The sequence below is a fragment of the Fodinibius sp. AD559 genome (genome assembly GCF_052712805.1).
On the sequence record NZ_JBQPVW010000003.1, the window covers coordinates 461371 to 519041 of the forward strand.

A 57671-nucleotide genomic window follows, 5' to 3' on the forward strand; every position below is an offset into this window, starting at 1 on the left:
GTTTGCGCGCACACTTGACCGGAATATCGATGAAATTGTATTTATTCTCGGTCCCGATTTTGGTCAGGAGATTAAAGACGCACTACAAGCAATGAGCGATCGCCAGAATGCCGAGGCTACCTTTCGAGTTCAGGAGACAGCCGAGGGAACGGCCCACGCCGTGTATTGCGCCGAAGAAGATCTGAATGGCGAATGCATTATTGTTTTTGCTGATACTATTTTTGATATGGAAGATTCAGTATCTATCGAAGATGCCGACAGCGTTGTCTGGCTAAAAGAAGTGGACGATCCCTCCCGTTTTGGCGTAGCTGTAGAGAAGGATGGTAAAATTACTGATTTTGTGGAAAAGCCCGACGAGCCGATTTCAAACCTGGCAATTATCGGTGTTTACTACTTTAAGGATGGAGCCCAGCTTAAGAAAGAAATTGAGTATCTGCTGGATAATAATATCCGCGGAAAAGGAAATGAATTTCAGCTCACCGATGCCCTTGATCGTCTATTAAAGGATGATAAAGTGTTTAAAAAGGCAACGGTTGATCAATGGCTTGACTGCGGTACGCTACCTGCCTGGAGAGAGACATCCGGTATTATTACCGAGAAAGAATATGAAGAAGTAGATGAAGATCGTTTCCCAGATACTAAAATTATCCCCCCCGTTTATATTGGGGATGATGTCGAACTCGAGAACTGTATCATAGGCCCCAAAGCCAGCATTGCCGAGGGATCAAAGCTCAAAAAATGCACAGTTAAAAACAGTCTGATCCAAGAGCATGCACAACTCGAAGATTCTAACATCGAGAATTCAACAATTGGTCGACATGTGGAACTCAAAGATGTTGATCAGGAAGTGCATCTGGGTGATCATACAAAAATAGGGATTGAGGTATAGATCTATAAAAATAGTTAAAGATTAAATGCCGGCACTTCCAAAGTACCGGGCATTTTTATTGTTAAAAAAGTTGCGAAGGAGTTGAACTCCTGAGCCTTAGGGTAACGAGAGTACAACTCCCTCAAAACCATATAGGGGATTGAGACTTGAGTTATACTTATTACAAAAATATCATAACTCACTACTATTAGCCATCAAATAAAATCCTCAAGCGGGCGGTTTTGATCGGCATCTTTCAGGGTGTTGTGTACCTCTTCGTGACTACCCTCCGGTTCCAGGTGGATAGTAACAATAACATCCCCTTTGACGGCATTAATAAGTTGTTTTTCAAGCAGTGTTGCCTCGTCATGAGCCTGTTCCAGGTTTACATCTTCCTCAAAGATGGCGTGGAATTCAATCCACGTTGTGCTGCCAGTAGTACGGTGACGCAAATTATGTACATTGTTCATAGATCCCGGCAGCTCTTTGGATAATTCTTTACGAATGGCTTTATCAACCTCTGGATCGCGAGAATCCATAAGTCCATCCACTGAATATTTAAGCAGCTTAAATCCCTCGTACATGATATAAAAGGCCAGTGAAATGGCGACTACAGAATCAAGAATCAGAAAATCTGTATATTTAATAATCAGCAGAGTGGCAACTGCTCCGGCGCTGGTCCATACATCTGTAAGTGTATGTTTGGCATTACTTATAACGATCATATTTTCTTCGCGCCGTCCGACTTTTAACAGATAACTGCCTAAGGCAAGATTCATAATTCCCGCACCGCCAATGAGATACACACCGGTCATAAGCTCGCGGAGATTATATCCATACAGATAATTTTCGACAGATTGATAAATGATGGTGATACCTGCAAGAGTGATAACAGCCCCTTCAATTCCCACAGATAAAAACTCGACGCGTTCGTGTCCATAAAGATGTTTCTCATCAGCAGGTTTAGTACTCAGCAGTAATCCGTAATAGACAAATGCCACGGCAAGAACATGGATTACAGATTCCGCAGCATCAGACAAGGCTGTATTGGAACCAGTAATGCCAAAACCTGTAACTTTGAGTGAAAGAGACAGAACCGATACCAGCAAGCTGATGCGCAGAGCTGTTTTGGCAGGGGATGTTTTCACGAAATATTCCGATAAATGTTGATTATAACAGGGTTAAAAGATTACGCAAAGAATACCTGAAAGCAAGTATATTTGTTCTTATTTTTACGCTCGTTTTATGACAAGTAATTAATGAAAGACAGGCGAAGTGGAAGACATCCCTCCAAAGCATCAGAAAGTATTTAAAGAAATATCAGAGGCCGGAAAAACAATTGGCCAGGATGTATATGTGGTCGGCGGATACGTGCGCGATTTTTATCTCGACCGAACCAAAGATGCGGATGATCTGGATATTGATTTTGTGACTGTTGGATCGGGCATCGAAATTGCTAAAGAAACTGCTGATCGGCTGAATGCCGATAACCTTTCGGTGTATAAGCAGTTTGGCACTGCCCACATCAGGCACGACAACATGGACCTGGAATTTGTGGGTGCGCGCAAGGAGAGTTACCGAAGTGATTCCCGCAAGCCCACTGTAGAGGATGGTACGCTGGAGGACGACCAACTGCGGCGCGACTTTACAATAAATGCTCTTTCTTGGTCGCTAAACGAAGAAAGTTATGGTCAGCTTGTGGATCCCTTTGGCGGGATACAAGACCTTAAAAAGAAACTCATCCGCACACCGGTTGATCCGCTTAAAACCTTTGAGGATGATCCCTTGCGAATGATGCGCGCCATCCGTTTTGCTACGCAGCTACAGTTTGATATCGAGGAACAAACATATCTCGGTATCGAAGAAATGGCCGCGCGTATCGAAATTATCTCCAAAGAGCGCATTATTGAGGAGCTAAACAAAATTGTGCTGGCCAACAAACCTTCCATCGGATTTGACCATCTGTTTAAAACCGGCTTGCTGGAACATTTCTTCCCTGAGATGGTTAAGCTGCACGGCGTTGAAGAGGTGCGGGGGGTTCGTCATAAAGATAACTTCTGGCATACGCTCAAAGTACTCGACAATGTAGCTGAAATGGGCGGCGATCTTTGGCTTCGCTGGGCGGCGATAATGCACGATATTGCAAAACCTGCTACCCAGAAATTTGTAGAAGGAACGGGCTGGACGTTTCACGGCCACGATGCACTGGGTGCTAAATGGGTGAAGCCTATTTTCCGGCGATTGGGACTGCCCCTTGATGAACGGATGCGGTATGTCCGCAAGTTGGTGCGTCTGCACTTGCGTCCTATTGCGCTCGTTTCTGATGATGTAACCGACAGTGCCGTGCGTCGCCTGATCTACGAAGCTGGCGACGATATTGACGATTTGATGACCCTTTGCCGTGCGGATATCACCAGTAAAAATGATTACAAGGTGAAGCAGTACAACCGCAACTTCGATTATGTAGAGAATAAAATCGAAGAAGTTGAAAAGAAAGATCGCATCCGTAATTGGACCAACCCAATCAGCGGGGATGAAATTATGAAGGCCTTAGATTTGGATCCCGGACCGGTAATCGGCAATATCAAAGATGCGATCAAAGAAGCAATTTTGGATGGTGAAATCCCCAACGAACATGACGCCGCTTATGATCACATGATGAAAATTAAAGACCAGTTTGTCGAGAAATAATAATACTACTTTAAAACCCTGCAGGTTTTCGTTATTAGAGTTAATAGGTGGAAATAATATTCGCAGTTTTTTCAAAGAAACCCGCAGGGTTTCATTAGTTAATTAAATAGAAAATTTTATGGCCAACGACGTATGGATTGCCGATTCGTATGCAAAAATAAATTTAGGATTGCACGTTCTGGAACGCCTACCCACCGGTTACCATGCCATAGAAACCGGTATGTGTTTTCTGGAATGGCGTGACCATTTCGAGGTAAAGCAGGCTCGGGAAATGAAACTGGAGATGGACGATGAGAATATCCCCACTGATGACAGTAACCTCATTAACAAAGCCATTGAAACGCTTGATCGATACATCGGACTGCAGCATAATTATTTAATTCGTGTAGATAAGCGAATTCCTGCTGGGGCCGGACTTGGCGGTGGAAGCAGTAACGCTGCACTTACGCTACGGATGTTGAATAAAATTGAGGACCTGGGACTTACCGATGACGAACTCATCGATTTAAGCCGCGATCTGGGAGCCGATGTTCCTTTCTTCATCAAAGGGAAAACCGGCATTGCCAAAGGCATTGGCCATGAAATTGAACAGCTGGATCTGCAACCCAATTTTTGGATTGTTACCTGTTTTCCCAATGAGCAGAGTAGTACGGCCGAAGCCTATCAAAACTGTGTGCCCGATCCCGAGCCGGAATTCGACTTAAAAAAAATACTTACCGAAGAGCATATTGATGAGTGGCAATTTATTCTCAATAACGATCTCGAAAGGTCAGTCTTCCCACGTATTAACGTGTCCGGGAATATGAAGGATCAGATGTACGAATTTGGTGCTACCTATGCTTCAATGACGGGAAGCGGGTCGGCCGTGTATGGCATCTTTGAGCAGGATTTTGTAGCAACCAATGCCTATAAGGGATTATTAGAACTGGACTTCCCAACGAACCTAACACGTCCCGGCTTTGAACCTGATTACGGGATTTATCGCAAGGTGTAGGTTTGTGTATTCGATGTCAAGCGACCATCCTTACAATGTAGTGATATATACTTAGTGTACAGCTTTAATCGTTAACAAATATTTGCCCCATCTTTAGCTAAAATATTTCAACCAATTTCTTCTCCTTCATTTTCTACTTTTAATTCTTGTATTTTCCTCATTACTTGTTTCGTCACTAATCCAGCAACCTAATCGCCTCTATAGATGTCAACTGATACAACTCTCAATCCCCGAACCGGAATGGATGTAGATTCCTTTCGGGAAGATATTAAACAACACCTCCACTACACGCTGGCCAAAGATAAATACTCTTCCACCGATTGGGATCAATATCGCAGTGTTGTGTTGGCCGTGATGGATCGCCTGCATGATCGTTGGATCAATACCCAGCAGAGCTATTATCAGAATGAGTCGAAGCGAGTGTACTACCTTTCGATGGAGTATCTAATTGGCCGGTTGATGGACAACATGCTCATCAACTTGGGAATGCAGGATGTGGCCGCCGAAGCTATTGAAGAAGTCGGTTTTGATTATGATAAGGTTCGCGAAGCCGAAGTGGATGCCGGGCTGGGTAACGGCGGACTCGGACGTCTGGCTGCCTGCTTTTTGGATTCCATGGCTACGCTCGGTGTACCGGCACTTGGATACGGCATTCGGTACGATTATGGCATTTTTGATCAGGATATCGAAGACGGCTGGCAGGTGGAAAAACCCGATATGTGGCTGCAATACGGCTATCCGTGGAGCGTTGTGCGTCCTAAGAAAAAATATACCGTACAATTCTACGGAGAAACTACCGCCAGTGAGGACAGCAATGGCCGCCTGCATTACGACTGGGTGAATACTCATAATGTATCGGCCCTTGCTTATGATACACCCATCCCCGGATTTCAGAATGAAGTGGTCAATAACCTGAGACTCTGGAAGGCAACCTCTGATGAAGGCTTTGATCTTAAAAGCTTTAATCAAGGTGATTATATTGAGGCGGTGCGCAGTAACCTGCTGGAGGAAAATATTTCGCGCGTGCTCTATCCTAATGATAAAGTCTTCAAGGGACAAGAACTGCGACTGAAACAAGAATACTTCTTGGTATCGGCTTCGCTGCAGGATGCTATGAATCGCTTTAAAAAACAGTTTGACGACCTGCGCAAAATTCCCGACCAAATGGCCATCCAATGCAACGATACACATCCCAATCTGGCCATACCCGAGCTGATGCGCATGCTCATGGATTTAGAAGGATTGGAGTGGGAACCTGCCTGGGATATCGTCTCGAAGACTATCAACTATACCAATCACACCTTAATGCCGGAAGCGCTCGAAAAATGGCCGCTCTCGCTGATGTCAAACCTACTGCCGCGTCACGTACAGATTATCCGTGAAATCGACCGACGGTTTCTGAATTCCATTGATATTTCCGATGATCGAGACAAAAAGAATCGGATGCGGATCATCAGCAATGAGATGGATGCGCGCGTGCGGATGGGAAATCTGGGTATCATCGGCGCCAAAAAAATAAATGGTGTTTCAGAACTTCACAGTGATTTGATGAAGAAAACCATTTTTAAAGATTTTGCCGATCACTATCCCGAGAAGTTTACCAATGTAACAAACGGTATTACGCCCCGCCGCTGGCTACGTCAATGTAATCGCGAGCTGGCAGACCTAATTTCTGACCGGATTGGAGATAACTGGGTTACCCATTTGGATCAGCTGCAAGAAGTGGAACAATTTGCAAAGGATGAAGACTTCCAGTCGGAATTTAAGGAAATTAAATTGAGCAACAAGCAAAAGCTGGCCGATTATATTAAGGATACGATGGGCGTTACCGTCAATCCGGAATCTATATTTGATATTCAGATTAAACGGATCCACGAGTACAAACGCCAGTTGATGGCGTTGATGCATGTCATTACGCTGTATAACCGAATTAAGGACAATCCCAATGCGGACGTTGAGCCACGTACGCTGCTCTTTGCAGGGAAAGCTGCACCGGGCTATACCATGGCAAAATTGCATATTAAATTGATTAACAGTGTTGCGGAAGTGATCAATAATGATCCTGAAGTTGCACCCAAGCTAAAAGTGTTATTTTTGCCAGATTATAGCGTTTCTCTGGCTGAAAAAATGATTCCGGCAGCCAACCTATCCGAGCAAATTTCTACAGCGGGTATGGAGGCATCCGGAACAGGAAACATGAAATTTGCCCTGAATGGAGCCTTGACCATTGGTACCCTGGACGGCGCCAATATTGAAATTCGAGAGCAGGTTGGAAAAGATAATATCTTTATCTTTGGACACACCGTGGATGAAATCGAGAAAGTGCGAGCTCAGGGATATAATCCACAGGAAATTTATGAGTCGGATGAGGAACTCAAGAAAGTGATCGATCAGATCCACGACGGCTACTTTAGTCCCGATAACCCTAATCTATTCCACCCCATAACTAATGCCTTATTAAACCAAGGCGACTACTTTATGGTATTAGCGGACTACAGAAAGTACGTAGAAAAACAAGAGGAAGTAGAAGCCAATTACCAGGATGAGTTTGACTGGAATCGCAAGGCGATAATCAACGTAGCCAATATGGGTCACTTTTCATCCGATCGCTCTATTAGGGATTACTGTGAGAGAATTTGGGATGTTGAAGTCAATCAATAATTTAAAATTATCTTCACTCCTATACAGTGCCGGGAAATCTAACCTTCCATGGTACTGTATGTTAAGCTTGAAAAGAAATAATTTTTAGATATATTTATTTGCATGCGCAACTAAATTGAATACTATGGCTGATAAACTTACAGAAGGTAATATCTTTTTTCTCACCTCCGCATTTGCCCGGGAACTCAGTAATCAGGCTGATAAAATGTTGAAAACAATAGGTCTTTCGCCGTCACATACCTTATTATTGTATTTAGTTAACAAAAATCCTGAAATTCAGCCCAGCCAATTGGCAGAAATGCTCCATTTAAAACCATCTACGATAACCCGATTGGTTCAAAAAATAGAGCGTCGGGGATTGGTTGAAAAGCAATCAGAGGGACGCGCAACTAAAGTTGTATGTACAAGTTATGGAAAAATTACTGTTGAGAAAGTACAAGAAAAATGGGAGAAATTGATCCAGCACAAGAGAGAGGAGTTAGGTGAACGCTATGTTGACGTGCTATCAGAAATGATTTCAAATGCTTTGGATACAATGGAAGAAGGAAAAGAGGTGGATTAATCCAAGTCACAGACCAAGATTAATGTCAACTTTCTAACTTCCAAAGGTCTTTAAAACAGATAAGATTTTCATCTCGTTATCGATAAAACATAGCAGCCCAAAATTTCCTGGTACGGAACAAACTTTGGGAGAAAACAAAGATTTCTCGCTATCGCTCGAAATCACAACTAAGATAAATTATACCCTACTTGTGTCATCTCGACCAACGGGAGAGATCTCTGTTTTATGAGAATTACAGTAATCAAAATACAGAAACTTCATTTCGCTTCATTACAATCGAAATAATTACTGAATATGAATAAAAATAAGAAGTGTGATAATCCCTAAAAAAGATTAGCCTGTTCACTGTCTTCCTTAGGCGCACGTTCAATCTTGGGATTGGTAATTTCGCCCTGCTCAATCTTAAGCATATCGGCCTTGAACTTTTTCCCATAAATTTGTTTAGCGATACCTTGAAGTGCCTTTTCTCCACGGGGCGTAATCAACAGGCGATCATGATCATCCAACGATAAGAAACCAAACTCCTTTAAATCATTAACGATCATATAGGCAAGCTTGCTGACAGCTCCGCAATTTTGCTCTACATAATTACGCCGGGGGGCTTCTTCATCCGCAGCATAGACAAGCCCGAGAACATTCATTTCAACCTCGGTAAGCGGAAAACCCTCCGAACCTCGGCTCAGCGTATCATCCCAGGCCTGCTGGCTGTAATACCGGCCAAACCACCATTTCCCTTCTTTGATAAGCTCATTGGTTACCGTGCAGGCAAAATATTCTCCGGGTTTTGCTTTTTTGGGAATACCCCGGTCGCGATACATTGAAACCAACGTAGCCAAATCCAGTTCGTGAAGATTCGGCGGATAGCTGAAATATGTATCTGATTGTTTTTCCATGACGCCTCAAGTTAGAAAACTGGAACCTTATTGTCATGTTAAATTTTCGAAACAGCAGCCGTGAGATGGCAACCGTTTGAAGTCTGGCGTTTACCGTCTGTTATTCCCCCTTCTCAGTAATAAGCTGTACTGCAATATCCATGTTCACATCTTCAGGGTCAAAATCATCAGGCAGACTAATATTGGTTTTCCCATACTTTATATAGGGTCCATATCGGCCGGTCATTACCCGCACTTTCTTCCCGTTTTCAGGATGATCACCGAGATCCTTAATAACGTTACTTTTACGCGACTTTTTATTCTTTTTCTGCTCAAGGAGCTCAAGGGCACGATCCAATTCAACATCCAGCACATAATCACTTTTCCGAAGCGAAGCAAAGGTGCCATCATGCACTACAAAAGGACCATAACGACCTACACCGGCACGAACAACCTCACCGGTTTCCGGATGCTCACCAAGCGGACGCGGAAGTTCTAACAAGCGCAAGGCTAAATCCACATCTACATCTTCAGGCTTCATGTCTTTAAGCAACGAAGCGCGCTCGGGTTTCTTATTATCTTCCGTACGTTCGCCAACTTGCACATAGGGCCCGTATCGCCCATTCAGTACATAAATCGGTTCTCCGGTTTCGGGATGATTACCGATAGACTTTGGACCTTCTTCTTCAGCCTTAATCAACTCTTCCAATTTCTCCACCGTAATATCGCTCGGTTTCCAACTTTCCGGAATGGAAGTCGTCAACTCTTCTTCGTTCACCTGTTTTTTGATGTATGGGCCATAACGTCCCACAAAAATATGAATATCGTCAAGATCCTGAATAGGCAGGTCCAGCTGACGTGCTTCCTTAGGATCAATCTTATCTTCTTGTTCCTCAACTTTCGCCTTTAATCCTTTTTCACCATTGTAGTAGGTTTGCAGATACTCTTTGGTATCCAACTTACCCTTAGCAATCTCATCCAGCTTTGCTTCCATCTCGGATGTGAAATCGCTGTCTACTACGTCATGCAGATTTTCTTCCAGCAATTCGGTAACCGCAAAAGCCGTAAATGTAGGCACCAGCGTTTTACCATCTCCTTCACAATATCCACGATTCTGGATGGTACTGATAATAGATGCATACGTACTCGGACGTCCAACACCCCGCTTTTCAAGCTCTTTAACAAGCGTTGCTTCCGTAAATCGTGCCGGAGGTTTGGTTTCGTGGGATATTGGCTCAATACCTTCTTCGATTACTTCTTCCCCTTCATTCAATTCAGGCAAGAATTTCTCCTGATTTTCAAGCGCCGCATCGGGATCATCACTACCTTCTACATATGCTCTAAAGAAACCGGGAAATACAATCGTTTTTCCACTGGTTTTAAACTCAGCAACTTTTCCGTTGGCTTCCGCTTTGATTGTCACATTCGTAAATTCAAGCTCAGCCTGCTCCATCTGCGTGGCGATGGTTCGTTTCCAGATCAAATCATACAATCTAAACTGATCACCACTTAATCCAGCTTCCTCGGGCTTCCTAAAATAACTGCCCGCCGGGCGAATGGCCTCGTGCGCTTCTTGGGCATTGGATCCGCCTCCATAATTTCGGGGGCGGTCGAATAAATACTCTTCGCCGTATTCATCTTTTACCGCATTGCGTGCCGCATTGATCGCCTGTCCCGATAAACGCGCCGAATCCGTACGCATATAGGTAATATATCCATTCTCATACAGCTTCTGCGCCACTCCCATCGTACGCTTAGCCGAGAAATTTAGCTTTCGGTTGGCCTCCTGCTGCAAAGTAGAAGTAATAAAAGCTGCAGACGGATTTCGCTTCTTGCGATTTTTCTTGACTTCCGAAACCTCCCATTTCGTCTTATCAAGCTCATCACGCAGTTCACCGGCAGTCTTATCATCTAATAGAACAACCTTTTTAGGCTTTTTGAGCTTGCCGGTATGTTCATCAAAATCCTTACCCGAAGCCAGCCGCTTTCCATCAAGATGCGTCAGATCAGCCTCAAAAATATTGCTGTCATCCTGCTTGTGAAGTTGTGCTTTCAAATCCCAATAGCGCGCCGAGCGGAATTTCATACGTTCACGCTCACGCTCAACTAAAAACCGGACGGCCACGGACTGTACACGTCCCGCAGAAAGGCCGGGGGCAATCTTCTTCCACAGCAATGGAGAAATGGTATATCCCGCCAACCGATCAATAATTCTACGCGCCTCCTGGGCATTCACGAGATCCATATCGATATCACGGAAATGATTAAGTGCTTCCTTAATTGCTTCCTCGGTAATCTCACGGAATACCATACGCTTAACCGGCACATCGGGATTCAGTAGTTCTGTTAAGTGCCACGAAATAGCCTCTCCTTCGCGATCTTCATCCGTCGCCAAAATAAGTTCATCAGCATTCTTAAGTTCCTTTTTCAGGCGTTTAACCACTTTCTTTTTACCGTATGGGATTACATAAAGGGGTTCAAAACCTTCATCTGTATTTACGCCCAGATTGGCCCATTCTTCACCCTTAAATTTTTTCGGAACTTCTTTAGCGTTTGCAGGAAGATCACGAATATGGCCCATGGATGAATCAATCGTATAATCCTTGGGCAGATACTTCTTTAGCGTTTTAATTTTTGTGGGTGACTCTACAATTACAAGAGACTTCATATACCTCGTTTTCTACAAATTCTTGATCACTTCCTTTAACTCGGAGGCATGATCTTTAGTATTTACTTTTTCAATAATCGCTTTCACCGTACCATCTGTGTCAATCACATAAGCAGAACGTGTTGGCGCCTCATATTTATTGCCAAACATCTGTTTTTCGACAATAGAATCAGTGGCTTTGGCAAATTTATAATCAGGATCAGATGCTAGTATATAATTTATTCCCAACTTTTCGGCATAGTTCTTATGCGAACCGCAGCTATCTTTACTTATCGCAATCAAATTATAACCCTGCTCGTCAAACCAGTCGGCATGCTCAGCCAAACTTTTGTTTTGCTTGTCGCAACCAGATGTATTGTTTCGCATATACACTGATACAATGGTCGGCCTATCCAATAAGTCGTCAAACGTTACCGTTTTTTCTTCGCCATCTTCGACTACATCGAGCGTAAAATTAGTTTCAACTTGAGTTCCTCTATCAATCATATCGGTATCTCTATAGGCATTCTTTATGGTGAGTGACGCATATACCAACTGTTAATCCAGTCACTTCGTTCTATATCTAAGGATTATTGTATCTTTTATAATAAAGTGATCAGCAAGATACTGCAATAAATCTTTTGATTGCGGAAGGTATTGCTCTTAGTTGAAGATTAGATGAAGGGAAGCAAGAAGTAAAAAGTAAAAAAGCTATTCTTTTAACTTCTCGCTTCTTGCTTGCTTTTCAACAAAAACCGTGCTACTGCTGCTACCATAATGCTATGATGAATAGTGCCATCAGTAACAAAATCCAAAAACTTATCCATCGGCAACAGGTGCACATTAATACGTTCGTGCTCATCTCCTGCTGGTTGTTCGGATGCTATCAGCTCACATTCTTCAGCCAGATATAAATGAGTATAATTGGTCATAATAGCGGGATTTGAACTCACTTTTCCCAAGCTGCTCCAATTAGCAGATTCGTATCCCGTTTCCTCTACAAGCTCTCGCTTAATGGAGTCCAGTGGCTTTTCACCGGGATCAACCATACCACCCGGAATTTCCAGCGTTGGCTGTTCTATCCCGTATCGATACTGCTCAACCAACACTACTTCGTTATTTTTTGTTACCGGTATAACATTTACCCACTCCGGAGCCTCTAATACATAAAAATCACCCTCATTTTTTTCATCTTTTACCTCAAGTCGCATTTTTCGCTGCAAAAGATTAAAAATTGGTGTATGATATTTCTTATTTTCAAGGACTACCGACCACGGTTCAATAGTAAACTGGAATGATTTTTCACTCATAAGACTAACAGGTTACGATTTATGTCTGATCGATTTGAATTTGAAACAGAAGAAGTAAATTCCCAAGAAGAACTCCACGAGCGCATGGTCACAGCCTGCGATACAATGGAGAAAATTTACGAAAATGGCGAATATCCCAAAGTACTGGTCAAACGATCGTGGTCCAAACACAATCCCATAATTACGGGAGAGATGGCTAAACCGGGAGCCTTTCGATGGTATTTGCTTCGCGAGCTTAAAAAGCTGGGACAAAAAGGAGCCGTTATCAAAATCATTCCCTCGCGTGAGCGCCTACCGCTCAATGATCCCGACTTACTTGACAATACAGACGAAGACGATTGGGATATCACGCAAAAAAAGCTATTTCTATTTAGCCCCGAGCGCATAGAAATCTCACTCAATCGACTGCAGCATTATACCGGCACCAATCCCGAAGACTTTCAACGCTACATCCTGTTTACCAATTATGATATGCACGTCGAAGTTTTCCAGGAAATGTTTCCCGATTGCGTAACGCCCGCTCGGGAAGGCGTTCAAATGCCGGCCTACCATCACAAGCTCGAAAATAACAAAGGTATTACACTTGTTAATATTGGCGTAGGACCTTCCAATGCTAAAACTATTACTGATCACGTTGCAGTACTTCGTCCCGATGCCATGATTATGGTGGGCCATTGTGGTGGTCTGCGCAACCACCAAGATATCGGCGACTTTGTGCTGGCTACCGGATTTATGCGTAACGACGGCGTTTTAGATGACATCCTACCCCTTAACATTCCCATTACGCCCAATTATTTAATGAATGTCTTTCTAAAAGAGGTGCTTGACAAATTTAATCGCAATTATCGCATGGGCACTATCTTTACCACGGCCAACCGGAATTGGGAGTTTATTAAGCGTCGAACGGTCGAGAAAATTCACACGAGTCGCAGTATCGCAGTAGATATGGAATCGGCCACAGTGGCCACTAATGGCTATCGCTATCGCATTCCCAATGCTACTATGCTTTGTGTTAGTGACAAGCCCTTACACGGCAAGCCAAAGCTCAGCGACGATGCGCAAGAGTTCTATGAGAATTCTAAGCAGCTTCATATCGAAATGGCTGTTGAAGTCTTAAATATGTGTAAAGAAGCCTATCCTGAAGGTTTGCCAAATGCCAGTATCCGAGCCATGAACGAACCCCTTATGGGTGGGCCAGACGACGATTAACTACAAAACAAAAATTTTACACTAACCCGGCAGGTTTAAAATCTGTCGGGTTTTCTTTTTACCCTACCTATAGCTTTTAGTATTTACCATAAAACAACAATAGTTTATTGTTTATCAATAAAAATTTATTGTAATTCGGTAATATTTTTGCTTAACTTCTGTTGAACATCAAGAAACAGAGTACTTCATGAAGATATTAGGCAGGTGGTCAGTCACTTCATTTATTAATTTTATAGTTCAATTGGCATGGGCAGGAGTTTTGGTAATACTCTGCCTGCAAACACTTTTTATCGCTTTTCAATTTTGGGGATTTTCATTCAGCCCAATTGACCTACCCATCTACTTCTCGCCAGATTTGCTACCAAAGGACCTTTCTATTGGAGATAGTGAGAGCATGATTCTATTCACGCAACCGCTACAAACCTCCTATCACCCGGCGCTTTTTGCAGATGGATTTCAGTGGGATTTTATCGTCATACGGATAATTCAAGTAGGAGGATTGGGAGTTTTGCTCTATGGACTTTCTCAACTTAAGGGTATTATGCACAATTTAATGAGAGAAAATCCCTTTGTCGCGGAAAATGAAAACCGGCTTCGCATAATTGCTATCTTAGTAATGCTTGCTACCCCCTTTCTCTACGGATACCAATGGCTCAGCTACTACTTTTTTACTACTCACGTAGATACACAAAACCTACAGGCCGTAACCCCCACTTTTGATATTATTTATATCATCTTGGGATTAGTAATTCTTATTCTTGCCGAAATTTTTAGCCAGGCAACGAAAATTCATGAAGAACAAAAACTAACCGTTTAGCTATGAAAAAACTACAAACATACTCTATAGCACGAGTTAGCTTACAATTGTCGAGGCTATTCTGGTATTTCTTTTTGGTTATCGGATCATTCGTCCCCATTACGCTGCTCTTAGCCTATCTGGACAAATTACCTAAAACGATGAATATTAATATGTCGATTCCAGTTAGCACCGAAATGCTCCAGCCAGCTGCAGAGTTTGGCCATTCTGGAATTTCGATTGATAGTGCAAAAGCCAATATCGAAATCCTAACCCTAGCACAAGAATTCCCCTCTATGTTCTTGGAATTATCCCTGTTTATCATGGTGGGCTTGACCATTCTATTGACTATTCTTTACCAACTCAAAAACTTGCTTAATGCCACAGTAAATGAAGCCGTTTTTACTCAGCAAAATATTAAGCGCATCAAAATAATTGCCATACTTCTTTTTATCATAGATCCGCTGCGATGGATATTTTTTACTTTTCTGTCCAGACCGTTATTCAGTGAAGCTTCTGCAAATATCACTATTACAGTTTCCTCACCTGGCTACTGGTTTATCGGCCTGTTAATCTATACAATAGCAGCAGTTTTTGAGAAAGGATACGAAATGTATCAAGAACTTAAGCTCACGGTGTAAAAATGGCCATTAAAGTTAACTTAGATCTCATGCTGGTAAAGCGTGATAAAACTCTCACCGAACTGTCGGAAGAGGTGGGTATCACAATCTCCAACCTTTCCATCCTTAAAACCGGCAAAGCCAAGGCCATACGGTTTTCCACGCTCAATGCCATTTGCGAAGCATTAGACTGCCAACCGGGCGATATTCTGGAACATGAGGTAAATAACAACGATAATGATTAACTCAATATGCCGGCAACATATTTCATCCCAAATGAATAACGATATATGATTTTGCGAGCTGACAACATATCCAAAACCTTTAAAAAATCAGGAAGCAACGCTTTTCATCTCGATATTGATCATCTTGAAATTCACGATGGGAGTTTTGCCGCTGTACTGGGTCCAAATGGCTCGGGAAAATCAACTTTTTTAAAAATAATCCTTGACCTTCTTTTTGCTGATTCAGGAAATATTTCATTGACGGGCAGCGATCACAAAGACAAACAAGCACGGGCAAAAGTAAGCTATCTGCCTGAGAATTTTTCATTCCCCGAAAACTTTACGGTCAAAGAAATGCTCCATGCCTTTGCTGATCTTAAAGACTCCACTCCCGGACAGGTAGATCAGAAAATAAACGAATTGGCCGATGCTTTTAATGTAAATTACCTCAACAAAAAGGTAAAGAATCTCTCCAAGGGTATGAGTCAGACCGCAGCGTTGATGCACACCTTTTTAGCTGATGATCAGTTTTATATCCTCGACGAACCCTTTAACGGACTCGATGCCGTACAAAAGAAGGCGATCATGGATTACATCTTCAGCCTTAAACAAGAACGCAATATTTCAATCCTAATCACCACCCATATTCTCTCAGACATCGATAAAACCTGTGATACGCTCTATCTCATCAACGATGGACGTATCATCAATTCGGCCACCAAGGATGAGATTCAAGAACAATTTGGCTCAGTCGAAGACTACTATCTCAATCATTTTGAAACCAAAGATCCCGCCATATCATGATCCGCTTTACCGTACGAACACTTCTTAAAAATAGATTACTGTGGGCATGGCCCGGGATTTTTATCCTGTTTGTTGCAGCCGTTTTTATGTGGGGCGATATTACAGCCGATCCCTCGAGTACCTCGTATTTTATACAATTAGCCGACATAAATCTCCCTGCCAGTACCGTTATTAATCAACTGATTTCTGTGATTATCCTTATTTCAATTATTGGGATACCCACACATTTTTCGAAAAATCTAAAACCGGACCGGGCTTCCCTGCTCTTGTCGAAACCAATTTCTCGCACTGAACTCTTTTTTTCGGATTTTGCAGGTATGTTCATTTTTAGTCTTTTTTATACTGCTATAAGCGTAGTACTTATTAGTCTGCTAACCACAATTCAGGGCGCAATATTTCCATTTCAGCATTTTCTTGGCCTGCTTATTTTTCTGCCGCTCACGCTGTTAACCTATTACATCACTATTGTTCTGTTCCTGATACTCACCAACTCATATCTCGGAGGCGTTCTGCTGGGATATTTCGTAACGGGATTTTCCTCCATGTTATTAAACTTTGACCAGTTTATACAAATGTTTGGCTTAACAGATAGCTGGTTCGAAATCCTGCTGCAGATACTGACCTATCTTATACCCAGTGCCGAAGCCTTTCAACAAATTTTGCGTCAAATTTTTGACAGCGGATTTTCGAGTATTGATGTTAGTCTTCTTGGTTTTGCTTTTCTCAGCTGCCTACCTTTTACCTTACTCGGCTACTACCTATATCAAAAGAAGCAGTTTTAGATCAGCTACGAATTAAATACTGAAACTTCACAAAGAACTGACGATCAGTTTCTTTGAAACCCCTAAATCCATTGGGACCCGGCTGATCAAAATGATTCAGATAATCCGTCATCCCAATATAAAACTTAGTAAACGGATTGGCTTTATAATAGACAAGCGGATAAATCTGCAGCTGCTCGTTGAATGAGTTGTATTGCGTTATTACTCGCGCAAACAGCTTTTTCGAGAAGTTGTAGTTTCCATTTAGTCGATAGATGTCACCGCTAAAATACTCTTCCTCCCCATTTGCGGCCGAAAGGGTAGAATAACTATAACTAAGCGACATTTCCAGACGGGAAGTTGGCTTTACGGTTGCATCCGCAGAAATATTATATCCTTCACCCAGCGTAGGATTTTCCTGACGATTTACATACTTTCCAAAATCCACATGCCCACTCAATGACAACTCGTTCAACGGATTGGTACTCACATCAATCATGAGCCGGTTCATTTGGGTGAAGAGTCGACCTCGAAATCGCTCGTCATTAAGAGGTAAAAAGCTAAGTGACAAATTCGTTTGTCCGCCAAAGTTATTACTCCATCTGGTAAAAATATATCGCTCCTGAAACTGACCGCTAAAATCATATCGCCAGGTACCGCTTACACTTACACTCCCGTCGGATAACCAATCCCAACCGGGATAATAGGATAAACTTTGCGAGGCATCGAATCGACGCTGATTAACCTGGTTAATAAACCCACTTTGGGTATGAAAGGTTGGAGAATAAGAGGTGTATCCAAATGAAAAATTATAGTGCTTCGCTTGCCGTGAGAACTCGGAAGTTAATAATATACCCCCAAACTGTTCCCCGTTAAAGGCGGCGTCATAGGAACTTTCGCCGAGGGTTCTCGGATCATCAAAAAGTTCTGGCTCATCCAGTTCTTTGGTATTAGCATAAGCAGCCTGACCGCTAAAATAATAGTTATCGGTCAGTAAAAAATTCCAATCGATACTACCAACATAGTTATGCCCCTCTTGTTGATTTCGGGTCGTTAATAATCCACCAACATGTGATTCAGAACCAACATTATATTTACCACGCAACACATTATTATAGGCTCCAACATCCGATTGAACCAGCGAGCTGCCGTACCGTCCGGGAATAATAAAAGGTGCTTCACGGTCGTAGGCTGTCAAAAATGCGATGCTATAATCTTGTGACTGATGGGTTACCTTTCCAGCCGCCAGCGGACGATTGATCATCCGAGAATAAAATAGATCCTCCCTCGTACTAAAAAGATCACTGCCCTTCATAAAGAAAGGACGCTTTTCAGAATAATAAAGTGCAAAGGTCTCATTAGCAGAAATTTGAGCCTCATCGGTTTCTACCTGACTAAAATCCGGATTAACAACAGCATTTAGGGAGGTCGTCGAAGTAGGCTCATACATGATACTGCCGCCGATTCGACCATCTATCGGACCGTGATCCAAACCGGAGTTCGGATCACTTGCATCATTAATAGTACTGCTTTGAAAACCCATCCCATAAGGTAAAAACTCAATTGTATTGAAATTTTCGATGTTCTTCATCCCTGTCAACTGACCATTCTGACAAATCAAACATGAGTTATCCAAATCTACTTCACTCCACACAAACTGGTAGCGACTATTCCGGGGATAATTACGGATAAATTGAATAGACCAGTTGTGAATATCCCGATCGGGAAAACTGAGACTTTTAAACGGAATCTTCATCACGCCCTGATATCCACTATCCGTGATCTTTCCATCCGAATACCACAGCATATCAAAATTCATATCCTCGCTGTTGCCGGTGCGCATGCCATCCATCTGTATGCCCAGCGGATTTATAAACAGTTGGTACGCTTGCTGATTGTTGTTAAAGGGATCCAAGATGATACCCACATAATCATCTTGGAAACTGTCATCGCGGTCCGAAATATTAGCTCGGATATCTTTGGGGGACGGATCGCTACTGATAAAGCCAATATAGATATTTTGATCGCTATACAGCACCTTCACCTCGGTTTCGACAAGGGCCGGCATATTGTCGTTAGGTTGTACTTGGTGTTTGATATAAGCTGGTTTTGCCTTTTGCCATGCTGGGTGAGACAGATCAGCCGAAATATCAAAATCTTCTTCTATCGCATAGGGTGATACCTGTTCGAGAGTATCCGCTTTTTCCTGACCTTTTAAAGGCAGGAAATTGGTGCAAAACATAACTGCTGTTAGGAGAAAAATTCGCCAGAAATGTGCCTGGAGCATATATAGCGTATATTTAAAAATTAATGTCTTTACTTAAATATTGAGATTTTTTCTTACGAATAGCTCACAAAATGTTACGCTAAAAATCTTATAGAAATCTCAAAATTAATAGCCTCCATCTTTAAAAGGTTGTTAAAAATAAGCAACTGATCCCTCGTTCTCGTAAGGTTTTTTGTAAGGATTTATAACGCCAACGCTCTTACTAATAAACCTAAATCAAGAGTACAGAAATATGTCTGATCAAGAGCAGTTCGAACCCAATGATTTTTTAAAACGCACCGTCAAAGAGATGAATCCGGATGAGCAGCCGCGAGAGAAGCTGACTAACTACGGCAGTGAAAGCCTTTCGGATGCGGAGCTAATAGCAATTCTTTTGCGCACCGGCAGCCAAAAGATGAATGTGATCCAGATGTCGCAAGCCCTGCTCGACCATTTCGATGGGCTACGCTATCTGGCACGCAAGGGATGGCAGGATCTTAAAGTAATTCCCGGCATGGGAAAAGTTAAATCACTGACTTTGGAAGCAGTTTTTGAACTATCCCGGCGTATACAAATGGCCAGCTTGGGCGAACAGGTACAAATAACCTCACCCGAAGATGCTGTGGCCTATTTCGGCCCCAAGCTGCGCGACCTCACCAAAGAGATATTTATGGTGGCCTTCCTCAATAATGCTAAAATCGTAATGGGATATAAAAAAATAAGTTCAGGGGGCTCTACAGCAACAATAGTGGATCCGGCAGAGGTTATGCGTCAGGCCGTTATGAATGAAGCAAATAGCATTTTACTGCTTCACAATCATCCCAGCGGAAATAACAAAGAGTCTAAAGCGGATATCCAACTTACCAAGCGTATCACCAAGTCGGGCAAACTGCTTGGGATTCCAGTGGATGATCATATCATCATCGCCGGCGATGGTTATACCAGCTTCCGTGCCAAAGGACTTTTAAATTAGAAATTGGGAATTATGATATTCGAATTATTATGAAGAAAAGGAAATATCGTCCAACAAAAGAGCTATAATTTTGCTTTACGTATTATCCAACTAAATCAGATGATTATTGAGGATTCACGAGAATACGTAATAGCCAAACAAGTTTTAAAAAGTGGTATTTCAGTTGGGGCAAATATTGAAGAAGCAATAGGAGCACAAAGCAGAAGAGATTTTAAGGCTAAACTCTCAATTTCATATAAAGAAGCAAGGGAAACCCATTATTGGCTTCGGTTACTTCGGGATTCCCAAATCACAGAGACAGAACTCTCGAATTCCCTAATTGAAGATTGCAACGAATTGTTGAAAATTATTGGATCAATCATAAAAACCCTGAAAAATCCTAATTCTTAATTCTCAATTCCTAATTCAACTGCTTATATTTAGCGCTCATTTAATTTTCAGCAACTCATCATTTCATGAAGGATTACCTGCGCTCTATTATCAACCAATCGCTGCAGCAGTTTGATATCAGCGACGATGACATTTCAGAAATTCAGATCGAAAAACCCAATAAGCCCGAGCACGGCGATGCCGCTTCCAATATTGCCATGAACCTGGCCAGTGTACTCAAGATGAATCCGCGGAACATTGCTGAGCAGATTGTTGAGGGGCTGGAATATGATGAGAACAAGATTCAAGCTGTAGAAATTGCAGGTCCGGGATTTATTAATTTTCGATATTCCGAAAATTATCTATTTGATGAACTTCAAGAAATTCTGACACAGGGCAATAAATTCGGAAAGTCTGATTCTCTAAAAAATAAGCGAATCCTCGTCGAATTTGTCAGCGCCAACCCTACTGGCCCCTTAACAGTGGGCCATGGCCGCAATGCGGTACTCGGTGATACCATCGCGAATCTGCTGGAATGGACCGGCGCCGACGTCGATCGTGAGTACTACTTTAATAACGCCGGACGACAAATGCGGAAGCTGGGAGAAAGCGTCCGGGCCCGTTATCTACAGTTATTAGATCATGAAGCTAAATTACCTGAGGATGGCTACGAAGGGGAATACATCAAAAACATTGCGCAAGAACTTATTGATGAATATGGTGATAGTCTCATCAAGACTGAAGAAGTAGATCCCTTTAAGGACAAAGCCGAGCAGGTAATTTTCGATGATATTCAGGCTACCCTCAAACGGATGAATATTGAAATGGACTCCTTTTTTAACGAAAAAGAAGTCTATGAGGATGGCTCTATTGATCAAACAGTAGAAACGCTCCGAGAAGAAGATTTAGCCTATGATAAAGACGGTGCTACTTGGTTTCGAACGACTGAGTTTGGAAAAGATCAGGATACGGTATTAATCAAAAGCACGGGTGAACCGACCTATCGCCTACCCGACATCGCCTACCATGCCAATAAACTCGATCGCGGCTACGATCAATGCATTGACGTTTTTGGCGCTGACCATATCGACACCTACCCAGATGTGCTTTCCGGAATCGAGGCACTGGGCTATGACCGTTCAAAGGTTGATGTGGTCGTCTACCAGTTTGTAACGCTGGTAAAAGACGGAGAACCCTTTAAAATGAGTACCCGTAAAGCCAATTTTGTTACACTCGACGAGCTGATGGATGAAGTCGGTGCCGATGTTACGCGCTTTTTCTTTGAGATGCGCGATCCAAATACACATCTTGAATTCGATGTCGGACAAGCCAAGGAGGCCGGCGAAAAGAATCCCGTTTTCTATCTACAATATGCGCATGCTCGTATCCACAGTATCCTCCGAAAAGCGAATAAGGAATATACTTTTGATATAGAGGACCAACCTAATTTAGAGCTGCTCACTCACAAATCCGAAACGGCCCTTATTAAAAGTCTTCTTCGGTTCCCTGAGATGATTCAAAGCGCAGCTGAGAGTCGAGAGCCACATCGACTAATTAATTATCTCGAAGATCTTGCTTCCATATTCACCTCTTTTTATCACGATTGCCGCATTCTTGGCGAAGAAAAAGAGCTGATTCAAGCACGGTCGGCACTGGCGAAGGCAACGGCACAGGTTCTTGCAAATGGGTTGGGAATTCTGGGTATTTCAGCTCCGGAAAAGATGTGATAAATACCCAATATGTCATAATGAATTTATTGCAACATCTGAATAGATCCTGAAACAAGTTCAGGATGACACGTTTCCTAAAGCCGGAATCAGTTTCATTCTCCCTACTCATAATAATTCACATCTCGTTCCGTAGCTCTGCTGCGGAACGCATAAAACAATTTGTAAAAGGCACCGCAGCAGAGCTACGGTGCCAGATATAATATTTGTCAGGTAAAACTTAAGCCGGAACCAGCTTCGTAAAACAGACAATGCCCTTAGTAAACTGATCCGTAACAGAAAAACCGGCACGCTCAAACATTTGATTACTATCCTCTATCGTCCAGAATGTAAGTCCGCCAAGTCCGGCCGAATCCTGCATTAATCGAATATACCAGGTAGGAGACTTAACAAGATGCATCATAAAAAACGTCCCATCTTTTTTTATTACACGTCGAGCTTCATATAAAACTTTCAAAGGATCCGTCAGCTCATTAAGCGTACCTCCCATCATCAGGCCGTCAAAAGTTGCTCCAAAGAAAGGCATTTGTCGCGCATCAGATCGGAGCAAATACAAACTTATTTGTTCTGCCTCTGCTTTTAACCGTGCTTCCTCAAGCATCTGCCTTGAAAAATCGAGGGACACTATATCACATTGCTGCTGTTCCTTTTTGACTAATCGCCCATAAAGCGCCGTCGAACAACCAATATCCATGTATAGTTTATTGGCTTGGGGATTCAGCCAATTCTTTAAAAGCTCTTGCTCTTTCTGAATAGGAAACTCTTCTCCCGTTAAAATAGACAGCGATCGTTTACGCCAGATATCCTCATAAACCGCTGCCGTCACTTTCCAGTGATTCGAACTCTGGGCCCAGGTCATCTCTGATGACTCATCTCCCAATAAATCAATTATATTATCTGAAATTTCATATTCATCCCCTTTATTGGAACAAATAGTTCCGTTGAAACTTTTCTGTAGATCAGCAACTTCTGAAGGAATGGTTATGGACGCGCGCTCATATTTGGGTGACCGGATTTCGAGAGACATAGTATTTTATAGCCGTTGATATTCAAAATATGAAGATGATACTTTCGTATTCCATCTAACCCAAGATAATACGCAAATAATCAGGCGGGTGTTACAATTCGGACTGACTCTCTTTCTGAAGAATCAACGAAATTTGAGCTCCTTTTTGGACACTCAACATTTCCTCCGCATTTCCCTTGTTGATTCCAACTTCAAGCATCCCCGAGCTGCCGATATAGGCCACCGGCTCACCCTCTGCTACTTTGCCAAAAGTAGTTGCAATTTCATCCAAGATGGTATTCCCCACATAGATGCGCACATTTTTATCTCCGATAACCTCTTCCAGAAGTTCTTCCGTAATATTAGTTATCAAGTTGCCAAACTTGTCAATATGAATGACCATCCCCTCTAATCCATCTTTGTCAGCAATGGGCACTGTCCAGCGGTAACTAACCAGATCTTCTGCAGGATCTCCCAAATCTTCTAATGCTACATTCTGGCTCAGGTGAGCCGCAACAGGAGCAAATATATCACGTCCGTGAAAGGTGTTGGATGGATCCTCTCTCCAATACTCTTCGTTTGTCAACCGAACAGCTTTGTAATCAACATCCGTGGCAAGCAGCGAAAAAATTCCATTATCGGGACCAACAAAATATTGATCTCCCATTTTTAAAGCGATGGGATCACGATCTGTGCCCACTCCCGGATCAACGACAACGGTATGCACCGTCCCCGGCGGAAAAAGCATCGCCGAATTTTTCAGTATCCAGGATCCGGCCATAATATCCTGCGAAGGAATCTCATGGGATATATCAACCAGCCGAACATCGGGTGCGATATTCAGCATAACAGCTTTCATGGCACCCACATAGTAATCCTGCAGACCGAAATCCGTGGTAAGGGTAATCACATTACGCATAGGTATTGAGCATCACCGGCATAACAAGCATCAGAATACGCTCGTTTTCTTCTTCCTCTGATGGTTTCACTATTCCGGCCCTGTTGGGAGTAGAAAATTCAAAATAGACTTCTTCATCATCCACATTTCCTAATACATCAGCAAGATATTTGGCATTAAACCCGATTTCCATTTCGTCATCGCTATATTCACAGGCAATAGTTTCTTTGGCCTCGCTACTCATATCTATATCCTCTGCCCGAATCGTTAGCTGATCGGAATTGAGCTGTAGGCGAATTTGGCGGGTTGTAGAACTCGAGAAAATAGCTACACGCTTAACCGTAGCCAGCATCTGCTCTTTGTTAATGATCAGCGTCTTTTCATTGTCTTTGGGAATTACTGACTCATAATTGGGATATTGCTCATTTATAAGCCGAGTAATCACAATGGTATTGCCACTTTTAAAACGCGCATGATCTTCAGTAATAGTGAGGGCACACTCTTCATCGTGCAGCGCCTTTTTCACAAGATTCAACGCCTTTTCGGGCACAATAAAGTCAACCTCTTTATCGCTGGTGAGATCTTCTTTAATGTACTTTACCAAACGGTGACCGTCGGTAGCCACAAACTTGCTTTCCTCGGGACCGATATCAAAATAAACGCCCATCATAGCAGGACGCAGATCATCATTGGAAACAGCAAAAAGCGTTTTATCTATCGCTGTAGTGATCACACCTTTCTCAGTTTCAAGTGTATGTCCCTCATCAAGATTAGGAACTTCGGGAAACTCATCGGGATCTTCGCCCACAAGCTTATACGTTCCCTTATCGGTTCTAAATTTGATATTAAATTTTTCATCCACCTGAAAAGAAACGGGAATATCCGGCAACTGTCTCAGGGTTTCTATTAAACGATGAGCAGGAATTGCCACCGCCCCTCCTTCGTCGATATCAGCATCCATCGACTCAAGAATAGAAATTTCAAGATCCGTAGCGGTAAGGCGCAGTTTATCTCCATCACTTTCAAATAAAATAGTTTCAAGAATAGGAAGAGTTGCCTTATTCGGTACCGCCCCTGATACAGCGGATAATGCTTTTACCAGTTCACTGCTTGATACGTTGAATTTCATAGATAAATATTTTTGAGCTAAGCGTTCAACAGACCTCAATTATTAGTCTGTATAATAAGTACCATATACTAATAAATACTCGCTCTCTTAGCAACCATATAACCCATGCTTTCTACAACTATTTTCAGGCTGTTTAACCCCTATAAATTCTGCTTATTTGGATGTACATATGTTCCAAAAAGTAGATACAAATTTCTTTATATTTAGTATCATAAAAATTCCAGCTAAGTGATTCCGTATTAACGTGCAGATACTTTTATTGGGACCTACTGCCGTAGGTAAAACAGCTCTCTCAATAGAACTGGCCCAAGTACTCGATGCAGAAATTATCTCTACCGATTCCCGCCAATGTTATAAATACATGAACATTGGCACCGCCACACCTACCCAAAAAGAGCAATCTGGCGTACCACACTACAACTTATCTATTATCGATCCCGCCACAAAAGACAGTGTTGTCAATTTTTATGAGCGGGCTATGGAATGGAAAAAAGAGATTCTATCACGCAATAAAAATGTATTATATGTTGGCGGAAGTACCCTGCATGTGCAATCTGTTATTCAACCGCTGGATGATGTCCCAGAAGCAAATGAAGAAAATATTGCTAAACTTGAAAAAAGGATCGAGGACGAGGGAATCGAAAAACTGTATCAAAAACTACAAGAGATAGATCCCGATTACGCACAAAAAATGGACGGGATGAATACCCAGCGCATTGTTCGCGCTCTTGATGTGTGGATGCAAACCGGACGTCCGTTTAGCTCTTTTCATTCTGATGACAATACGATATCGGTTCCTGAGGATATGATGGTTTTCGGATTATACCGCGACCGGCAAAAACTTTATGACCGAATAAACCGTAGGGTAGATCAAATGTTTGAAGAAGGATTCCTCGACGAAGTACGCACAATTCTCGATATGGGATATACATTGGAAGATCCCGGATTGAATACGGTTGGATATAAAGAAGCTATTGCTTATTTGAATGATGAGATATCCCGTGAACAGATGATTAAAGACATGAAAACCCAAACCCGTCGCTATGCCAAGCGGCAGCTTTCGTGGTTTCGGCGCTGGGATTTTATTAACTGGATTGACCTGGATCAAACAAAGCTATTGGAAGCCCAGAATTATATCCAGTCACAGTTAGCAGCTAAGCCAAATAAAGATTAACTTTACCCTCATTAAAAACCGCACAACTTTCACAGCATGTATAAGGCTACCGTAAATATTACGCTCCGAAAATCAATTCTTGACCCACAAGGTAAAGCAGCACATAATGCGTTAAAAAACCTTGGCTTAAACGAAGTAAACCAAGTTCGTATTGGCAAACTAATTGAACTCGATATTGACGCTGATAATAAAGAAGAGGCACACAAAGTGGCCGAAACAGCGTGTTCGAAATTACTTGCCAATGAAGTTATGGAAGATTTTAAAATTGAGATCCATGAAAACTAATTAGCTATCGCTATGAACCATCTGCCTTTTAGCTTATTAGGATCTGGTTCGGGTGCCCAGGAAGAAGAAGCTCCCGATATTGATGTTGACGTTCTCGAAAAAGAAAAGGAGGACGAGGATGAGAAATCCCCATGGAGAGTAATTCTCTACGACGATGACATTCATACTTTTGATGAAGTTATTGGTCAACTTATTAAAGCTCTCGACTGTACCCAAGATCACGCCAAAGAATTAACATATAAAGTACATAACGAGGGCAAGGCCGAAGTCTACGAAGGCCCCTTCGAAGATTGTTTCGAAGTCAATGGCGTGCTCAAAGAAATTCAACTTGTCACCGAAATAAAAGGATAAACTGTGTCTGCTACATTTGGCGTAATTGTATTTCCCGGCTCTAACTGCGATCACGATGCGTATCATGCCATGGCTCATATCATGAACGCTGAAACGAAATTTCTATGGCATAAAGATACCGACCTGTCGGATATTGATTTTCTATTGATACCCGGTGGATTTTCATATGGAGATTATCTACGCTCTGGTGCCATTGCCCGTTTCTCTCCCATCATGCAATCGGTTATCGAATTTGCTGAAAAGGGCGGTCCCATATTAGGCATCTGCAACGGATTTCAAATTCTTCTGGAAGCAGGATTACTGCCCGGAGCGATGCTACACAATAAAGATTTACGTTTCGTCTGCAAGCAAACCCATTTGCGCTGCGAAACATCCAATACGCTCTTTACCCGAAATATTGAAGAGGGGAGAGTTCTGCAAATTCCTGTAGCACACGGTGAGGGAAATTACTTTACCGATGAAGATCAACTGAAAAAGCTCCAGGATAACGACCAGATTGTCTTTCGCTATTGTGATTCACAAGGTAATGTTACAGACGAAGCTAACTTTAACGGCTCCGTTGATAATATTGCCGGAATCTGTAATACCCAGCGTAATATTCTTGGAATGATGCCTCATCCCGAACGTGCTGTTGAAGAACTTATCGGCTCTGATGATGGTAAACTCATTTTTGAATCAGTTCTGAATGAACTCGCTGTTGCATAAATCAGCAACAATTATTTATGGAAAAACAATCATCCAACAAAACGCTTCACAGCCGCGGGCTTACCAAAAGCTATAAAAAGCGCACTGTTGTTTCGGATGTATCTATTGATGTAACACAGGGAGAAATTGTAGGACTGTTGGGACCCAATGGAGCGGGAAAAACCACTACCTTTTATATGTTTGTGGGATTGGTAACTCCCGACAGTGGTGAGATTTTCCTGGATGACAAAAATCTTACCGGTATGCCGATGTATAAACGAGCTCGTCTTGGAGTTGGCTACCTATCTCAGGAAGCGAGTGTATTCCGCAATTTAACCGTGCGAGAAAATCTCGAATCCATTCTCCAGTTCTTTAATTTTACTGAAAAAGAAATTGATCAACGTGTTAACCAGCTCATTGAAGAGTTTGGACTGGAACGCGTCGTAGACAGCAAAGGATACAGCTTGTCTGGTGGTGAGCGCCGCCGAACCGAAATTGCCCGGGCACTCGTTACCGATCCTAAATTCATCCTCTTAGACGAGCCTTTTGCCGGCGTTGATCCCATTGCCGTTGAAGATATCCAAGAAATTGTAGCTGATCTGAAATTCAGGAATATCGGTATTTTTATTACAGATCATAACGTGCACGAGACCCTTGCGATCACTGATCGAGCCTACTTAATGTTTGAAGGAAAAATTCTAAAAGAGGGATCAGCTGATGAATTGGCTGAAGATGAAGAAGCTAAACGCTTATATCTTGGAAGTCAATTTAAACTGGATCGCTATGGTTCGCAACAAGAAGAGTAGCACAAATTATTTTTTTTTAAATTCTAAAATATTACAAGAATTAAGAGAATGGACGAAATTTCTGTACAATCGTTAAAAGAAAAAATTGATGATAATCAAAACAACTTTCTTCTTTTGGATGTACGAGAACCCTTCGAACAATATCAGTCTAAAATTGATATTGAAAACTCAGTATTAATTCCTGTTGGAGAACTGGCAAACAGAATTGATGAACTTGAAGATCACAAAGGTAACGAGATCATCTGTCTTTGCCGAAGCGGCGGCCGCAGTGCCGAAGCATGCGAATTACTACAGGAGGAAGGGTACGAAAATGTAAAGAATCTCAAAGGCGGTATTAACAAATGGGCACGAGAAATTGATGATAGTCTTCCCGTTTACTAAAAAATGCTACTAATTTTTTTTGTTATATAGCCTACCGAATATCCAAAATTATACCATAAACTGTTTCCATATATTACGGTATAAATAACAATGCCAGTCATATAACTACCCAAAACTCCGCCTATAGCTAATACAATCTTAAACAATCCTCTCTCAAATTTTGTAGCCATTTTATTTTTATTAAATAATAAAGGTTTTTCAAGTCTCCAATAACTACAAAATGTTTATCTTTACTTCAACTAATTAGACCATTGCTGCAATCTGATTGAGCAGTTCTTCATTGCTATCGGTATTTTTAAGTACCTTTAGCAGGCTCTGCATAGATTCTTTCGGTGACTTTTTGAGCAGATAACGGCGCACCATATTCCGTTCTTCCATGGAATCATCGATGAACTTATCCTCATTACGAGTTCCCGAAGCACTAATATTTATAGCGGGATAAATCCGATCGTTTGCCAGCTCGCGGTCGAGCACAACCTCCATATTACCAGTTCCCTTGAACTCCTCAAAAATGAGGTCATCCATTCGGGAATTGGTCTCAATAAGGCACGTTGCAACAATTGTTAACGATCCGCCACCTTCAATTTTTCGGGCAGAGCCAAATATCTTTTTAGGAATTTCCAGCGCACGTATATCCAGTCCGCCTGAAAGGGTACGCCCACTACTTTCCTGAATATTATTATATGCTCTTCCCAGCCGAGTCAGAGAATCAATAAGCAATACTGCATCATCACCCATTTCCGCTTTTCGTTTCACATACCCCAAAGCAAGTTCCGTAATTCTTATATGGCTATCGGTAGGCTTATCATTTGAAGAAGCAAATACTTCTGCATCCGTAGATCTTATAAAATCAGTGACCTCTTCGGGACGTTCATCCACTAACAATATTCCCGTGCTAATATCCGGATGGTTTTTAGTTAGTGATTCAGCAATTTTTTTCAACAACACCGTCTTACCGGTCCGGGGTGGTGCTACAAGCAAGGCCCGCTGCCCTTTACCAATGGGAGCAATCAGATCCATTACTCTCATCTCAATATCCTCGGGATCTATCCCCAGCTCAATATGTTCATTCGGCATAATGGGAGTCTGCAGCTCAAAACGGGTGGCTCGCTGCCACTCCATAGGATCACGCCCGTTTATCTTCTCAATGGAATGAATATGGCGATGCCCTCTTTCATCCTCCTCGTACTCTCCTTCAATTTCCAGGCCGGGACGTAGATTATGTTTCTTAACTTCGTCGGGTCTTAGAAAGGGGTCGCTGGGCTCATAGCTAAATTCATGGTCTTTCTCCCGAGCAAAACCGTAGTTCTTTTCATTAATTTCAACTACCCCCTTATAACGACCGGCTACTTCCACATTTTTATTATCTTTAAATCGAGGTACAAATACATTCTTATTTTTATTGCGACCGCGATTTTTATTATTTCGTGAACGTCCCATTACATCCAATAATTTAACTTATTACCTACATATCTGCTGTTATAAAAATTAAAGCTACTAACACACAGAAGGTAGGATGTGATTGTGATTTAAGAATTGAGAGGTGAAAAGCAGTACAGCTCAAGAGCTGTACTGCCAAATCGAATAGATAAAGATAATAATCTTTACCGTTATTTAAAATTTACCGAACTGTTGTTGTTTCATTGATCCAGCCATAGCACTCCATCAAGGAAGAATCAATTTCAAAGCTTTCGCCTTCCTCCAATGGTGGTTTCCAGAAAAATTTCTCTGACTTTGTAGGAATTACCGGCTTATACGATTGATACTTTCGATCAACTTCATTCGCCGTATTGGGATCAACCTGCTTAGCTTTATCCAAATAATCTAATACTAACCAGTAAACAGTTTTGTCCTCAGGAGTCAGCTTTCGGTCGCTGGTGCATTGACTTACTGCCCGAGCATAAATATCAGCAATCTGAATATATGGGACACCCCAGCTGTCACTATAATCAAGTGCCTGCCGCGCAAACCGACGCGCATTACGCAACTGATCTTGGTTTAGATAAGCATCAGAGATATTTAGGGCAATATCAGCCTTTTCTCTATCCGTTGAGGCCTTATCCATTGCTTCCTTAAAGTACTTGATGGACGTATTGTAATTGGCATTATTTTTAGCAGCCTCAGCTACAGCCATGATATTTTCAAAGTTAGGATTTAGCTCATAAAGTTTTTGACTTACTTCTCGTGCCTTTGCAGCCATCTCTTGACTTTTATAAACATCCCGTAGTTTCGTTAAAACCTTTTCGTCTTTGGGATTACTTTCCAGCTCACTTTCTAAAAATTCAATTTGCTCCTCCGGTGAATCAAAAAGTTCCTCTCGTACACTACTGAATGAATTCAATAACTTTTGAGAGGCATGTGGCTCAGCTTTTTTCATCACAGCCAAGGCCTCATCCTTTTTTCCACCAGAAGAAAACTCATTCAGTATTCTTTGTATATAATATCCCTTAGATCTTTTGGTGAGCTCTTCCGGCTTCAGTTGAAAAGCCTTATAATAATCTTCTGCTGCACGCATTGATGCATTTTCAACATTATCGGAATGAGTCTGCAGCAGGCGACCTCTTTTTATATGCCAGTCATATTTTGCATCCGTATCGTCTGAGAATTTTTCAAACGCCCGGTCAAAGATTAAAAGCGCGGTATCAACATAGGCTTCTTTTAGTGAGGGATCTTGTTTTTTCTGCGCAACCTCACTATAAGCGGTTGTAAGGCGGTCAATTTGACGTTTTAATTCAAATCGAGAATATCCTTCAATGGTTTCTGGCATTCCCTGCCACATCCAGCGGCCAAACTTTATAGCTTCTTCAAAAGAATCATTCTTATAATTTTCATAAAATATTGAATAAGCCTGTATTTCACTCATCCCACTGGGTGGCTGCACAGAAGATTGCTCGGTTTGTGCCAACGACCAGCTGCTACCTAAGAAGATAAAAGCAGTTATTAGTATTAGCTTTTTCATAATGCTGAAATTTTACTGTATGGTTCAAGTTTAAAACTGTTTCTAAAGCAATTTATTGTTATTGAAGCTTTGGGCGGAAAAACATTACTTCAGCCAAATTAAGCGTCAGTCGTAGTCCCCAAATATTTTCTTGCACCAAACTTGATGTTTGCGTGCCCCTTATTCCGTATTCAAAACTTAAATCAATAGAGGAATTAGACCGTGGCGATCGAAGGCCAATTCCGAATGCAAATTTAAGTGTGTTAATTTGTTGCCCGTCAATATTTAGGTGTCCCGTGTCATAAGAAGCTCCTGCCCGGTACTTAAAATTAGACAAAAATTTAGTTGATCCAGTTACAAAAGGAAAATACTGTACTCCCAAACCCATTTTATACCGGTCTACAAACAGCTGGTCTTCAGAGGGTTTAAAATCATTTTCATAAGCCGACCAGCCCTCATAAAGTCCTTCAAGACCTACCATCCACAAGTTATTTGGACTATAACTTACACCGCCGGTAATTTTGGTGGGTATTCTAATAGGACCTTCGGCATTTTGCAAATCTTCAGTTAACGTAACTGCCCCATTATCTACAACCCCTGTTTGCTTTCTTTCTGAATTCAGCTCAACAGGTAAATTCACGGTTGCACCAATACCTAAATGATCATCTTCTTTGAAGAAGTTAGGTAATTGAATAAATGTTCCTACCCGATGCCCAAAGCTGTGTCCACTGGTTTCAATGGTAAAATTGGCATTACGATAGGGCGATTGTGGAAACTGAGCCACATACAAATCATCGATTGAAAGAAAATACAAGGATGTAGCATAGCCGACTGAAATATTAGAATTAATTCTCCAGCCAAGCCCTAACTCAGCTCTGTTTAATCCACCACTGCCACGATTTTCAATACTGTAATCAAGTGTTTCTCCGCCAATTATCTGGTTTTTTTGTTCAAACGTTTGAAATTTTGCCTCTGTAATAGGCGTGAAGGACCCCGAAAGCCCCAATTTGCCTCGAATAATAGGTAACTGAAGCTGAAATTGTCCAACTGAAAAGTTTGAGTTGGTAACACTTCCCGTAGCATTAGTAGCGGTATAGGAATCAACACCTATTTCTCCAACACCAAGACCATATACAGTATTCCCCCAGTGCGCCGGGTTTGTGATGGTGCCCACAAAGGTCTCATTAAATGAGACTCCTAAAAGTCCCATAGATTGGGCTGCAGTATTTCCTGTCTCCAATGGATATCCAATACCAATTTTGGAATATACAGATCCACTTTTAGCCTTAGCATCACCTGATTGAGCAAATGCTGTAGAAGTTCCAAAAACCAGTAGTGTTACTATAAGAGCTAACTTTTTCAACGCTAATTCTTAATATTTTTTAAAGAGGTAATTATTATTTTAGGCTTCAGTCCAGCAGGAACCTGATCATCATCCGTCATTATAAGAGTAGATTTTATAACACCATTATTAGGAAGTGTTATAAAGAACTCCCGGTCTTCCGGAAATCCATTTCTTATAATATTTTCGACCAGTCTTGTAACATCAAATCGAAAAGTACCATTTTCAACGGAATAACTGCCTTGCAATCGGGTTGGACTATTTAACGGTGCACCCGGGTCAATATTTTCGGGTAACCCCTCAGGATCAGCCAAGTGCAAATATGCTACCTGTTCTTTTGCCCTTTTAATAGTTGAAGGTTCTCCACTCAAACTTTGTTCCAAGGCATCAGTATTTTCATTCAGTACCAATATGGCCCGCGACAATCCGGAAACTTGTATATCCAGCTGATCAATTCCCAGTCTTTTAAAATTAAGCACATTTTCGTACGTACTGTGCAATGGTATTGACCCTTGTGGGATGGTAGTATTACTACCCCTGTTTAAATAATATCCCCATCTATTAAGTGACACATCAAACGTATCTGCCTCGGGATGCTCTATAACAAAACGAGTTGAATCCCGATAAAGTGGTAAAATCTTAGTACTGTTTTGGGGGACTAACGCCAAGCCATGCGCATCGTATTTATAGGTCGAATCAACTGAACCTGTCTCATCTGCCTTTGAATCTTCGGCATACGTACGATATTTATCCACCCATTCTGATGCTAAATCAGAGAGATTGATCATCAGAGAATCTTCGGATCCAACCGAAAACTCACCGAGCTTTTGTCCTAATGACAACTTATCATTTACCTTTAGCACACGATCCCGCCAATATTGATCAATTTGATACAAGCCAAATTGTTGGGTGCCAACGCTATCTCCGGAAACTTGCCCCAAATTATACATGATCCGCAACAGCAATTCTCCATCTGCTTTCATGGTATCAGATGATGCCGGCAGGTTAGGTTTCAAATAACCCGTAACATCCATGCTGCCAAATAACGGATCATCAAAACTCCCGGCCGAAAAGAAATTCTGTTCACCGGAATAAGATGTGGCATCTACAGAAGTTAGCCCATCAATAATTAATGTGTCTTGCACTACTTCTGAAGTAGGACCTGTAATATCACTACCTACAGAGCCCGGATTTTCGCAGGCGCTGAAGCCCACCAAGACACCCAAAATTAAAATTAAGTGAAATGACCTTGCTTGTTGAAAGGAGGTTTGTATAAAATTTTGCAACGAGATACTGCTCTAAATTTATGATTCTTCCGTTTCTTCTTCGTTTCCGGCAATCTCATCGTAGTAGTCAGCAAATTTATCTGAAACATCTTCAGGTGATCCCTGGATTTTTCTTGCTGAAATTCCCAGCTTGTCAAAAAGATCGTCTAATTCATCCGTTATATGATTGCCGGTTACAACATGATCGCTGTATTTTAAACCGAGGGTGCGTAAGTCAACGTTCTCCCCCTCTATAAGATTGTCCTTATCTACAGAATCAGGCAAACCAACCAGATCTAACAACTTTTTATTAAATATTCCGTTGTTTTCAGGATGATGGATATTGTAAATCACCTCTGTATCCTTAAAAAGATCCAGATCATTATATTTCTCTTTGGCAAGTAATGGAATTAAACCTGCTGCCCAATCGTGGCAGTGTATAATATCAGGTTCCCAGCCCAACTTTGCTACCGTCTCTAAAACACCCTTACTATAAAAGACGATTCGCTCGTCATTATCATCATAGTGTTCATCTGTTTCCGGATTCATGAACATAGCCTTACGCTTAAAGTAGGTGTCATTATCCAAAAAATATACCTGTAGCTTCGCATTGGGAATGCTGGCTACCTTTATACGCATGTTTTCTATTTTTTCGCCTACTTCAATCTCAATACCAGACAGGCGAATTACCTCATGTAATCGATTTCTGCGATCATTAATCGTACCATATTTGGGTAACAAAATGCGGATCTCGTATCCCTTATCCTGTAAGGACGCCGGCAAAAACCGGAGCAAATCAGCTGTATGGGTCATTCTGGCAAAGGGAGATATTTCTGCGGCAGCATATAATACTTTCATAGATAAATACTAATGAATTCGTTGTTAATTTATTGTTTATTCGTCGGACTCTTTTTTCTCCTGATCCGCATAAAGCTGACTCATCTCTTCGTCATCAAGTGAATAAAAATCAAAAAGTGTATCGCCTCGAAGCCCCAAACGCAGAGTTTCGACAGGAATTACTTCTGAAGGCTGTATATTCCCAAGATTTACATTGCTTCCAAACTTACGAATAAACCAAACCTGCTGTTCTTTCTGAGGCGCTTCAAAAATTAAATCCTCAACAGGTACTGAGTCTGCAATTTCATCAATAAGTCCGGATCGCACTTCACCGTTGGGACGAAACACGCCCACAGTTCCACTTTCTCGAGCTTCACAGATAACTTTCCATGCACCGGCATCAAGCTCTCGCTCAATCATTTTAACCCACTTATATGGAGGTATTATATCATTGGGATTTTTACTGCCTATTTCCGATAAAATGGTAAAGTGCTTACTCATTTTCTGAATAATCTCTACCTTTCGTTTATCGGAAAGCCATATTGTTCCATTTGACACTTCGGCATGCTCGATATTGAACCGATCTAACAACTCCATATACGCATCAAGCTGATCGCGCAGTACATAAGCCTCAAAAAGTGTACCCCCAAAATAAACCGGTATATCTGCATTGGAATATACAGCCAGCTTATCCTCCAGATTCTGTGTTACATAACTGGTTCCCCAGCCAAGCTTTACGATGTCAATATAATTGGAACAAGATTTGCAAAAATCCTCGACTTGGCGAACACTTAGACCCTTGTCTAAAACAAGCGTCATTCCTTTTTCTCGAGGTTTTTCGGTACGATTTGGGAGATGATTGAGCTTAAAAGCCATTGGAAATTATAAATTTGACAAATTAAACGGACAAATATACTAAAATGGAGCCTGTTAATAAAATCTTTTACGACCTTTATTCTTATAAACTTGTTTCCAACATTACATTGTATGAACGAAAACGAACATACTACGCAAGTTCTCGTTCTGGCTTTAGCGCCAATGCCGAATAAGGTTCCATCCAAATGTGCTGTTCTTCTCCCAACCCATAGTGACCACCTTTATTTGTCCCCCCGTAATATTCCGATTCACTATTAAAAATTATGCGGTACTGTTCTCCTTTAAAAGGTCCGGCCGTATAATCGGATATCTGTCGATCAGAAAAATTCAAAATAAACAAAAGGTGATTGACAGGATTCTTTGCCTTTCTCAAAAATGAAAACACCGAAGGCTGCTCTTTACCCAAGGCTATCCACTCAAAACCATTGGGGTCTTTATCCAGTTGGTGTAGTGATTCTTCCCGTTTGTACAAAGTATTCAAATCTTCTACCAGCTTTTTAATCCCCTGATGTCGCTTATAATCCAGTAAATGCCAATGGAGCGATCGATCCTCAGCCCACTCACTTGTCTCGGCAAATTCACCGCCCATAAACATCAACTTTTTACCAGGATGGCCAAAAAGGTATGTGAATAACAAACGCAAGTTAGAAAACTGTTCATCTTCATTGCCTGTACTTTTCCAAACCAGGGGTTTTTTGAGGTGTACCACCTCATCATGCGAAAAGGGGAGAATAAAATTTTCCGAATAGTTATACATCATCGGAAACGTAATCTTATTGGGATCACTCTCACGTTCTTCCGGACTTTTTTGAATATACTCCAGTGTATCATTCATCCATCCCATATTCCACTTATAGTCAAAACCGAGGCCATCGTTATGTACAGGAGTCGTCACTCCGGGCCAAGAGGTTGATTCTTCAGCAAACGTTAGAATTCCCGGAAATTCGCGATGGATCATTGTATTAAAATCCTTCAAAAATCGAATGGCTTCCAAATGTTCATTACCCCCGTACTCGTTTGGCGTCCATTCGTCCGGTCCTTTAGAATAATCCAGATACAACATAGAAGCTACCGCATCTACGCGCAGTCCATCAATATGATATTTATTGCACCAGTAGTGGGCATTTGATAATAAAAAGTTACGCACTCCTTCTTTTCCATAATCAAAAATGTACGTACCCCAATCTTTCTGTTCCCTTTTTTTAGGATCCTCGTACTCATATAAGGGAGTACTATCAAACATTTGTAACCCTTGCTCATCCTTTGGGAAATGGCCGGGGACCCAGTCCATTATTACACCTATATCGTTTTTATGACATTCATTTACGAAGTACATTAAATCCTGGGGATCTCCCAGACGACTGGTAGGAGCAAAATAACCCGTTACCTGATAACCCCAAGAGGGGTCATAAGGATGTTCGGCAATAGGCATTAACTCGATATGAGTAAACCCACAATTCTTTACATAGGGAACCAACTCATGCGCTAACTCCCGGTAGCTCAAATACTCATCATTATCTTCTCCCTTTCTCTTCCATGATGCAAGATGCACTTCGTATATAGATATGGGCTGCTGAAATGACTGCCGCTGCTCTCGGCTCGTCATCCAATCTCCATCCTCCCATTCATAACCCGACAAATCGTACACCAGCGAAGCTGTTTTGGGGCGAACTTCCATGGCATGGGCATAAGGATCTGACTTTAAAAAGGGAGGGGCGTCCTCAGCCGTTTTCAATTCGTACTTATACAAAGTCCAATGCTCAATATCGGGAATGAAGGTCGTCCAAATACCGGTATCTTCATCCTTCTCCATAGGATGTTTTCTGCCATCCCAATTATTAAACTCACCTACAACACTTACCCTGTAGGCATGTGGCGCCCAAACAGCGAAGTACACCCCTTCATCGGTGAAGTGGGACCCCATAAAATTATAAGCTTCATGTTGATGACCCTCTTGCCAATACTGCTTGTCTTTATCTGTTAAAATAGTTTTCAATAGTTTGGAATTAGGGCATTATCAAATTCAGAAGATATAGTTAATGCAAAATAGGCCAAATAACAACACCAACAACTTCCCGCTCATCTCTATTCCGATACTACAGAGTAGCGATTTTTATTAAGATCTCTATATTCTATGTGTTCACCTTTCAGGGGATAATATAAGCATCAATGAGTTCTTCTCTTACCTAATATTTAACCACAAGGTTACGAGGTTATTCTTTAGTTTAATGCATTTACTTGCGGATTATCGTACCTGACCATTATTTTTCCTGCCTATTTTTACACCAGAAAATAGACAGGGCATTCAAAATAGAGTTAAGACAGTATCAAGTGCTAAATAGTGAGTTTTTAAGCGGAGATAGGAAAATAATTCAAGGAGTTGGCATTGCCGACTGTTCATGATTTAATCCTAAAATAGTGAATAGATCTTTTGATGCTGAAAAGCTTTAGGGCAGAGCTGGCTATAGATCTCACTGAAATTAAAATGATGATAGAAGAGTAAAAGCTATAGCCTTCCGTTTTGAAACAAATTTATCCTACTCTTCTTTTACCTGCCGTTTCCACTGACTGTATCTATCACGTTGGGTCGTTACCTTCTTAAGATAGTTTCTGGCCTCAGCATATTCCAGATTTTTACGCAAATGTTTATAGTTCTCTTCCGGTGACATGCTATTAATTTTTGAAAACGCCTTCGATAAATTGGTATTACCCGTATAAGCTACCGATACATTTCCCGCGCCCGTATTGTATGCACAAATCATTAGATACTCCCGGGTTGTCTCATCCTCAGCGCGATTAAAATAATTGGACGCCATGATATCTATAAAAGTCGTTCCCATTTGAATATTATTGCTCGGCTGAAACAAGAATTCTTTGGTAGGAATCCCATCTTCATTAAAAATTCTTCGATAAGCATCACGTCCCCCTGTTGTCGGCACCAACTGCATTAGCCCATACGCATTTGCATGAGAGGCGGCAGTGGGATTAAAGTGAGACTCAACATGAATTATTGCAAATACAAGAGCCGGATCGATATCATATTCTCTTGAGAATTTATATACGAAATCCTCAACCTTTTTTGCTCTTTTTTGCAAATGATCATCTGAAAGCTGAAAATCCACATATACTACATAACGCGTCTCTCCATCATCACCCTGCACCTCTTTTGTCTTCGTATTTTTTCTACGACTTCTTTGGCATACTCATCTACGGTTTGGTCTTCAGGCTTATTCAGCTGACCTTCTAAAACTGCCTCGTCAGTAATCTCTTTGTTAGGCACATTTTCTGTTTCAAATCCTTCTCTGGTTCCCTTAGCTTTCAAAGCCTCAGAAACCTTTTCGGGCATTTCCTCCTTAACCTTTTCAGCTTCCTCTTTGCTCTCAGCAATTACCTCAATCTGACCACTCCCTTTCTCAAAATCCGTTGATATACGCAGATTACCATTTTCTTTATATTCCACCCATTGCTTTTTGGAGCGCTCTTTAAAATCACCCCATTTTTTCTGCATTTCTTCCTTAAATGCTTTGTACTCCTTTTCAAATGCCTCTTGGAATTGCTACAAAAAAATGGACAGTGAATTAAGCCAGATCATGCAGCCAGTTCTTGTTGTTGGGTTAAATAATCTTGCATTTCCGCCGGTGTGCGGTAGTCCAGCGTAGAATGCAGGCGCTGGCGGTTATACCAGATCTCAATAAATTGGAAGATTACTCCTCGAAGTTTATCATAACTGTAGTTCTTAGGTTCTATTGGTAGTTCTGCTTTAACGGTTTTAAAGAAGCTCTCGGCTGGTGCGTTATCCCAGCAGTTGCCTTTGCGGCTCATGCTTTGGCAAACCAGCGGTCGAGCGTCTAGTAGTCTGCTAAACTCTTGGCAGGCATACTGGATGCCCCGGTCAGAATGGAAGGTTAATTCCTCTTGGAGCGGGCGCCGCTGAATAGCCTCTTTCCATGCTGGGATAATCGTTTCACCGGCGCTCATACCTTCTGAGAACGACCATCCCAAAATCTGGCGATCAGCCAGGTCCATAATCGTCGTTAAATACAACCAACCCTGATTGCTGGGGATATAGGTAATGTCGCTTACCCACACCTGACCTAATTGGCCAGCAGAAAAATCTTGATCCAGCAGATTCGGGGCCACCGGTAGAGAATGTTTCGAATCGGTCGTAGCTACCCATTTGGGGCGAATCTGGCTCTGGATGCCTTCTTTTCTCATCAGCCGCGCGACCCTCCGGCGACTCAACTGCTCACCCCCTCGAAGCAATTGTTGGTGAATCCGAGGGCTGCCGTAGGTCTTCCCCGACTTCAGCCAAATTTTCTTGATGAGCTCCAGAAGGCGCTGGTTTTCTTTGGCGCGATCGGAGGGCCCGCGGCCCATCCAGCTGTAATATCCGCTTCTGCTTACATCGAATACCTCGGACATCTTCACAATGGGGTATAAATGTTTATGTTCAGCCATAAATTGGAAAATTACCCGTTTTTCTTGGTGAAGATGCCCATGGCCTTTTTTAAGATATCGCGCTCCATCCGCACGTCAGCCAGTTCTTTTTTCAACTCGGCCAGCTCCTTCTCTTCGGGCGTCTGGCTGGGAATGCCTTTGCCCGGAAAGGCCTGCTGGGGCTCTTTTTTATATTTCGATCGCCAAGTGTAGATAAGGCCCGGGTCAATCCCTAACTCATCGGCCAACTCGCGGATATTGTCTCGTTGGTAACTTTGCTGGATCACGTCCAGTTTAAACTGTTTGCTGTAGGTTTGTCTTTTACTCATAATTATTATTTCTCATAAATTGCGACGACAATCTATGGCTTAACTGGGTGTCCACCAAAATGTAGCAAGTTCATCTCTATATTTTTCATAGTCCTCTTCAGAACTTGCTATACCATTCTCAATATTTTTTAAATATTGCTGATAGCCCTCTTGATACTGCTCTTTATAATCTTCAAAGCTATCCTGTGCACAAACAGATGAAATACCTATACAGAGTACTGTAAATGAAATTCCTATAAAATATCTTCCTAAACGGTACAACCTTTTTTGCCTAAACATATATTTCCCTCTCCCTAACATTGAAATTAACACAGCTAATACGGTTGGCAATATTTTCGCATTATTATCTCCCTTTTTAAAAAAGAAATATCTCGACCCGGAATAAACGGATCGAGATATTTTAAACCTTACTGGTTATTCCTCTCCAAACTATTGCTCAGAGGGCATGCTACCATTTTTCATCTCTTCAATAGACTTTTTCATTTCTTCAAAGCCTTTTGATGCCTTGAACTTTGTATAAAGTTCTTCCTCTTTAGAAAGCGTATTTTCAAGTGCTTGGTTCAAAGCATTTGCTGCTTCACCAACGGGTAAACGTACCAACATAAGTACCTCATGTTTGGTATTATTATCGCGCTGATAAAACTTACTTCTATCGACATCCACGCCACGCAACGTTTGTTGTCCAACTGATTTAGATACATCAGTAAACACTTCACTGTAATTGCTGTTTGTTCCTGATGTTGTCTCTTCAGCAAAGTTTTTCTGCATGGCACTTACTTCAGACTCAAGCTTAAGCGTGAGTGCTGCTCGTCCGTTCTGCAACGCCTGTTTTCTGGCCATACTTCTGCGAGAAGAGGTTCCCTCTCCAATGGCATAGATATATTCGCTATCGCTACTGGGTGGATTAGTGTACCAGCTTGGCAAATCGCTTCCTGAGTTATCTGTTGCCGACTCTGAACTGCTACAACCTATAACTAAAAATCCAGCTAATAAAAAAGTGAGTAGTATTCGTATTTTCATAATGATCCCTGTTTATATTTGATGATTAAAGTAGTCCATATTGATGAACTTATTAATAGTATATTCCTACTAAATAGGATAATAGTTTAAAAAATTTATCAGTAAATCACATTTATTTGATATAATAACCTGACTAATTTTGTTTATTCTACCGATAGTAGCTCTTCGTTGATAAAACTCGAAAACTCTGAAGACAACTTCTTTTGTACTGCCTGAACTGCTCTCTGGCGTGCATACTTTTCATTCATACTTCCTTCACGCCCCTCGGCCGTATACGTACTGAACCATTGTCCATTTTCCTTGTTTTGAGCCTCAATTTGTAATGCCCACTGGATAAATTCATACTTGGGACGATTTAAATCGACCGGATCCATCGTTAAATTAACAGTCATTTCAATCACCGGCTCATCAGTATTACTGGCCACCTCAAACCCTTCATTTTGTAGCTTTCTGGTAATATCAGACTGGACTTCCCCGGGTACTTCTCCATCTTTTATTAACTTTACAGTACAGGCTTTTTTTGCCTCTCTATACTCTTGTATAAGTTCTGCCAAGGCTGATCCCCCCTGTACCCCTTGTCCGGAAAGGATGGCCCGCTGGTTAATTAACATGTCGTTAACCCTTGCTGCTGCCAATGCCTGCTTCAAATATATTAACCGATCTATTCGGCTATTGGTCTGAGATGCATTTCCTCGAAGCATATTAATCTTATTTCTGTTGTTCTCTATTTCCCGACTGTACAACTGTGAAGTTTCCAAACGGTCCATTACTGCAAGAGCATAAAATGTTCCATTCGGAGCCTGGTGCATCTCTTTGATTTCAACATTTCTCATCTGTTGGTCCGAGTTAACCTCTGACCGGGTAATTAAATTGGTATTCTCGCGGGTAGTTGTCCCCTCCTCAGAGTCTGTAATTTCTTGAAACTCATTGACGTAGGATTCGTCAACCTCAACTTCCGACACAAATATTTGGGCCAAATTGGATTGTGCCTGAATGCGTGCTCCCTCTCTCGTGGGAGAAGAACCAACTGCCATTAAAAACTGATTCTCACTATATTGATCTGAAGGATTATTAATCCAGGCCGGCAATTCCTGACTTTGGGCTTCAGCTGTTACAGAACAACCATAAGTAAATGCAAGCAAAACAACACCCGCTAATAGAAATAACTGATGGCTTATGCTGTCTATTCTCATAAATTAAGACTCTACTTTTTAGTTGGAGTAAATTGACGCTATCGGTTCTAAACGTTCTTGTTCGCCTATTTTTATATTACGGGCCTCTGAATACAGCAATTTACCTACAGGCGAATAATAGTTAAATGTCACATCATGTTCCCCGGAGGGAAGCTTAACTACATTTGTATAAACCTTACCCGGCATTGTCTGCCAGCCTCGCAAGTCAGCCTGCTCCGTAGCCTCCCGAGCCCTGCCCCCCAGAAAGCCCGCAATATCGGCGGCTGTGGAACCATACTCATCTTCAATTGCATCCGTAACTCCTTTTTGGGCAACAGATTTTAGAATACCCCTAATCGTTGCCCGGGCAATAATGATGGGCTTTTTGATTTCAAATGTTTCCCGGGCTACCTTATCCATTTCTTCAATAATTTTTAGGTCAATCCTCATAGTATCATTTATTACTGCTTCAATATCACCAACCCTTGACGGTCTCATTTTCAGCTTAGGGATAGCAATTTTTATGCCTTTCCCATCAAGGTTTAGATCAGTATTGATACTATTATCTACCTTTTCGGGAGCATTTCCGCAAAAAGCCATTAACATTGCATTATATTGGTTGGGATACTGTACCTTGGTAAAAGTAGAATCAAACTTCAGCTTTGAATCAGGCATTGCCTGATGATTGTTTATGGCCTTTTTCAGTTTATCCATCTCGATCCGTGCCCCATCTTCTTCTCCGGCCTTGGCATAAAGAGCACTTGCTAAATAATGGCTCAGTGGGCTATCATGAATACTGGAAGTGCCAGCCTCCCATTTTATGTCTTTCTCTGTGGTATCAGACTCAGCCATCGCACTTGCATATTCACCATATTTCTGCTCTGCTTCAGAGAGCTTTTGTGCGATACGACGAGCTTCAACCAAGGCACTCTCAAACTCATCCATTTTCAAATATCCCAAACTCTTAAATCCATTGAGATACACGTCCTCATAGATCTCCCCATTATAATTAAGTTGGGTATCATTACTTAAAAAAGCACCAATCCCTGTTTTAATACTTTTTGTAAAAAACTGATCTATATATTCTTCTGCATTTGTAAAAGACTTAACGCTTTGTTCGTAATCGCCCTTAAAATAATTAATTGTCCCCTTCTCCAGGGCATAAAGTACACGATCTTTAGCTTCATAGACCTTATTTTCTTTTAAGCTATCAGCAATCTGATCAGCTCGATCAAAATCACCAGACTGAAAGGAGGCACGCATCTGATTTTGACCATCCACCAGCTTTTGCGAACCACATCCCGATACAAGTCCCGCATAAACCAATAGTACCAATATCCCCACTATCTTTCTATCAAACATCAAGCTGATTCTCATAAATTTGACCGACCTTTGATCCCGAGCAGGTTAATATTGGCACCCCTAAGCTGTTTTCTTTTAAAACTAAACAAAAAACCTTTGCTCTCTTGTTGTCACATACTTCATCAGGCCTCTAATATGTTGAAAATCAAAATTCTAAGTAATCTAAAGGCAATTACAAATTAAGAACTCACCACTTTGCTTTACTTCGCTCAATCATCTTCTTGATTTTTTTATTGCCAATCCAAGCCTTTCGGTTAGATTCAACATTGATAAGTTCAAGATTAACGGTATAAAACTTAGCGACCCGTGTCCCATCCAAATTCTTGTCTACATTGGCTTCAATACCACCAACCAACATATAGTCAGCACCAAGCTCTTGCGCAACAGCAGAAGCGGATTCATAGGAAGCATGTTGCTGCTGATCATCGCGTTCGGCCCTGATCTGATTTCTTTGGTCAGGGTCTGCCACAATTTCAATCTTTTGACTATTAACAATTGCTCTCTCCATTTCTTTAATGAAAATATCCGTCCGGATATGTTCTGTAGTATTATTTCTAATATCACCAACAATTAGAACCGGTGACTCTACATTTTGTAACCATGCAGCCGAAAGAATATCGGAAGTCATATCCTCTGCCACCATGCGGGCATCAGTGGCATTCCAATTCCCTGATAAATCTGACTGAGAACCCGGATCTACTCTTTGAACACTTTGTGAAGGACCACATCCCCAAAAAAGAAATGCTGCAATGAATGTACTTAATATGATTCTTGTAAAGGTCATAGGTTGACTCTCTTAAGTTTTTATAATTTGTCCCCGTTTAAATTTTTAACACATTCGAACTTGCTATTTTTCAAATAAGATTTCAAATCTTAATCTTATTTTTTATAAAATTCCACTTAATATTATTATCAATAAGCTTAATTCCTTTTGTAAAAAGAACTAATAATTTAATTATTTAGCGGATCAAGTTATCCAACTATAACCTGAATATTTGTAACTCTGATAGTTTGAGGTTACCATTTATCAAAACAATTCATCTAAACTGAGGGATTAAAGCCATGGTTAAGGGTAAAATTAAGGGCAATTTCTATTGTATTTTAACTGTCTTACTTATGATTTTGGGCATGTCATTTAATACTGCACAAGCCCAGGATTTTGAAGAGTGGAAAGAAAACTACCTTCAAGAGTTCCAAGAGTTTCAAAATGAGTATGACAAGGAGTTCTATGAGATGCTCCAAAAAGAATGGGAGAATTTCAAGTCGGAGCACAGTCCTGATTTCTATGAAAAACCTAAGCCTAAGCAGCTCCCTGTTGTAGATAATCCTATTTCTCCTGATCCTAATCCAAAAGAACAACAGCGTGGGAACAACTCAAAAACAGACAAACAACAGCCACAAAATAACCAGCCATCACCAGAAGCTGACCAGCCTCAGGAGGAAGAGCAAAGAACATTCCCTAAATCGCAGAAAGAGGAACCAATAAAAACGGATATCACGCAAGAAGTTAAAGCCAAATCTTTTAATCCCTCTAAAGGTATCACAGCCAACTTTAATCCGAAGATTAAAAAAGCTGAGGTTCGCTCCAGGCAGTTACAATACTATGGTATACCAATCAATTATAAATATTACACTGCCTACGAAAAACAATTAGAAAAACCGGTTAATCGCAAAGCCATTGCAGAATTCTGGAAACATCTCAGTACAAAAGATTATCCTTCTTTCCTTGAACAAATCCAGGAACTACAAACGAAACTGTCGCTAAACGATTTTGGATATGCCCAGCTACTGCATAATATTGGTACACAGATTTATGGGCAAAAAACCAATGAGGCTACTCTATTTACATGGTTTATGCTAACACAATCCGGTTTTGGCACCAAGGTAGCCTATAAAAATCATCAGGTTCATTTACTTGTAAAAGCCACTCCGCATGTTTTCCGAAAGTCCCTAACCTTAAATGGGTCAACGTATTATTACCTTCAGTTAAGTGATGATTATCCAAGCCTTCCACAAAAATTTTACACGTACAAAGGCAACCACGCTCAAAAGGAGGAAAGAGCTATCAATCTACTTTTTGAAGAACTTCCCACACTAAAGCAAAAACAGGAACAACGAAACTTAGCATTCACCTTTCGGGATTCCACTTATTCGATCAGCGTACCAGTAGATGTCCAAACCGTTAACTACTTTAAGAACTATCCACAGGCTGACTTGCCCCTGTATTTTAACAGCCAAATAGAAAATAATGAGACACATTCACAGTTAGTCGAAGCCTTAAAACCTCTACTGGATGGCAAATCTACCCTCGAGCAGGTAAACCTGTTGCTTCGTTTTACACAGCGCTCTTTTAAGTATCAAACCGATACGGAACAGTTCAATGCCGAAAAAAAGATGTTCCCCGTTGAAACGCTCTATTATCCGGCATCGGATTGTGATGACCGCGCAATTATGCTCGGATATTTACTTGATCAATTTACCAATCTCGACTATATCGTAGTACGATATCCAGGACATTTAACCCTGGCTATTCACTTTCCTGATGAAGAGCCAAGTGGCGAACGTATTAACAATCCTATAACATATAATGGAAAACGTTATTACGTTTCAGATCCCACGTACTTTGGGGCCGATGCAGGGATGATTATGCCGGATTACCGGGGCATGCAACCTTCTGAAATATTTGACCTATAGGGCAAAAACTCACTTTTCAAATTCCACAAAAGCCTCTTCAATATTATCCGGCGCTTGGGTAAACCTACTTACGATCCATGTTGCCAGAAAACTAAGTACAAAAGCTGGAATCAATTCATACAGATTATCTTTCAAAACCGGAATGTAGTACCAGCCTATAGTTACTACCGTTCCGGTAATTAATCCGGCAAAAACACCCTTTTGGGTGGTTCCTTTCCAATAAAGAGCCAAGATAGAAGTAGGACCAATGGCTGCTCCCAATCCTGCCCACGCAAACAGAACCAGCCAAAACACCAGCTCCTGAGCAACCAAACTAAAGACCAATGCTATAGCTACAAGAACTACTACAATAATTCGACTGTAGAGGACCAGATTTCGCTGCGTAATCTCCTGACCTTTTTTGATAAGCTTGTCATACAAATCACGAACAACCGATGATGCCGCCACCAGAAGTTGGGAATCTGCCGTAGACATAATAGCGGCAAATATAGATGCAACCACAACCCCAAATATTATAGGATGCAAGTGCTCTTGTGCCAAGGCAGGGTAAAGATTTTCGGTATCACCGGCCGGCAACAGTTCCACCTCTGGGAAATAAACCCTGCCTGCCAGACCAATAAATATAGCGCCCCATCCCATTAACACATTCCAGATTGTACCCACAACCGCCGACCATCGTAGCTGCTTGGGATCGTCAATAGACATATAACGAGAAAGAATATGTGGATTCCCCGGTGATCCAAGCCCAATACCCAAGAAGCCAAGGAGTCCTCCGAAACCAATGGCCAGGGGATCAGCAAAACCTGCTTCCATACTATTTAATTGCGATAAAACCTGGGGCAAACCACCCGCCTCCCAGATTGCAATAAACGGAAGCACCACCAAGGCAAAAAGCATAAATATGGCTTGAAACATATCAGTAAGGCTAACAGCCAAAAATCCACCCAGCACTGTATATCCCATGATGATAATAGCAGTTATAATAATGCCGTTGGTCTGCGTAAGTCCAAAACTGGAGGCAAAAGCTTTACCGCCCGCCACAAATTGCGCTGAAACATAACTGACCATAAAAATCAGAAATACAACAACCAGCGCAATACGCAGATAGCCATTTTTATCATTGAATCGTTCCGCAAAAAAGTCTGGGACGGTTATGCAGTTATAGGTCTCCGAAAAATTACGGAGCCTACGGGCGTAATACAGAAAAAGAAATAACTCAACAATCACATATCCCATCACAGCCCAAATCGCCGACGCACCCTGAGCATAGGCCATGCCGGTTACGCCAACAAGAAGCCACGCACTGCGACCTGACACCACTGCTGATAAAGCCACCACAAATCTATTTATCTGACGTCCGCCAATAAAAAACTCGCTGATACCTTCCGATGAAAAACGGGAAGAATATATTCCTATACCAACGAGAAGCAAAAGGTAGGCGATAAATGCTCCAACAGCATATTCATCTACCGCAATCGAGATAACCTGCGTCTCATCCATTGTCACGGAATTTTACACGATAAGAAAGGGCCACTGCCAATCCAACGATTAGCAATGGCACAACAAACATTATCAGATAAAATGAAGTCATAATTAGACAGCAGTTACAAATCGCTGAGTCACTTATAAATTATGGGAAAATACCCATCTGATTATACATGATACCAACTTTATTAATTGCACTTAGAAAAGCCGCTGTGCGGAGATCGATATCATGTGTTTTCCGTAATTCATTTAGCTCATTATAAGAATTAATCATTGTTTCCTCGAGTCCGGAATCAACCAAATCCCTCTCATCTGCTCCTTGTGCCAACACACCCATTTCTGCTTCCGAAAATTTACGGTCAGAAATATTTTCAATAACATTTAGAATTTTGCGATAACTACTTTCTTCAAACCGCTTTTCCATGCGCCCAAATCGAACGTGAGAAAGATTTTTCAACCACTCAAAATATGATACCGTTACTCCACCGGCATTCAGATAATTATCAGGTATTATAAGTGCCCCTTTTTCCTTTAGAATATCGTGGGCTTTGGCCGTTGTTGGCCCATTAGCCGCTTCGCCAATAATTTTTGCTTTAACATTAGCTGCATTCTCTTCATTAATTTGATTTTCAAGCGCAGCCGGTATCAAAATATCGCACTCGGCTTCTAAAACTGCAGTATTACTTTCAAGCTCTTTGGTATCACCAAATCCTAATATGGAACCGGTATCTTGACGATACTCCATCAATCGTTCAAGATCTATTCCTTCAGAATCATAAATGGATCCTTCAATTTCTGCGACACCAACCATGATGGCACCGCCCTTGATCAAATTCTGGGCCGTATGGTAGCCTACATTGCCAAGCCCCTGAATAACAAAGGTTTTACCTTCCAATCCAAGCTCCAACCCAAGATCTTCCATATCTTCTTTGTTTTTACAAGCCTCCCGCACACCAAAATATACACCTCGTCCGGTTGCTTCTGTACGTCCGCGTACTCCGCCTTGGGGAATAGGTTTTCCTGTAACACATGCTTCAGCATTAATATCCGACTTTAACTGTCGGTAGGTATCTAAAATCCATCCCATTTCGCGAGCACCGGTACCGTAATCAGGTGCCGGAACATCAGATCCCGGTCCTAAAAAGTCCTTTTTAATCAGCTCATAGGCATAGCGCCGCGTAATGCGTTCAATTTCACTATCCGAAAATCGGGATTTATCAATTTTTATACCCCCTTTAGCCCCTCCAAAAGGTACATCTACAACAGCACATTTATAGGTCATAAGTGCCGCCAGAGCCATCGTTTCATCTTCATTAACGGTAGTGCTAAAACGGATTCCTCCCTTGGTTGGCAGCTTGTGATGGCTGTGTTCTACCCGCCACCCGTGAATTACTTCGATAGAACCATCATCACGTTCAAGCGGAAAGGTAACATGATAAATATTATTACAGATTTTAATTTGATCAAGCAGCCCCTGGTCATATTCAGAATATTTGGCTGCAATATCGAAGGCCTTATTTACCTGGGCAAAAAATTTATAATCGGACATAAAATAGGTTTTTAGCTAATGTAATATTTCAAAAAAATCTTAGCATCTAATTAGATCGACAATCGCAATATTATTACAGAGTGTCAACATTTTTTATCCCTGTTTGAACATCGCCGTATGTATCTTCTTCCACTGCCCAGGTTTTCCATCGGTATCCATTAACACGACTTTTTTTGCCGTAAATCGGATATAAAATTTACGGCCAATATTGTTGAGAATTTTCTCTTTTTGCTGCTGGCTCAAATCTCCATATAGCAAACTAAGATGCGGCATATATTCTTTTTCGTACTCTTCGGGGCAATCAAATAGGCGACACGCATTGTTATGTAGATAGGTGAGTCCTTCATTCTGTTCTATATGAATAAACAGTGATTGAAAAAATGTATTCAGATATCCGGCTTTAGTAAGTTTTAAATCAAATGGGGCTACCGATGAGGCCAGCGTATCTGTTAACGGAACAAGCTCGGTTTTCGATGCCGTTAGTCCCCCAAGGAGCGTTACGTGAGGAGAAAATACCGGCGTATCGTACTTCTTGCTGAGCTCTTTAATACGCTGTTGTAATTTGTAGGCTGTATCACCCATGGGTTCCAACCAAAGCGAATATGTTGCTGTCTTTTCCATAACTATGACTAATTATCCCTCTTAAACCTTTAATTTTTGTCTGCCTATTAAATATACAGGAAACCAATCATTTTAAAACAGTGCCCTTTTACTTATTTAACGGCAGATAAACATGTAAATGGTCAGCGGTACCTATATGGCGAATAGTTGATAATCCAAAAAGTTTAAACGAATACTCAAACATCCAGTTCTTCCACCTTGCCCTCCCTTTGGTGCGTACATCAACCGCATGCACATACCCGCTGGTCTGCACATAGTGCAGTGATTGTTCGTTCTCTGAGAGCCCCATTCGGTGATAGTCTTCGGGCCGGCGCTGTATATCCGTTACAACTACATCGCTATCAGCAAGTGTAACGGTCGTTAACGCTACTCGTACTATGGGATGTAGCGATCGATAATAGGAACGTATTTCTTCCGTCTTTGTATTCAAGCTTGAATAATATAACATCCCATAAAAAGTATATGCTGCCACTAACACTAAAATCCCTCGGAAGATGTATTTAAGGGCCTTCTTGCCCATACCAAACTTATAGACAAAAACACCTCCATAAAGCAACAATAATAATACCGTAGCCACGCATCCGATCGAGAGTGCCAACCAACCACTTGTTTGATAGGTGTTGTACATAAACACCGAAGTTCTGACAAGTAGCAAAAAGGGCATAACTAAAGCTAAAACACCTAAGAAAACACTCAGCAACATCCTCTTCCATAAAAAAGAAAAATCGCGGGACTGATTTCCGTCAAGCTCCTGTAACTTTCGATCGAACTGATCATTCAATTCCTTGAGCTGATCAATAGATTGGGTCTGGCCTGTATCCATACATACTATGATATAACTGAAGATCGCTTTTTGCACGATCCTTCAAAAGAGAAGTTACACCATCCGAAAATAAAAAAGGGTCCTGGTCGAAACCAGAACCCCAGTACAACTCATCACAATCCCTGTCGCTAATTAAATAAATTTTGGACAAGAATCCAATGTGTCTCAAAAATTAACCTTCTGAAACAAATATTCTTTAATAAATACAGTAACAAACTTTAAGCATGTTCTTCTTCAGATTGTAAATAAAAAACATTCATAATAAAAAGAACCGCCAGGCTCCCTAAAAAGCCAAATGCTAAACTTCCCGGCATATTAATCATTATAGCTGAGCTCCCAACTACTACAGCCCCAACTACACCGCCAATAAGGTTGGGAACAAGATCAACACCTTGTTTCCAGATACTTACCTTGGTAAGTGCTCCGGCTACCATCCCCGCAGAAATTAGCCAGAATATCATGGTTCCATTTAATTCTTCCATTCCGTCCTATTATTTTATTTTAAATATGATTTGTACAAAAAATATACTTTTTTAATCGATTTTGGAACCTGTTTTTTACCATATATCGATCCTGATTCCGTATATTACTTAGCATTCTCTCAATTGTTGTTCAATGGCTAAGCCAGATATCCGAAAAATTATCCATATTGATATGGATGCCTTTTATGCATCCGTTGAACAGCGCGACTTCCCAGAATATCGGGGCAAGCCCGTAATTGTAGGAGGATCACCTGAAGGCCGCGGGGTTGTTGCAGCAGCCAGCTACGAAGTTCGAAAATATGGCGTCCATTCGGCTATGCCCGCGGCCAAAGCCGTGCGTTTATGTCCGCATGCTATTTTTGTTAAGCCCCGCTTTGAAGTTTATCGAAAAATATCAGAACAAATCAGGGAGATATTCTTCGAATTTACGGATCTCGTCGAGCCGCTCTCACTGGACGAAGCCTATCTTGATGTCACCGAAAACCATATTAACCTGCCCTCGGCTACACTAATTGCAAAAAAGATTCGCAAGCGTATTAAAGAAAAGACCCGGCTTACCGCATCGGCCGGTGTGGCGCATAATAAGTTCCTGGCCAAAATAGCTTCCGATTTAGATAAGCCAGATGGACTTTCGGTAATTCTACCCGAAGATGCCCGGGATTTTTTAGAGAAGCTCGAAATTGGCGAATTCTATGGGATAGGAGAGGCGACCGAATCCAAAATGAAATCGCTGGGGATCTATACCGGCAAAGATTTAAAACAATGGTCGGAAATTGATCTGGTTAATGAGTTTGGCAAAACCGGTCGGTATTACTATCGCATTGTTCGAGGTATCGACAACAGGCAGGTAAAAACTCACCGGATCCGAAAATCAATAGGGAAGGAACGCACATTTTCTGAGGATGTTGATGATCTGGGATGGATCAATAACTTTTTGCGCGAATTGTCCGAGAAAATATCCCAAAGCATGAAAGACAAAAATGCGGCCGGAAAAACAGTAACGCTTAAGGTACGATATGACGATTTTGAAACTATCACCCGAAGCACCTCATTCAGTCATTATATTAATGATGCTGAAGACATCGCCAATACTGCCATTTCGCTACTCGAAGAAACCGAAGTAGGAGAGCGAAAGGTGCGTCTGCTCGGTATCACCCTTTCTAATTTAAACCTCAATGAAAAAGGCCATTTCAAACAGCTTGAAATTCCTTTTGAATAATTCGTCCACAAGGCCACACAAATTTCTACTGTTATTTAACCACTCTACAACTCTTGATACCCATTAATTTTCCTTATCTTTAGCAGCTAAAAATAATCCGTTTCAATCCGTGTTAATCTACGGCTAAAATTACTTTCTGATGAGTTACACCCTTTCCGACTTTGATTATGATCTGCCTGATGAATTTATCGCCCAGCAACCGGCCGAGCCGCGCGACCATTCGCGTCTGCTTGTGTATGATCGCGAATCTAACACCATAACTGACGATCGTTTTTACAACATACATAAGTATCTACCCAAAAATACCACGCTGGTTGTTAATAACAGCAAAGTGGAAAAATGTCGGCTGCTTTTTGACGACGGTAGCAAAGAAATATTTATTCTTGATACGGCTAATAATACCACCGTACAGGCGATGGTACGTCCCGGCAAAAAGTTTAAAAAGGGCCGAACGGTAGAACTAACCGATACCATCTCTGCTGAAGTGTTGAATATTGATGACGAAGGATTGCGGACACTAAAAATGAGCCCTTCACTCGGTCACCAAGTATATGAGCAATATAAGCATACCCCTTTTCCTCCCTATATCGAGCAAAACGAGTCGCTATCAGAAAAGTACCAAACGGTTTATGCGGATGATTTAGGCAGCAAAGCCGCACCTACTGCGGGACTTCATTTTACGGATGATCTTCTTGCCAAAATTCAAGAGGAGGGAATTGACCAAGCTGAGGTAACCCTGCATGTAGGACTTGGAACCTTTGCGCCGATTAAAGCCGATAGTATTGAGGAACACACGATGCATTCCGAATGGTTTAAAATCACAAAAGAAACAGCAGCCCAATTAAATAATGCTGAGCATATTACAGCGGTGGGAACTACAAGCGTTCGGGTGTTAGAATCGGCGCTTCGAGAACACGATAAGTTTACTTCAACAAAGATGGATACAGATATTTTTATCCGTCCCGGCTTTGAATTCAAGGCAACCGATGCGCTGATTACCAATTTTCACCTACCTAAAAGCACTTTGCTGATGCTGGTAGCAGCATTTACCGGTTACGAAGAAATGAAAAAAATATATCAGCACGCCATCGATGAGGAGTATCGTTTCTACTCCTTTGGCGACGCCATGCTGATATTATAAATAGTTATCCGTCAATGGTTATTTGGATATGCATACCTAATAACCATTATCGAATCAACAAATAACGGGTCTTAACTATCCGGATTCTGTTGCTGTTTTTGCATCTCTTCCATCTTCTGCTTCATTTGCTGCTGGGCATTTTGCGCTTCATCGCCATCAACCATTTTAACCTGGTTTTTAAGTGATGTTGAAAGTTCTTCTACATCATCTTCGGAGAGCACTTCGTCCAGATCTTCAATACCTACCTTTTGAAGCAGGTTATAAATCATACGATTGTGCAGCATCTGCTGGGCAGCGGAGCTTAATTGCATCAGTTGCTCCTGTGGCACCTGCGCGCCGGATAGTTTAATCTTGTTCATTACCGGTTCAAGCAGGGTCTCAATCTTCTTGGACATCTGCTTTTCCAGCTCTTTAGCATCAACATTTTCTTTACTTGTTATTTCATTACCGTCAGCATCGACTAACTTCATAATTTACAAATACTTTGGTTTAGAATTACTACATGTTTTAAACACAGACTTACAGGATATCGTTTATCTTTGCAGAAGTCAAAAAGTTCCGGAAGATCATTTAGTCTTCAAAGACCAGTGCATCGGGTTGAGCACCGAGCTCTTTGAGATATTTAATCATCGCATCATTAAAAGCCGGAGGTCCACACACGTAAAAAGGCTGATCAAAATCATTAATCTGGTCGGACAAAAACTCTTTATCAATAAATCCATCCAGATAGATATGCTCATCAGTGGGCTCATCTGTAATCACATTGATAAACTGTTCTCCCAATATCTTATCAAATTCATCCTTCAGAATAATATCATCCTCCGTCTTATTCGAAAAGATAAGCGTATTTGAACCAATCTCATTTTTTGCATACAAATCACGTAAAATGGCAATAAACGGCGTTACCCCTGCACCACCTGCCAGAAAAACACCTTCTCCCTTGTATTCAATCGTTCCCCATGCATCATCAATAATAAAATGATCACCTTCTTTAAGCTGCCCAATTTGTTCCGTTACGCCATTGTGATCCGGATAGCTCTTAATCACAAACTCCAGGTGATCATCTTCCTGCAGATTCGTAAATGTAAATGGCCGCTTTTTGTCACGCCAACCCTCCTTGTTGATAGCTACCTCCGTAGCCTGTCCCGGAGTAAAGGAATAGCCATCGGGCTTTTCAAAAGTGTACGCTCTCACATCGTGGGTAATGTCTTTAATATCCAAAATCTCAACCTTATGACTCATAGCTCTTATTTTCTTCTGATTAATATTCACTAAAAAAATGCTTTTGGGGCTCTAACCATTCAAAAAAATCCTCGGAATTATCCCAAGAGCTACTTTGTTATTTAGTTCAACATTAAACTAAATGAAATAATAAATCAACCATATGCAAGCTACAGACGAACAACCCATAAAATTGGCCGATACAGAATACCCTATTCACGAACTCCTACAGAAGAGATGGAGTCCCCGAGCTTTTTCCGAAAAATCGATTGATACCAAACTATTAAATCAACTTTTTGAAGCCGCACGCTGGGCTCCCTCATCATACAATGAACAGCCATGGCGTTTTATCATAGCCCGCAAACAGGATCAGGAGGCGTATGAACAACTCGCTTCCGTAATGAATGACTTCAACCAAAGCTGGGCCGCAGACGCACCCGTACTGGTACTGGCCCTTACCAAAACAACCTTTGATTTAGATGGCAGAGACAATCCCCATGCCGGACATGACCTGGGACAAGCCATTGCTCACCTAACTTTTGAGGCTACGAAACACGATTTATACGTACACCAGATGGCTGGCATATTACCCAAAAAGGCACGTGAGCTGTACGAGATACCCGACGATTATAAACCGATGACCATGTTTGCTATCGGGTATAAAGGAAATCCCGAATCACTAAATGACAAATTGCAAAAACAGGAAACTTCTCCGCGCATTCGCAAAGATCTGGACGAAATTGTCTTTGACGGGGAATGGGAAGGGTAAGAACAATTAATTTTATATATAGCTGCTGACCAATCTCCGGTCAGCAGCTATTCTTTTTTTTACTCCCCTTTCAAATTTTGCTCGAGAAAACGAACGGTCTTTTGCCAGGCATCCTCAGCAGCTTTTTCAACATATCGCGTGCCGGATGGGTTCGCAAAAGCATGTCCCGCCCCTTCATAAATATGGATGGAATTCTCGACACCCACTTCATTGAGAGCCGACTCAAAACCCTTCACCTTTTGAGGTGGAATACCCTCATCTTCTTCACCAAAAATACCAAGCACGGGCATCTCTAAAGTTTTAAGCTTCTCTGTCTCGGTCACCAGTCGGCCGTAATAAATAACAGTGGCGTCAATCTTTTGCGGATGGGCCAGGGCCGTTTGCAGCGACCACGCTCCGCCAAAACACCAGCCGATTACACCGATATTATCCGCTCCCTGACTTTTATTGAGATAGCCGTACGCCTGGGTCAAGTTAGCCAAGGCTTCTTTGTCATCAACAGAACGGGCATAGGTCCCTGCGCTATCGGGTGATTCCGCCACCTTCCCATTATACAAATCAACAGCCAACGCCGTATATCCTTCGCCGGCCAGTTTATCCGTCATCATCCGAATATTGTCATTTAAGCCCCACCATTCGTGGATCACAATAATACCGGGAGCATTATCTTTTCCTTCGGGTTTAGATAAGTACCCTGTAATATCTTTTCCATTTACCGTAGCGTAGGTAACCTCCTGTCCCGATACTTCTCCCGATTGGTTTAACTGCTGTGAAGTATTTTCGACCGGCGAATCTCCCTTGTGCTCTTGCGTCATCCGATCAATAAAATCTTCTTCCGGGCTATCACTGCACGCTGTTAAAAGCAGCGCCAATCCCAATACTAAATATACACGTCCAAGTTGATGCATAATCACCTTGTTTTTATTGCGGTTATACTCTTTTAATTAAAATTTGAGCCGAAAAGTTGCATGACTTCGTATTTACTGCCTATAAAGAGTGAACAGGTTCCCAGTATAGATCA

General features: G+C 41.6%; 56 protein-coding genes and 1 pseudogene (1 of these 57 running past the window's edge). 24 read left to right on the forward strand and 33 right to left on the reverse strand.

Annotation, left to right across the window (positions count from 1 at the left end):
- A protein-coding gene (locus ACQ4LT_RS07710) for a sugar phosphate nucleotidyltransferase (RefSeq protein ID WP_445665451.1) crosses the window boundary here: on the forward strand, nucleotides 1–889 show its 3' portion. It extends 119 nt beyond the left edge of the window; the window shows 889 of its 1008 coding nt (coding positions 120–1008); its start codon lies off the left edge, out of view; its stop codon occupies nucleotides 887–889.
- 194 nt (nucleotides 890–1083) lie between these two features.
- Here the strand turns inward: ACQ4LT_RS07710 and ACQ4LT_RS07715 are convergent, their stop codons facing one another.
- Nucleotides 1084–2016: a cation diffusion facilitator family transporter gene (locus ACQ4LT_RS07715; protein WP_445665452.1), complete on the reverse strand. Its 933-nt coding sequence runs from the start codon at nucleotides 2014–2016 to the stop codon at nucleotides 1084–1086.
- A gap of 127 nt (nucleotides 2017–2143) precedes the next feature.
- Here ACQ4LT_RS07715 and ACQ4LT_RS07720 point away from each other — a divergent pair, with 127 nt between their 5' ends.
- The 4 genes from ACQ4LT_RS07720 (at nucleotide 2144) to ACQ4LT_RS07735 (ending at nucleotide 7776) form a co-directional block, all read left to right on the forward strand.
- Nucleotides 2144–3559 carry a CCA tRNA nucleotidyltransferase gene (locus tag ACQ4LT_RS07720; RefSeq protein ID WP_445665453.1) on the forward strand — a complete coding sequence of 472 codons (1416 nt, stop codon included), beginning with the start codon at nucleotides 2144–2146 and terminating at the stop codon, nucleotides 3557–3559.
- Nucleotides 3560–3677: 118 nt separating this feature from the next.
- Nucleotides 3678–4553, forward strand: coding sequence for a 4-(cytidine 5'-diphospho)-2-C-methyl-D-erythritol kinase (ispE, locus tag ACQ4LT_RS07725; RefSeq protein WP_445665454.1), 876 nt, complete (start codon nucleotides 3678–3680; stop codon nucleotides 4551–4553).
- A gap of 204 nt (nucleotides 4554–4757) precedes the next feature.
- Nucleotides 4758–7214 (forward strand): glycogen/starch/alpha-glucan phosphorylase, encoded by a 2457-nt coding sequence (locus ACQ4LT_RS07730; protein ID WP_445665455.1) that lies wholly within the window; start codon nucleotides 4758–4760, stop codon nucleotides 7212–7214.
- 124 nt (nucleotides 7215–7338) lie between these two features.
- The gene (locus ACQ4LT_RS07735) at nucleotides 7339–7776 is read left to right on the forward strand and encodes a MarR family winged helix-turn-helix transcriptional regulator (protein WP_445665456.1); all 438 of its coding nucleotides are present in this window, start codon (nucleotides 7339–7341) and stop codon (nucleotides 7774–7776) included.
- A gap of 323 nt (nucleotides 7777–8099) precedes the next feature.
- Here the strand turns inward: ACQ4LT_RS07735 and ACQ4LT_RS07740 are convergent, their stop codons facing one another.
- The 4 genes from ACQ4LT_RS07740 to ACQ4LT_RS07755 all read right to left on the reverse strand — a co-directional run bounded on the left by ACQ4LT_RS07740 (nucleotide 8100) and on the right by ACQ4LT_RS07755 (nucleotide 12605).
- Nucleotides 8100–8669: a hypothetical protein gene (locus ACQ4LT_RS07740; RefSeq protein WP_445665457.1), complete on the reverse strand. Its 570-nt coding sequence runs from the start codon at nucleotides 8667–8669 to the stop codon at nucleotides 8100–8102.
- A 100-nt stretch (nucleotides 8670–8769) separates the two neighbouring features.
- Entirely contained in the window at nucleotides 8770–11316 is a 2547-nt protein-coding gene (gene topA / locus ACQ4LT_RS07745) for a type I DNA topoisomerase (RefSeq protein WP_445665458.1), read from the reverse strand.
- A gap of 12 nt (nucleotides 11317–11328) precedes the next feature.
- Entirely contained in the window at nucleotides 11329–11850 is a 522-nt protein-coding gene (locus tag ACQ4LT_RS07750; protein WP_445665459.1) for a peroxiredoxin, read from the reverse strand.
- Nucleotides 11851–12014: 164 nt separating this feature from the next.
- Nucleotides 12015–12605 carry an NUDIX hydrolase gene (locus ACQ4LT_RS07755; RefSeq protein ID WP_445665460.1) on the reverse strand — a complete coding sequence of 197 codons (591 nt, stop codon included), beginning with the start codon at nucleotides 12603–12605 and terminating at the stop codon, nucleotides 12015–12017.
- Between the two features lie 21 nt (nucleotides 12606–12626).
- Between ACQ4LT_RS07755 and ACQ4LT_RS07760 the strand changes: the two genes are divergently transcribed.
- The 6 genes from ACQ4LT_RS07760 (at nucleotide 12627) to ACQ4LT_RS07785 (ending at nucleotide 17040) form a co-directional block, all read left to right on the forward strand.
- Nucleotides 12627–13814, forward strand: a complete 1188-nt coding sequence (locus tag ACQ4LT_RS07760; protein ID WP_445665461.1) for a phosphorylase family protein — start codon at nucleotides 12627–12629, stop codon at nucleotides 13812–13814.
- A gap of 394 nt (nucleotides 13815–14208) precedes the next feature.
- Nucleotides 14209–14631: a DUF2975 domain-containing protein gene (locus ACQ4LT_RS07765; protein WP_445665462.1), complete on the forward strand. Its 423-nt coding sequence runs from the start codon at nucleotides 14209–14211 to the stop codon at nucleotides 14629–14631.
- 2 nt (nucleotides 14632–14633) lie between these two features.
- Nucleotides 14634–15251 carry a DUF2975 domain-containing protein gene (locus tag ACQ4LT_RS07770; RefSeq protein WP_445665463.1) on the forward strand — a complete coding sequence of 206 codons (618 nt, stop codon included), beginning with the start codon at nucleotides 14634–14636 and terminating at the stop codon, nucleotides 15249–15251.
- A 2-nt stretch (nucleotides 15252–15253) separates the two neighbouring features.
- Nucleotides 15254–15475: a helix-turn-helix domain-containing protein gene (locus tag ACQ4LT_RS07775; RefSeq protein ID WP_445665464.1), complete on the forward strand. Its 222-nt coding sequence runs from the start codon at nucleotides 15254–15256 to the stop codon at nucleotides 15473–15475.
- A gap of 45 nt (nucleotides 15476–15520) precedes the next feature.
- Nucleotides 15521–16258, forward strand: a complete 738-nt coding sequence (locus ACQ4LT_RS07780; RefSeq protein WP_445665465.1) for an ABC transporter ATP-binding protein — start codon at nucleotides 15521–15523, stop codon at nucleotides 16256–16258.
- Nucleotides 16255–17040: a hypothetical protein gene (locus ACQ4LT_RS07785; RefSeq protein ID WP_445665466.1), complete on the forward strand. Its 786-nt coding sequence runs from the start codon at nucleotides 16255–16257 to the stop codon at nucleotides 17038–17040. The genes ACQ4LT_RS07780 and ACQ4LT_RS07785 overlap by 4 nt, the downstream gene beginning before the upstream one ends.
- A 1-nt stretch (nucleotide 17041) precedes the next feature.
- Here the strand turns inward: ACQ4LT_RS07785 and ACQ4LT_RS07790 are convergent, their stop codons facing one another.
- Nucleotides 17042–19261 carry a sugar-binding protein gene (locus ACQ4LT_RS07790; RefSeq protein ID WP_445665467.1) on the reverse strand — a complete coding sequence of 740 codons (2220 nt, stop codon included), beginning with the start codon at nucleotides 19259–19261 and terminating at the stop codon, nucleotides 17042–17044.
- Nucleotides 19262–19538: 277 nt separating this feature from the next.
- On the opposite strand from ACQ4LT_RS07790, the gene radC reads away from it, so the two are divergent.
- The 3 genes from radC to argS all read left to right on the forward strand — a co-directional run bounded on the left by radC (nucleotide 19539) and on the right by argS (nucleotide 22354).
- Nucleotides 19539–20258: a RadC family protein gene (gene radC, locus ACQ4LT_RS07795; protein ID WP_445665468.1), complete on the forward strand. Its 720-nt coding sequence runs from the start codon at nucleotides 19539–19541 to the stop codon at nucleotides 20256–20258.
- A 45-nt stretch (nucleotides 20259–20303) separates the two neighbouring features.
- Entirely contained in the window at nucleotides 20304–20648 is a 345-nt protein-coding gene (locus tag ACQ4LT_RS07800; protein WP_445665534.1) for a four helix bundle protein, read from the forward strand.
- Nucleotides 20649–20713: 65 nt separating this feature from the next.
- On the forward strand, nucleotides 20714–22354 hold the full coding sequence (gene argS, locus ACQ4LT_RS07805) for an arginine--tRNA ligase (RefSeq protein ID WP_445665469.1): 1641 nt from the start codon (nucleotides 20714–20716) through the stop codon (nucleotides 22352–22354).
- Between the two features lie 220 nt (nucleotides 22355–22574).
- Here argS and ACQ4LT_RS07810 read toward each other — a convergent pair whose 3' ends face one another.
- The 3 genes from ACQ4LT_RS07810 to dnaN form a co-directional block, all read right to left on the reverse strand.
- Nucleotides 22575–23381, reverse strand: a complete 807-nt coding sequence (locus ACQ4LT_RS07810; protein WP_445665470.1) for a class I SAM-dependent methyltransferase — start codon at nucleotides 23379–23381, stop codon at nucleotides 22575–22577.
- 91 nt (nucleotides 23382–23472) lie between these two features.
- On the reverse strand, nucleotides 23473–24279 hold the full coding sequence (locus ACQ4LT_RS07815; protein ID WP_445665471.1) for an SAM hydrolase/SAM-dependent halogenase family protein: 807 nt from the start codon (nucleotides 24277–24279) through the stop codon (nucleotides 23473–23475).
- Entirely contained in the window at nucleotides 24272–25387 is a 1116-nt protein-coding gene (gene dnaN / locus ACQ4LT_RS07820) for a DNA polymerase III subunit beta (protein ID WP_445665473.1), read from the reverse strand. Before dnaN ends, ACQ4LT_RS07815 begins: the two co-directional genes overlap by 8 nt.
- Nucleotides 25388–25631: 244 nt before the next feature.
- On the opposite strand from dnaN, the gene miaA reads away from it, so the two are divergent.
- The 6 genes from miaA to ACQ4LT_RS07850 are packed head-to-tail and all read left to right on the forward strand — an operon-like array spanning nucleotide 25632 to nucleotide 29068.
- The gene (miaA, locus tag ACQ4LT_RS07825) at nucleotides 25632–26561 is read left to right on the forward strand and encodes a tRNA (adenosine(37)-N6)-dimethylallyltransferase MiaA (RefSeq protein WP_445665474.1); all 930 of its coding nucleotides are present in this window, start codon (nucleotides 25632–25634) and stop codon (nucleotides 26559–26561) included.
- Nucleotides 26562–26597: 36 nt separating this feature from the next.
- Nucleotides 26598–26846, forward strand: coding sequence for a phosphoribosylformylglycinamidine synthase subunit PurS (gene purS / locus ACQ4LT_RS07830; protein WP_445665475.1), 249 nt, complete (start codon nucleotides 26598–26600; stop codon nucleotides 26844–26846).
- Between the two features lie 12 nt (nucleotides 26847–26858).
- Entirely contained in the window at nucleotides 26859–27197 is a 339-nt protein-coding gene (locus ACQ4LT_RS07835; protein WP_445665476.1) for an ATP-dependent Clp protease adaptor ClpS, read from the forward strand.
- A gap of 3 nt (nucleotides 27198–27200) precedes the next feature.
- The gene (gene purQ, locus ACQ4LT_RS07840; RefSeq protein WP_445665477.1) at nucleotides 27201–27902 is read left to right on the forward strand and encodes a phosphoribosylformylglycinamidine synthase subunit PurQ; all 702 of its coding nucleotides are present in this window, start codon (nucleotides 27201–27203) and stop codon (nucleotides 27900–27902) included.
- A 17-nt stretch (nucleotides 27903–27919) separates the two neighbouring features.
- Complete coding sequence (lptB, locus tag ACQ4LT_RS07845) at nucleotides 27920–28687, forward strand: LPS export ABC transporter ATP-binding protein (RefSeq protein ID WP_445665478.1); 768 nt, start codon at nucleotides 27920–27922, stop codon at nucleotides 28685–28687.
- A gap of 48 nt (nucleotides 28688–28735) precedes the next feature.
- Nucleotides 28736–29068 carry a rhodanese-like domain-containing protein gene (locus ACQ4LT_RS07850; protein ID WP_445665479.1) on the forward strand — a complete coding sequence of 111 codons (333 nt, stop codon included), beginning with the start codon at nucleotides 28736–28738 and terminating at the stop codon, nucleotides 29066–29068.
- 243 nt (nucleotides 29069–29311) lie between these two features.
- Here the strand turns inward: ACQ4LT_RS07850 and rho are convergent, their stop codons facing one another.
- The 16 genes and pseudogenes from rho to ACQ4LT_RS07930 all read right to left on the reverse strand — a co-directional run bounded on the left by rho (nucleotide 29312) and on the right by ACQ4LT_RS07930 (nucleotide 45430).
- Nucleotides 29312–30508, reverse strand: coding sequence for a transcription termination factor Rho (rho, locus tag ACQ4LT_RS07855; protein ID WP_445665480.1), 1197 nt, complete (start codon nucleotides 30506–30508; stop codon nucleotides 29312–29314).
- A gap of 181 nt (nucleotides 30509–30689) precedes the next feature.
- Nucleotides 30690–32027: a tetratricopeptide repeat protein gene (locus tag ACQ4LT_RS07860; RefSeq protein WP_445665481.1), complete on the reverse strand. Its 1338-nt coding sequence runs from the start codon at nucleotides 32025–32027 to the stop codon at nucleotides 30690–30692.
- Nucleotides 32028–32085: 58 nt separating this feature from the next.
- Complete coding sequence (locus ACQ4LT_RS07865) at nucleotides 32086–33369, reverse strand: hypothetical protein (RefSeq protein ID WP_445665482.1); 1284 nt, start codon at nucleotides 33367–33369, stop codon at nucleotides 32086–32088.
- Nucleotides 33370–33371: 2 nt separating this feature from the next.
- On the reverse strand, nucleotides 33372–34565 hold the full coding sequence (locus ACQ4LT_RS07870) for a hypothetical protein (RefSeq protein ID WP_445665483.1): 1194 nt from the start codon (nucleotides 34563–34565) through the stop codon (nucleotides 33372–33374).
- 87 nt (nucleotides 34566–34652) lie between these two features.
- A complete protein-coding gene (locus tag ACQ4LT_RS07875; RefSeq protein WP_445665484.1) occupies nucleotides 34653–35471 on the reverse strand; it encodes a glycogen/starch synthase in 819 nt (272 codons plus the stop codon).
- Nucleotides 35472–35507: 36 nt separating this feature from the next.
- On the reverse strand, nucleotides 35508–36326 hold the full coding sequence (locus ACQ4LT_RS07880; protein ID WP_445665485.1) for a phosphosulfolactate synthase: 819 nt from the start codon (nucleotides 36324–36326) through the stop codon (nucleotides 35508–35510).
- Between the two features lie 130 nt (nucleotides 36327–36456).
- Complete coding sequence (gene glgB, locus ACQ4LT_RS07885; RefSeq protein ID WP_445665486.1) at nucleotides 36457–38322, reverse strand: 1,4-alpha-glucan branching protein GlgB; 1866 nt, start codon at nucleotides 38320–38322, stop codon at nucleotides 36457–36459.
- 541 nt (nucleotides 38323–38863) lie between these two features.
- On the reverse strand, nucleotides 38864–39487 hold the full coding sequence (locus ACQ4LT_RS07890) for a transglycosylase SLT domain-containing protein (protein WP_445665487.1): 624 nt from the start codon (nucleotides 39485–39487) through the stop codon (nucleotides 38864–38866).
- Nucleotides 39454–39861, reverse strand: a pseudogene (locus ACQ4LT_RS07895) (murein transglycosylase domain-containing protein); the annotation flags it as partial. The gene ACQ4LT_RS07890 and the pseudogene ACQ4LT_RS07895, both read right to left, overlap by 34 nt.
- 53 nt (nucleotides 39862–39914) lie before the next feature.
- Entirely contained in the window at nucleotides 39915–40784 is an 870-nt protein-coding gene (locus ACQ4LT_RS07900; protein ID WP_445665488.1) for an IS3 family transposase, read from the reverse strand.
- Nucleotides 40785–40795: 11 nt separating this feature from the next.
- A complete protein-coding gene (locus tag ACQ4LT_RS07905) occupies nucleotides 40796–41092 on the reverse strand; it encodes a transposase (RefSeq protein ID WP_445665489.1) in 297 nt (98 codons plus the stop codon).
- 39 nt (nucleotides 41093–41131) lie between these two features.
- Nucleotides 41132–41371 carry a hypothetical protein gene (locus tag ACQ4LT_RS07910; protein WP_445665490.1) on the reverse strand — a complete coding sequence of 80 codons (240 nt, stop codon included), beginning with the start codon at nucleotides 41369–41371 and terminating at the stop codon, nucleotides 41132–41134.
- Between the two features lie 150 nt (nucleotides 41372–41521).
- Nucleotides 41522–42112, reverse strand: a complete 591-nt coding sequence (locus ACQ4LT_RS07915; RefSeq protein WP_445665491.1) for an LPP20 family lipoprotein — start codon at nucleotides 42110–42112, stop codon at nucleotides 41522–41524.
- A 143-nt stretch (nucleotides 42113–42255) separates the two neighbouring features.
- Nucleotides 42256–43305 (reverse strand): LPP20 family lipoprotein, encoded by a 1050-nt coding sequence (locus ACQ4LT_RS07920; RefSeq protein ID WP_445665492.1) that lies wholly within the window; start codon nucleotides 43303–43305, stop codon nucleotides 42256–42258.
- An 18-nt stretch (nucleotides 43306–43323) separates the two neighbouring features.
- Nucleotides 43324–44646 carry a hypothetical protein gene (locus ACQ4LT_RS07925; RefSeq protein ID WP_445665493.1) on the reverse strand — a complete coding sequence of 441 codons (1323 nt, stop codon included), beginning with the start codon at nucleotides 44644–44646 and terminating at the stop codon, nucleotides 43324–43326.
- A gap of 187 nt (nucleotides 44647–44833) precedes the next feature.
- Nucleotides 44834–45430 carry a penicillin-binding protein activator LpoB gene (locus tag ACQ4LT_RS07930; RefSeq protein WP_445665494.1) on the reverse strand — a complete coding sequence of 199 codons (597 nt, stop codon included), beginning with the start codon at nucleotides 45428–45430 and terminating at the stop codon, nucleotides 44834–44836.
- A 344-nt stretch (nucleotides 45431–45774) separates the two neighbouring features.
- Here ACQ4LT_RS07930 and ACQ4LT_RS07935 point away from each other — a divergent pair, with 344 nt between their 5' ends.
- A complete protein-coding gene (locus ACQ4LT_RS07935) occupies nucleotides 45775–47340 on the forward strand; it encodes a hypothetical protein (protein WP_445665495.1) in 1566 nt (521 codons plus the stop codon).
- 9 nt (nucleotides 47341–47349) lie between these two features.
- Here ACQ4LT_RS07935 and ACQ4LT_RS07940 read toward each other — a convergent pair whose 3' ends face one another.
- From ACQ4LT_RS07940 to ACQ4LT_RS07960, 5 genes are all read right to left on the reverse strand, one after another.
- Complete coding sequence (locus ACQ4LT_RS07940) at nucleotides 47350–48840, reverse strand: sodium/proline symporter (RefSeq protein ID WP_445665496.1); 1491 nt, start codon at nucleotides 48838–48840, stop codon at nucleotides 47350–47352.
- Nucleotides 48841–48970: 130 nt separating this feature from the next.
- Nucleotides 48971–50374: a Glu/Leu/Phe/Val family dehydrogenase gene (locus tag ACQ4LT_RS07945; protein WP_445665497.1), complete on the reverse strand. Its 1404-nt coding sequence runs from the start codon at nucleotides 50372–50374 to the stop codon at nucleotides 48971–48973.
- A 93-nt stretch (nucleotides 50375–50467) separates the two neighbouring features.
- Nucleotides 50468–50995 (reverse strand): 2'-5' RNA ligase family protein, encoded by a 528-nt coding sequence (locus tag ACQ4LT_RS07950; RefSeq protein WP_445665498.1) that lies wholly within the window; start codon nucleotides 50993–50995, stop codon nucleotides 50468–50470.
- 88 nt (nucleotides 50996–51083) lie between these two features.
- Nucleotides 51084–51818 (reverse strand): hypothetical protein, encoded by a 735-nt coding sequence (locus ACQ4LT_RS07955; protein WP_445665499.1) that lies wholly within the window; start codon nucleotides 51816–51818, stop codon nucleotides 51084–51086.
- A 218-nt stretch (nucleotides 51819–52036) separates the two neighbouring features.
- Nucleotides 52037–52300: a hypothetical protein gene (locus ACQ4LT_RS07960; protein WP_445665500.1), complete on the reverse strand. Its 264-nt coding sequence runs from the start codon at nucleotides 52298–52300 to the stop codon at nucleotides 52037–52039.
- A gap of 133 nt (nucleotides 52301–52433) precedes the next feature.
- Between ACQ4LT_RS07960 and dinB the strand changes: the two genes are divergently transcribed.
- The gene (gene dinB / locus ACQ4LT_RS07965) at nucleotides 52434–53519 is read left to right on the forward strand and encodes a DNA polymerase IV (RefSeq protein WP_445665501.1); all 1086 of its coding nucleotides are present in this window, start codon (nucleotides 52434–52436) and stop codon (nucleotides 53517–53519) included.
- Between the two features lie 139 nt (nucleotides 53520–53658).
- The gene (gene queA / locus ACQ4LT_RS07970) at nucleotides 53659–54660 is read left to right on the forward strand and encodes a tRNA preQ1(34) S-adenosylmethionine ribosyltransferase-isomerase QueA (protein WP_445665502.1); all 1002 of its coding nucleotides are present in this window, start codon (nucleotides 53659–53661) and stop codon (nucleotides 54658–54660) included.
- Between the two features lie 71 nt (nucleotides 54661–54731).
- Here the strand turns inward: queA and ACQ4LT_RS07975 are convergent, their stop codons facing one another.
- Together ACQ4LT_RS07975 and ACQ4LT_RS07980 are read right to left on the reverse strand one after the other, a co-directional pair.
- Complete coding sequence (locus ACQ4LT_RS07975; protein WP_445665503.1) at nucleotides 54732–55130, reverse strand: hypothetical protein; 399 nt, start codon at nucleotides 55128–55130, stop codon at nucleotides 54732–54734.
- A gap of 100 nt (nucleotides 55131–55230) precedes the next feature.
- Nucleotides 55231–55902, reverse strand: coding sequence for an FAD-binding oxidoreductase (locus ACQ4LT_RS07980; protein WP_445665504.1), 672 nt, complete (start codon nucleotides 55900–55902; stop codon nucleotides 55231–55233).
- A 142-nt stretch (nucleotides 55903–56044) separates the two neighbouring features.
- Between ACQ4LT_RS07980 and ACQ4LT_RS07985 the strand changes: the two genes are divergently transcribed.
- Nucleotides 56045–56650 carry a nitroreductase family protein gene (locus ACQ4LT_RS07985; RefSeq protein WP_445665505.1) on the forward strand — a complete coding sequence of 202 codons (606 nt, stop codon included), beginning with the start codon at nucleotides 56045–56047 and terminating at the stop codon, nucleotides 56648–56650.
- 59 nt (nucleotides 56651–56709) lie between these two features.
- Here ACQ4LT_RS07985 and ACQ4LT_RS07990 read toward each other — a convergent pair whose 3' ends face one another.
- Entirely contained in the window at nucleotides 56710–57558 is an 849-nt protein-coding gene (locus ACQ4LT_RS07990) for a dienelactone hydrolase family protein (protein ID WP_445665506.1), read from the reverse strand.
- Nucleotides 57559–57671 lie beyond the last annotated feature (113 nt).

Excerpts from the sequence above, each read along its gene's own strand:
- ispE (WP_445665454.1), top strand. The coding sequence starts at position 3,678 with ATGGCCAACGACGTATGGATTGCCGATTCGTATGCAAAAATAAATTTA.
- ACQ4LT_RS07730 (WP_445665455.1), top strand. The coding sequence starts at position 4,758 with ATGTCAACTGATACAACTCTCAATCCCCGAACCGGAATGGATGTAGAT.
- ACQ4LT_RS07735 (WP_445665456.1), top strand. The coding sequence starts at position 7,339 with ATGGCTGATAAACTTACAGAAGGTAATATCTTTTTTCTCACCTCCGCA.
- ACQ4LT_RS07740 (WP_445665457.1), bottom strand. The coding sequence starts at position 8,669 with ATGGAAAAACAATCAGATACATATTTCAGCTATCCGCCGAATCTTCAC.
- topA (WP_445665458.1), bottom strand. The coding sequence starts at position 11,316 with ATGAAGTCTCTTGTAATTGTAGAGTCACCCACAAAAATTAAAACGCTA.
- ACQ4LT_RS07755 (WP_445665460.1), bottom strand. The coding sequence starts at position 12,605 with ATGAGTGAAAAATCATTCCAGTTTACTATTGAACCGTGGTCGGTAGTC.
- ACQ4LT_RS07760 (WP_445665461.1), top strand. The coding sequence starts at position 12,627 with ATGTCTGATCGATTTGAATTTGAAACAGAAGAAGTAAATTCCCAAGAA.
- ACQ4LT_RS07765 (WP_445665462.1), top strand. The coding sequence starts at position 14,209 with ATGATTCTATTCACGCAACCGCTACAAACCTCCTATCACCCGGCGCTT.
- ACQ4LT_RS07770 (WP_445665463.1), top strand. The coding sequence starts at position 14,634 with ATGAAAAAACTACAAACATACTCTATAGCACGAGTTAGCTTACAATTG.
- ACQ4LT_RS07775 (WP_445665464.1), top strand. The coding sequence starts at position 15,254 with ATGGCCATTAAAGTTAACTTAGATCTCATGCTGGTAAAGCGTGATAAA.
- ACQ4LT_RS07780 (WP_445665465.1), top strand. The coding sequence starts at position 15,521 with ATGATTTTGCGAGCTGACAACATATCCAAAACCTTTAAAAAATCAGGA.
- ACQ4LT_RS07785 (WP_445665466.1), top strand. The coding sequence starts at position 16,255 with ATGATCCGCTTTACCGTACGAACACTTCTTAAAAATAGATTACTGTGG.
- ACQ4LT_RS07790 (WP_445665467.1), bottom strand. The coding sequence starts at position 19,261 with ATGTTTTGCACCAATTTCCTGCCTTTAAAAGGTCAGGAAAAAGCGGAT.
- radC (WP_445665468.1), top strand. The coding sequence starts at position 19,539 with ATGTCTGATCAAGAGCAGTTCGAACCCAATGATTTTTTAAAACGCACC.
- argS (WP_445665469.1), top strand. The coding sequence starts at position 20,714 with ATGAAGGATTACCTGCGCTCTATTATCAACCAATCGCTGCAGCAGTTT.
- ACQ4LT_RS07810 (WP_445665470.1), bottom strand. The coding sequence starts at position 23,381 with ATGTCTCTCGAAATCCGGTCACCCAAATATGAGCGCGCGTCCATAACC.
- ACQ4LT_RS07815 (WP_445665471.1), bottom strand. The coding sequence starts at position 24,279 with ATGCGTAATGTGATTACCCTTACCACGGATTTCGGTCTGCAGGATTAC.
- dnaN (WP_445665473.1), bottom strand. The coding sequence starts at position 25,387 with ATGAAATTCAACGTATCAAGCAGTGAACTGGTAAAAGCATTATCCGCT.
- purS (WP_445665475.1), top strand. The coding sequence starts at position 26,598 with ATGTATAAGGCTACCGTAAATATTACGCTCCGAAAATCAATTCTTGAC.
- ACQ4LT_RS07835 (WP_445665476.1), top strand. The coding sequence starts at position 26,859 with ATGAACCATCTGCCTTTTAGCTTATTAGGATCTGGTTCGGGTGCCCAG.
- lptB (WP_445665478.1), top strand. The coding sequence starts at position 27,920 with ATGGAAAAACAATCATCCAACAAAACGCTTCACAGCCGCGGGCTTACC.
- ACQ4LT_RS07850 (WP_445665479.1), top strand. The coding sequence starts at position 28,736 with ATGGACGAAATTTCTGTACAATCGTTAAAAGAAAAAATTGATGATAAT.
- rho (WP_445665480.1), bottom strand. The coding sequence starts at position 30,508 with ATGGGACGTTCACGAAATAATAAAAATCGCGGTCGCAATAAAAATAAG.
- ACQ4LT_RS07860 (WP_445665481.1), bottom strand. The coding sequence starts at position 32,027 with ATGAAAAAGCTAATACTAATAACTGCTTTTATCTTCTTAGGTAGCAGC.
- ACQ4LT_RS07875 (WP_445665484.1), bottom strand. The coding sequence starts at position 35,471 with ATGAAAGTATTATATGCTGCCGCAGAAATATCTCCCTTTGCCAGAATG.
- ACQ4LT_RS07880 (WP_445665485.1), bottom strand. The coding sequence starts at position 36,326 with ATGGCTTTTAAGCTCAATCATCTCCCAAATCGTACCGAAAAACCTCGA.
- ACQ4LT_RS07900 (WP_445665488.1), bottom strand. The coding sequence starts at position 40,784 with ATGGCTGAACATAAACATTTATACCCCATTGTGAAGATGTCCGAGGTA.
- ACQ4LT_RS07905 (WP_445665489.1), bottom strand. The coding sequence starts at position 41,092 with ATGAGTAAAAGACAAACCTACAGCAAACAGTTTAAACTGGACGTGATC.
- ACQ4LT_RS07910 (WP_445665490.1), bottom strand. The coding sequence starts at position 41,371 with ATGTTTAGGCAAAAAAGGTTGTACCGTTTAGGAAGATATTTTATAGGA.
- ACQ4LT_RS07915 (WP_445665491.1), bottom strand. The coding sequence starts at position 42,112 with ATGAAAATACGAATACTACTCACTTTTTTATTAGCTGGATTTTTAGTT.
- ACQ4LT_RS07920 (WP_445665492.1), bottom strand. The coding sequence starts at position 43,305 with ATGAGAATAGACAGCATAAGCCATCAGTTATTTCTATTAGCGGGTGTT.
- ACQ4LT_RS07925 (WP_445665493.1), bottom strand. The coding sequence starts at position 44,646 with ATGTTTGATAGAAAGATAGTGGGGATATTGGTACTATTGGTTTATGCG.
- ACQ4LT_RS07930 (WP_445665494.1), bottom strand. The coding sequence starts at position 45,430 with ATGACCTTTACAAGAATCATATTAAGTACATTCATTGCAGCATTTCTT.
- ACQ4LT_RS07935 (WP_445665495.1), top strand. The coding sequence starts at position 45,775 with ATGTCATTTAATACTGCACAAGCCCAGGATTTTGAAGAGTGGAAAGAA.
- ACQ4LT_RS07940 (WP_445665496.1), bottom strand. The coding sequence starts at position 48,840 with ATGGATGAGACGCAGGTTATCTCGATTGCGGTAGATGAATATGCTGTT.
- ACQ4LT_RS07945 (WP_445665497.1), bottom strand. The coding sequence starts at position 50,374 with ATGTCCGATTATAAATTTTTTGCCCAGGTAAATAAGGCCTTCGATATT.
- ACQ4LT_RS07950 (WP_445665498.1), bottom strand. The coding sequence starts at position 50,995 with ATGGAAAAGACAGCAACATATTCGCTTTGGTTGGAACCCATGGGTGAT.
- ACQ4LT_RS07955 (WP_445665499.1), bottom strand. The coding sequence starts at position 51,818 with ATGGATACAGGCCAGACCCAATCTATTGATCAGCTCAAGGAATTGAAT.
- ACQ4LT_RS07960 (WP_445665500.1), bottom strand. The coding sequence starts at position 52,300 with ATGGAAGAATTAAATGGAACCATGATATTCTGGCTAATTTCTGCGGGG.
- dinB (WP_445665501.1), top strand. The coding sequence starts at position 52,434 with ATGGCTAAGCCAGATATCCGAAAAATTATCCATATTGATATGGATGCC.
- queA (WP_445665502.1), top strand. The coding sequence starts at position 53,659 with ATGAGTTACACCCTTTCCGACTTTGATTATGATCTGCCTGATGAATTT.
- ACQ4LT_RS07975 (WP_445665503.1), bottom strand. The coding sequence starts at position 55,130 with ATGAAGTTAGTCGATGCTGACGGTAATGAAATAACAAGTAAAGAAAAT.
- ACQ4LT_RS07980 (WP_445665504.1), bottom strand. The coding sequence starts at position 55,902 with ATGAGTCATAAGGTTGAGATTTTGGATATTAAAGACATTACCCACGAT.
- ACQ4LT_RS07985 (WP_445665505.1), top strand. The coding sequence starts at position 56,045 with ATGCAAGCTACAGACGAACAACCCATAAAATTGGCCGATACAGAATAC.
- ACQ4LT_RS07990 (WP_445665506.1), bottom strand. The coding sequence starts at position 57,558 with ATGCATCAACTTGGACGTGTATATTTAGTATTGGGATTGGCGCTGCTT.